General features: G+C 61.2%; 54 protein-coding genes and 2 pseudogenes (2 of these 56 cut by a window edge). 25 read left to right on the top strand and 31 right to left on the bottom strand.

Going from position 1 to position 55,843, the window contains the following annotated elements:
- The 3 genes in view from BBJ66_RS15380 to BBJ66_RS15370 are tightly spaced (at most 10 nt apart) and all read left to right on the top strand, a layout consistent with a single transcriptional unit that may run on beyond the window.
- A protein-coding gene (locus tag BBJ66_RS15380) for a bifunctional alpha/beta hydrolase/class I SAM-dependent methyltransferase (RefSeq protein WP_071088036.1) crosses the window boundary here: on the top strand, window positions 1–1,363 show its 3' portion. It extends 422 nt beyond the left edge of the window; the window shows 1,363 of its 1,785 coding nt (coding positions 423–1,785); the start codon falls outside the window, past its left edge; the stop codon is at window positions 1,361–1,363.
- A 10-nt stretch (window positions 1,364–1,373) separates the two neighbouring features.
- The gene (locus tag BBJ66_RS15375; protein ID WP_071088034.1) at window positions 1,374–2,702 is read left to right on the top strand and encodes a phosphatase PAP2/dual specificity phosphatase family protein; all 1,329 of its coding nucleotides are present in this window, start codon (window positions 1,374–1,376) and stop codon (window positions 2,700–2,702) included.
- Window positions 2,699–3,139 carry a hypothetical protein gene (locus tag BBJ66_RS15370; protein ID WP_071088032.1) on the top strand — a complete coding sequence of 147 codons (441 nt, stop codon included), beginning with the start codon at window positions 2,699–2,701 and terminating at the stop codon, window positions 3,137–3,139. The genes BBJ66_RS15375 and BBJ66_RS15370 overlap by 4 nt, the downstream gene beginning before the upstream one ends.
- A gap of 69 nt (window positions 3,140–3,208) precedes the next feature.
- On the opposite strand, the gene BBJ66_RS15365 is transcribed toward BBJ66_RS15370, so the two are convergent.
- The 3 genes from BBJ66_RS15365 to puuD form a co-directional block, all read right to left on the bottom strand.
- A complete protein-coding gene (locus tag BBJ66_RS15365) occupies window positions 3,209–4,351 on the bottom strand; it encodes an alpha-hydroxy acid oxidase (RefSeq protein ID WP_049736096.1) in 1,143 nt (380 codons plus the stop codon).
- Between the two features lie 115 nt (window positions 4,352–4,466).
- Window positions 4,467–5,777: a guanine deaminase gene (gene guaD / locus BBJ66_RS15360; protein WP_071088030.1), complete on the bottom strand. Its 1,311-nt coding sequence runs from the start codon at window positions 5,775–5,777 to the stop codon at window positions 4,467–4,469.
- Complete coding sequence (gene puuD / locus BBJ66_RS15355; protein ID WP_049736098.1) at window positions 5,774–7,012, bottom strand: urate hydroxylase PuuD; 1,239 nt, start codon at window positions 7,010–7,012, stop codon at window positions 5,774–5,776. The genes guaD and puuD overlap by 4 nt, the downstream gene beginning before the upstream one ends.
- 115 nt (window positions 7,013–7,127) lie before the next feature.
- Here puuD and BBJ66_RS15350 point away from each other — a divergent pair, with 115 nt between their 5' ends.
- Together BBJ66_RS15350 and BBJ66_RS15345 are read left to right on the top strand one after the other, a co-directional pair.
- Complete coding sequence (locus BBJ66_RS15350) at window positions 7,128–7,814, top strand: Type 1 glutamine amidotransferase-like domain-containing protein (protein WP_049736099.1); 687 nt, start codon at window positions 7,128–7,130, stop codon at window positions 7,812–7,814.
- A gap of 163 nt (window positions 7,815–7,977) precedes the next feature.
- A complete protein-coding gene (locus BBJ66_RS15345; protein WP_003565666.1) occupies window positions 7,978–8,310 on the top strand; it encodes a hypothetical protein in 333 nt (110 codons plus the stop codon).
- Between the two features lie 24 nt (window positions 8,311–8,334).
- On the opposite strand, the gene BBJ66_RS15340 is transcribed toward BBJ66_RS15345, so the two are convergent.
- Window positions 8,335–9,231, bottom strand: coding sequence for a LysR substrate-binding domain-containing protein (locus BBJ66_RS15340; RefSeq protein WP_071088028.1), 897 nt, complete (start codon window positions 9,229–9,231; stop codon window positions 8,335–8,337).
- A 101-nt stretch (window positions 9,232–9,332) separates the two neighbouring features.
- Here BBJ66_RS15340 and BBJ66_RS15335 point away from each other — a divergent pair, with 101 nt between their 5' ends.
- Window positions 9,333–9,536 carry a hypothetical protein gene (locus tag BBJ66_RS15335; RefSeq protein WP_071088026.1) on the top strand — a complete coding sequence of 68 codons (204 nt, stop codon included), beginning with the start codon at window positions 9,333–9,335 and terminating at the stop codon, window positions 9,534–9,536.
- Here BBJ66_RS15335 and xdhC read toward each other — a convergent pair.
- The 6 genes and pseudogenes from xdhC to BBJ66_RS15305 form a co-directional block, all read right to left on the bottom strand.
- Window positions 9,512–10,327 carry a xanthine dehydrogenase accessory protein XdhC gene (gene xdhC / locus BBJ66_RS15330; protein WP_071088024.1) on the bottom strand — a complete coding sequence of 272 codons (816 nt, stop codon included), beginning with the start codon at window positions 10,325–10,327 and terminating at the stop codon, window positions 9,512–9,514. The two genes, BBJ66_RS15335 and xdhC, sit on opposite strands and share 25 nt — an antisense overlap.
- A gap of 250 nt (window positions 10,328–10,577) precedes the next feature.
- Window positions 10,578–11,007, bottom strand: a pseudogene (locus tag BBJ66_RS33140) (endonuclease domain-containing protein); the annotation flags it as partial.
- Window positions 11,008–11,023: 16 nt separating this feature from the next.
- A complete protein-coding gene (xdhB, locus tag BBJ66_RS15320; protein WP_071088021.1) occupies window positions 11,024–13,363 on the bottom strand; it encodes a xanthine dehydrogenase molybdopterin binding subunit in 2,340 nt (779 codons plus the stop codon).
- Window positions 13,364–13,399: 36 nt separating this feature from the next.
- A pseudogene (locus tag BBJ66_RS35860) lies at window positions 13,400–13,501 on the bottom strand (endonuclease domain-containing protein); the annotation flags it as partial.
- Window positions 13,502–13,544: 43 nt separating this feature from the next.
- Complete coding sequence (xdhA, locus tag BBJ66_RS15310; RefSeq protein ID WP_071088017.1) at window positions 13,545–15,011, bottom strand: xanthine dehydrogenase small subunit; 1,467 nt, start codon at window positions 15,009–15,011, stop codon at window positions 13,545–13,547.
- A gap of 28 nt (window positions 15,012–15,039) precedes the next feature.
- Complete coding sequence (locus tag BBJ66_RS15305; RefSeq protein WP_071088015.1) at window positions 15,040–15,816, bottom strand: 3-hydroxybutyrate dehydrogenase; 777 nt, start codon at window positions 15,814–15,816, stop codon at window positions 15,040–15,042.
- Between the two features lie 256 nt (window positions 15,817–16,072).
- On the opposite strand from BBJ66_RS15305, the gene glpK reads away from it, so the two are divergent.
- A complete protein-coding gene (gene glpK / locus BBJ66_RS15300) occupies window positions 16,073–17,566 on the top strand; it encodes a glycerol kinase GlpK (RefSeq protein WP_071088013.1) in 1,494 nt (497 codons plus the stop codon).
- Window positions 17,567–17,624: 58 nt separating this feature from the next.
- On the opposite strand, the gene BBJ66_RS33135 is transcribed toward glpK, so the two are convergent.
- Window positions 17,625–17,894 carry a type II toxin-antitoxin system RelE/ParE family toxin gene (locus BBJ66_RS33135; protein ID WP_338012711.1) on the bottom strand — a complete coding sequence of 90 codons (270 nt, stop codon included), beginning with the start codon at window positions 17,892–17,894 and terminating at the stop codon, window positions 17,625–17,627.
- The gene (locus tag BBJ66_RS15295) at window positions 17,887–18,141 is read right to left on the bottom strand and encodes a ribbon-helix-helix domain-containing protein (protein WP_071088011.1); all 255 of its coding nucleotides are present in this window, start codon (window positions 18,139–18,141) and stop codon (window positions 17,887–17,889) included. The genes BBJ66_RS33135 and BBJ66_RS15295 overlap by 8 nt, the downstream gene beginning before the upstream one ends.
- Before the next feature lie 174 nt (window positions 18,142–18,315).
- Between BBJ66_RS15295 and BBJ66_RS15290 the strand changes: the two genes are divergently transcribed.
- The 8 genes from BBJ66_RS15290 to sbmA all read left to right on the top strand — a co-directional run bounded on the left by BBJ66_RS15290 (window position 18,316) and on the right by sbmA (window position 25,950).
- Window positions 18,316–18,690 (top strand): YciI family protein, encoded by a 375-nt coding sequence (locus BBJ66_RS15290; protein WP_012558564.1) that lies wholly within the window; start codon window positions 18,316–18,318, stop codon window positions 18,688–18,690.
- Window positions 18,687–19,946: an RNA polymerase sigma factor gene (locus tag BBJ66_RS15285; RefSeq protein WP_071088009.1), complete on the top strand. Its 1,260-nt coding sequence runs from the start codon at window positions 18,687–18,689 to the stop codon at window positions 19,944–19,946. Before BBJ66_RS15290 ends, BBJ66_RS15285 begins: the two co-directional genes overlap by 4 nt.
- A 100-nt stretch (window positions 19,947–20,046) precedes the next feature.
- Window positions 20,047–20,514, top strand: a complete 468-nt coding sequence (locus BBJ66_RS15280) for an SRPBCC family protein (protein ID WP_071088008.1) — start codon at window positions 20,047–20,049, stop codon at window positions 20,512–20,514.
- Window positions 20,515–20,692: 178 nt separating this feature from the next.
- Complete coding sequence (locus tag BBJ66_RS15275; protein ID WP_071088147.1) at window positions 20,693–20,983, top strand: GIY-YIG nuclease family protein; 291 nt, start codon at window positions 20,693–20,695, stop codon at window positions 20,981–20,983.
- A gap of 323 nt (window positions 20,984–21,306) precedes the next feature.
- On the top strand, window positions 21,307–22,368 hold the full coding sequence (locus tag BBJ66_RS15270) for an LLM class flavin-dependent oxidoreductase (protein ID WP_071088144.1): 1,062 nt from the start codon (window positions 21,307–21,309) through the stop codon (window positions 22,366–22,368).
- Between the two features lie 43 nt (window positions 22,369–22,411).
- Window positions 22,412–23,170, top strand: a complete 759-nt coding sequence (gene map, locus BBJ66_RS15265; RefSeq protein WP_071088006.1) for a type I methionyl aminopeptidase — start codon at window positions 22,412–22,414, stop codon at window positions 23,168–23,170.
- A 204-nt stretch (window positions 23,171–23,374) separates the two neighbouring features.
- Entirely contained in the window at window positions 23,375–24,559 is a 1,185-nt protein-coding gene (locus BBJ66_RS15260; RefSeq protein WP_190238005.1) for a YbfB/YjiJ family MFS transporter, read from the top strand.
- Window positions 24,560–24,684: 125 nt separating this feature from the next.
- Window positions 24,685–25,950, top strand: a complete 1,266-nt coding sequence (gene sbmA / locus BBJ66_RS15255) for a peptide antibiotic transporter SbmA (protein WP_071088004.1) — start codon at window positions 24,685–24,687, stop codon at window positions 25,948–25,950.
- Between the two features lie 233 nt (window positions 25,951–26,183).
- Here the strand turns inward: sbmA and BBJ66_RS15250 are convergent, their stop codons facing one another.
- Complete coding sequence (locus tag BBJ66_RS15250; protein WP_071088002.1) at window positions 26,184–27,173, bottom strand: polysaccharide deacetylase; 990 nt, start codon at window positions 27,171–27,173, stop codon at window positions 26,184–26,186.
- A gap of 122 nt (window positions 27,174–27,295) precedes the next feature.
- Here BBJ66_RS15250 and BBJ66_RS15245 point away from each other — a divergent pair, with 122 nt between their 5' ends.
- The 3 genes from BBJ66_RS15245 to der all read left to right on the top strand — a co-directional run bounded on the left by BBJ66_RS15245 (window position 27,296) and on the right by der (window position 30,107).
- The gene (locus BBJ66_RS15245; RefSeq protein WP_071088000.1) at window positions 27,296–27,880 is read left to right on the top strand and encodes an NnrU family protein; all 585 of its coding nucleotides are present in this window, start codon (window positions 27,296–27,298) and stop codon (window positions 27,878–27,880) included.
- A 105-nt stretch (window positions 27,881–27,985) separates the two neighbouring features.
- Window positions 27,986–28,669: a tetratricopeptide repeat protein gene (locus BBJ66_RS15240; RefSeq protein WP_071087999.1), complete on the top strand. Its 684-nt coding sequence runs from the start codon at window positions 27,986–27,988 to the stop codon at window positions 28,667–28,669.
- 16 nt (window positions 28,670–28,685) lie between these two features.
- Window positions 28,686–30,107 carry a ribosome biogenesis GTPase Der gene (gene der, locus BBJ66_RS15235; protein ID WP_071087997.1) on the top strand — a complete coding sequence of 474 codons (1,422 nt, stop codon included), beginning with the start codon at window positions 28,686–28,688 and terminating at the stop codon, window positions 30,105–30,107.
- 52 nt (window positions 30,108–30,159) lie between these two features.
- On the opposite strand, the gene BBJ66_RS15230 is transcribed toward der, so the two are convergent.
- Window positions 30,160–30,597, bottom strand: coding sequence for a MarR family winged helix-turn-helix transcriptional regulator (locus BBJ66_RS15230; protein WP_049736120.1), 438 nt, complete (start codon window positions 30,595–30,597; stop codon window positions 30,160–30,162).
- Between the two features lie 159 nt (window positions 30,598–30,756).
- Between BBJ66_RS15230 and BBJ66_RS15225 the strand changes: the two genes are divergently transcribed.
- Window positions 30,757–31,770, top strand: coding sequence for an alpha/beta hydrolase (locus tag BBJ66_RS15225; RefSeq protein WP_071087994.1), 1,014 nt, complete (start codon window positions 30,757–30,759; stop codon window positions 31,768–31,770).
- 93 nt (window positions 31,771–31,863) lie between these two features.
- Here BBJ66_RS15225 and BBJ66_RS15220 read toward each other — a convergent pair whose 3' ends face one another.
- A complete protein-coding gene (locus BBJ66_RS15220; protein WP_071087993.1) occupies window positions 31,864–33,045 on the bottom strand; it encodes a glycosyltransferase family 4 protein in 1,182 nt (393 codons plus the stop codon).
- A gap of 239 nt (window positions 33,046–33,284) precedes the next feature.
- A complete protein-coding gene (locus BBJ66_RS15215) occupies window positions 33,285–34,325 on the bottom strand; it encodes a glutamine synthetase beta-grasp domain-containing protein (protein WP_071087990.1) in 1,041 nt (346 codons plus the stop codon).
- A 429-nt stretch (window positions 34,326–34,754) separates the two neighbouring features.
- Between BBJ66_RS15215 and gstI the strand changes: the two genes are divergently transcribed.
- Window positions 34,755–34,946 (top strand): glutamine synthetase translation inhibitor GstI, encoded by a 192-nt coding sequence (gene gstI / locus BBJ66_RS15210; RefSeq protein ID WP_049736124.1) that lies wholly within the window; start codon window positions 34,755–34,757, stop codon window positions 34,944–34,946.
- Window positions 34,947–35,027: 81 nt separating this feature from the next.
- Here gstI and BBJ66_RS15205 read toward each other — a convergent pair whose 3' ends face one another.
- From BBJ66_RS15205 to BBJ66_RS15175, 7 genes are all read right to left on the bottom strand, one after another.
- Window positions 35,028–35,948: a sugar kinase gene (locus BBJ66_RS15205; protein WP_071088139.1), complete on the bottom strand. Its 921-nt coding sequence runs from the start codon at window positions 35,946–35,948 to the stop codon at window positions 35,028–35,030.
- Between the two features lie 140 nt (window positions 35,949–36,088).
- Window positions 36,089–36,430 (bottom strand): hypothetical protein, encoded by a 342-nt coding sequence (locus BBJ66_RS15200; protein ID WP_071087988.1) that lies wholly within the window; start codon window positions 36,428–36,430, stop codon window positions 36,089–36,091.
- Window positions 36,431–36,756: 326 nt separating this feature from the next.
- Window positions 36,757–37,743, bottom strand: a complete 987-nt coding sequence (locus tag BBJ66_RS15195) for an ABC transporter ATP-binding protein (RefSeq protein ID WP_049736127.1) — start codon at window positions 37,741–37,743, stop codon at window positions 36,757–36,759.
- Entirely contained in the window at window positions 37,736–38,743 is a 1,008-nt protein-coding gene (locus tag BBJ66_RS15190) for an ABC transporter ATP-binding protein (RefSeq protein ID WP_071087986.1), read from the bottom strand. Before BBJ66_RS15190 ends, BBJ66_RS15195 begins: the two co-directional genes overlap by 8 nt.
- A 1-nt stretch (window position 38,744) precedes the next feature.
- Window positions 38,745–39,662, bottom strand: a complete 918-nt coding sequence (locus BBJ66_RS15185; protein ID WP_003592967.1) for an ABC transporter permease — start codon at window positions 39,660–39,662, stop codon at window positions 38,745–38,747.
- Window positions 39,659–40,582 carry an ABC transporter permease subunit gene (locus tag BBJ66_RS15180; RefSeq protein ID WP_071087984.1) on the bottom strand — a complete coding sequence of 308 codons (924 nt, stop codon included), beginning with the start codon at window positions 40,580–40,582 and terminating at the stop codon, window positions 39,659–39,661. Before BBJ66_RS15180 ends, BBJ66_RS15185 begins: the two co-directional genes overlap by 4 nt.
- A gap of 48 nt (window positions 40,583–40,630) precedes the next feature.
- Window positions 40,631–42,211: a peptide ABC transporter substrate-binding protein gene (locus tag BBJ66_RS15175; RefSeq protein ID WP_007630992.1), complete on the bottom strand. Its 1,581-nt coding sequence runs from the start codon at window positions 42,209–42,211 to the stop codon at window positions 40,631–40,633.
- Between the two features lie 285 nt (window positions 42,212–42,496).
- Between BBJ66_RS15175 and bglA the strand changes: the two genes are divergently transcribed.
- Genes bglA through BBJ66_RS15160 form a run of 3 tightly spaced genes read left to right on the top strand, consistent with a single transcriptional unit; the run spans window position 42,497 to window position 44,874 of the window.
- Window positions 42,497–44,143 carry a beta-galactosidase BglA gene (gene bglA, locus BBJ66_RS15170; RefSeq protein ID WP_071087983.1) on the top strand — a complete coding sequence of 549 codons (1,647 nt, stop codon included), beginning with the start codon at window positions 42,497–42,499 and terminating at the stop codon, window positions 44,141–44,143.
- Window positions 44,144–44,203: 60 nt separating this feature from the next.
- The gene (locus tag BBJ66_RS15165) at window positions 44,204–44,617 is read left to right on the top strand and encodes a putative toxin-antitoxin system toxin component, PIN family (RefSeq protein ID WP_244471381.1); all 414 of its coding nucleotides are present in this window, start codon (window positions 44,204–44,206) and stop codon (window positions 44,615–44,617) included.
- A complete protein-coding gene (locus BBJ66_RS15160) occupies window positions 44,614–44,874 on the top strand; it encodes a toxin-antitoxin system HicB family antitoxin (RefSeq protein ID WP_049736133.1) in 261 nt (86 codons plus the stop codon). The genes BBJ66_RS15165 and BBJ66_RS15160 overlap by 4 nt, the downstream gene beginning before the upstream one ends.
- Window positions 44,875–44,910: 36 nt before the next feature.
- Here the strand turns inward: BBJ66_RS15160 and ade are convergent, their stop codons facing one another.
- Both ade and BBJ66_RS15145 read right to left on the bottom strand, forming a co-directional pair.
- On the bottom strand, window positions 44,911–46,608 hold the full coding sequence (gene ade, locus BBJ66_RS15155; protein WP_071087981.1) for an adenine deaminase: 1,698 nt from the start codon (window positions 46,606–46,608) through the stop codon (window positions 44,911–44,913).
- A 498-nt stretch (window positions 46,609–47,106) separates the two neighbouring features.
- Complete coding sequence (locus BBJ66_RS15145; RefSeq protein WP_071087977.1) at window positions 47,107–48,210, bottom strand: branched-chain amino acid ABC transporter substrate-binding protein; 1,104 nt, start codon at window positions 48,208–48,210, stop codon at window positions 47,107–47,109.
- Window positions 48,211–48,674: 464 nt separating this feature from the next.
- Here BBJ66_RS15145 and BBJ66_RS15140 point away from each other — a divergent pair, with 464 nt between their 5' ends.
- Complete coding sequence (locus tag BBJ66_RS15140; protein ID WP_071087975.1) at window positions 48,675–49,589, top strand: HD-GYP domain-containing protein; 915 nt, start codon at window positions 48,675–48,677, stop codon at window positions 49,587–49,589.
- 82 nt (window positions 49,590–49,671) lie between these two features.
- Here the strand turns inward: BBJ66_RS15140 and BBJ66_RS15135 are convergent, their stop codons facing one another.
- The 6 genes from BBJ66_RS15135 to BBJ66_RS15110 all read right to left on the bottom strand — a co-directional run bounded on the left by BBJ66_RS15135 (window position 49,672) and on the right by BBJ66_RS15110 (window position 55,457).
- Complete coding sequence (locus tag BBJ66_RS15135; RefSeq protein ID WP_049736137.1) at window positions 49,672–50,997, bottom strand: aspartate aminotransferase family protein; 1,326 nt, start codon at window positions 50,995–50,997, stop codon at window positions 49,672–49,674.
- A gap of 319 nt (window positions 50,998–51,316) precedes the next feature.
- Entirely contained in the window at window positions 51,317–51,634 is a 318-nt protein-coding gene (locus BBJ66_RS15130; RefSeq protein ID WP_049736138.1) for an ArsR/SmtB family transcription factor, read from the bottom strand.
- A 116-nt stretch (window positions 51,635–51,750) separates the two neighbouring features.
- Window positions 51,751–52,500 (bottom strand): HugZ family pyridoxamine 5'-phosphate oxidase, encoded by a 750-nt coding sequence (locus tag BBJ66_RS15125; RefSeq protein ID WP_071087973.1) that lies wholly within the window; start codon window positions 52,498–52,500, stop codon window positions 51,751–51,753.
- A gap of 31 nt (window positions 52,501–52,531) precedes the next feature.
- Window positions 52,532–53,584 (bottom strand): choline ABC transporter ATP-binding protein, encoded by a 1,053-nt coding sequence (gene choV, locus BBJ66_RS15120; protein ID WP_049736140.1) that lies wholly within the window; start codon window positions 53,582–53,584, stop codon window positions 52,532–52,534.
- Complete coding sequence (gene choW / locus BBJ66_RS15115; protein ID WP_049736141.1) at window positions 53,581–54,426, bottom strand: choline ABC transporter permease subunit; 846 nt, start codon at window positions 54,424–54,426, stop codon at window positions 53,581–53,583. Before choW ends, choV begins: the two co-directional genes overlap by 4 nt.
- A 74-nt stretch (window positions 54,427–54,500) precedes the next feature.
- On the bottom strand, window positions 54,501–55,457 hold the full coding sequence (locus BBJ66_RS15110) for a choline ABC transporter substrate-binding protein (protein ID WP_049736142.1): 957 nt from the start codon (window positions 55,455–55,457) through the stop codon (window positions 54,501–54,503).
- 236 nt (window positions 55,458–55,693) lie between these two features.
- Between BBJ66_RS15110 and BBJ66_RS15105 the strand changes: the two genes are divergently transcribed.
- A protein-coding gene (locus BBJ66_RS15105) for a thymidine kinase (RefSeq protein WP_049736143.1) crosses the window boundary here: on the top strand, window positions 55,694–55,843 show its 5' portion. The gene runs 453 nt beyond the window's last position; only the first 150 of its 603 coding nucleotides appear in the window; the start codon lies at window positions 55,694–55,696; the stop codon falls past the right edge of the window.

The following is a 55,843-nucleotide window of genomic DNA, read 5'->3' as shown; positions in this document are numbered from 1 at the left end:
GATCCGTGCGCTCGTGCTTGCCTCGCCGGCCTTCAGCGTCAAGCTCTACGTGCCTTTTGCCAGGGAAGGCATTGCGCTCTGGGAAAAGCTCAAGGGGACATTCTTCGTCAATTCCTATGTCAAGGCGAGGTTTCTGACGCATGATCCCGAGCGCATCGCCTCCTTTGAGGCCGACCCATTGATCACCCGGCCGATCGCCTCCAACATTCTGTTGCAGCTTTATGAAGCGGCCGCCCGCGTCGTCGGCGACGCCCGCGCCATCACCGTGCCGACCCAGCTGCTGATCTCCGGCAGCGACTGGGTGGTGCGGCACGCGCCGCAGCATCGGTTTTACGAAAATCTCGGCAGTCGCATCAAGGAACGGCATGTGCTTGCCGGCTTCTACCATGACACACTCGGTGAGAAGGACCGCGCGATTGCGCTCGCCGAGGTCCGCCGTTTCATCGATGCGCATTTCACCGAGCCCCGGGCGCCTGCCGATCTTCGCACTGCCCATGTCCAGGGTTATACCAAGGACGAGGCCGACCGGCTCGCGAGCCCTCTGGACGCCATGTCCCCGCGCGGCATCTATTGGGCGCTCAGCCGTCTCAACATCAGGCTCGGCGCGCTGGTGTCGGAAGGCATAAAGACGGGAGTCAAGACCGGTTTCGATTCCGGCTCGACGCTCGATTACGTCTACGAGAACAAGCCGCGCGGGCTCGGTCCCGGCGGCCGGTTGATCGACAAGGTGTTCCTCGAGGCGATCGGCTGGCGCGGCATCAGGCAGCGCAAGCTGCACTTGCAGGAGCTGATCGACCGCGCGCTGCAGCGCCTGAAAGCAGCCGACCGCAGCACCCATATGCTCGACATAGCGGCCGGGCACGGCCGTTATGTCCTTGATGCGATCGAGGCGGCTGCCGTGCGTCCCGATAGTGCGCGCTTGCAGGATTATTCCCCGATCAACGTCGACGCCGGCCGTGCCAGCATTGCCGCGCGCAGACTGGGTGATTTCGTCAATTTCCGCCAGCAGGATGCCTTTGACGGTGAGGGGCTGGCAGCCATCACGCCGGCTCCGGATCTGGCGATCGTCTCCGGCCTTTACGAGCTGTTTTCCGACAATGCGATGATCGCCGCTTCACTCGATGGGATCGCCCGCGCGATGCAGCCCGGTGGTCTGCTCGTCTACACCAACCAGCCATGGCATCCGCAATTGGAGATGATTGCCCGTGCGCTCACCTCCCACCGTGGTGGTCAGGCGTGGGTGATGCGGCGGCGCACGCAAGATGAAATGGACCAGTTGGTCGCCGCAGCCGGTTTCCGCAAGATCGAACAGCGCATCGACCAGTGGGGTATTTTCACCGTCTCGCTGGCGGAGAGAGTTTGAGGGCAAAGCCTTGGGGCAGGTACGTTCTACTCTTTCCCAGACAGCGCCGGTCCTGAAGCGGGCGGCGCTCTGGCTCGCCTTCCTGGCGCCGTTCTTCTATCTGAGCTATGGCAGCGCCAATTGGCTGGCATCGCAACGCGCCCATGTGCCGAACGTCGCCTTCGCATGGGAAAGCGCTATTCCGTTCTTCGCATGGACGATCATTCCCTATTGGTCGATCAATCTGTTCTACGGGCTCTGCCTGTTCATCAACGCGACGCCGCGCGATGTCGATAGGCTGGCGAGACGCTATCTGACGATCCAGTTAATAGCGGTCGCCTGCTTTATCGCGTTTCCGCTCGAAGCGACCTTCGTGCGGCCGGCAACGAGCGGCCTGCCCGGTTTCATGTTCGCCATGCTCGGCGGCTTCGATAAACCGTTCAACCAGGCGCCGTCGCTGCATATCGCGCTGCTGGTGGTAATCTGGGACCATCTGCGCGGCCGGCTGCCGCGCAGAGCGCGGCTGCTCTGGCACGCCTGGTGCTTCCTGATCGGTGCCTCCGTGCTGACCACGTGGCAGCATCACGTCATCGACATACCGACCGGCATGCTGCTCGGCCTGTTCTCTGCCTGGCTTTTTCCGCGCGATGCCGGTTCGCCTCTCGCGAAGTTTGCGATGAGCGGCGATCCAAAGTCGCGCCGGCTCGGCATCTATTATCTGTGCGGGGCCGTAGCATTTCTCGGCCTTGCAGTGCTCTGCACTCCTCTATCGGCGGCAGCGCTCCTGTTGCTCTGGCCGGCTGTTGCGCTGGCGATTATCGCGCTCGGATATTTCGGCGCCGGTCCGCAGATCTTCCAGAAACGCGTCGATGGCCGGGTCACGCTCGCCAGCCGCTGGCTGCTGGCACCCTACCGGCTCGGCGCCCACATCAACATTCGGCTCTGGACCCGGAGAATGCCGGCATCGGTGGCGATTGCCGACGGCGTCCATCTCGGCCGTTTTCCACATCGCCATGAAGCCGACCGTTTTGCCACGGTGATCGACATGACCGGCGAACTTCCGCGCCCGAGCGGGGCGCACGCACGCTGGTGCAGCTTTCCGACCCTTGACCTTATAGCCCTTGACGAGATCCAGACGCTTGCCGCGGCTGATGTCATCGAGGCTGCGCGCCAGCAGGGGCCGGTTCTCGTCTGCTGTGCGTTGGGCTTCCAGCGCAGCGCCTGGGTCATCGCGCGTTGGCTGCTCATCAGCCGGCGTTGCGAAGATCCAGTCGAAGCCGTGCGGTTGATCGAACGGGCGGGGCGGCGTGTTCATCTGCCCGCGGAAAGCATCCATGCCGTGACGGAGGGCCTGCAATGACGCAGTGGAATAGCACGGCCTCGGCAGCGGCACGAAATCTCGGCGGCAACTCGATCTGCTGCGGGCTGACGGCGTTGTTGCCACTGATCACCGGCCCGATCACCGCGGGATATCGCGGCTTCGCCCCATTGCTCGGCTGGCTCTTGATGGTCGTTTTCTGTCTGATCGTCCTTGCGCTGGCGGTCCATCTCCTCTTCGATGCGCTGCTGTTTCGCCTCGCGTCGAGCCACGAGACGGAGGCCGCCGGTCTTGCCGCCGTCGATGACCTGCTGTCTCGAATGCAGCTTCGTAAGCCTGATGGGACAACGCGTGGCCTCGATATGCGGATTGCCGGATCGCGCCGCATCGTCTGGCGGCAGCGTTTGGCGCTCGCCGCCTGTCTCGTGATTTTTGCGATCCTTCTGTTCACTGCGGGCGACGGCCAGCCGCTGTGCTGATACGCATGCGGCTGCGTATATCACCGGTCCTGCCGACGCCATTGGGCGTCCAGCCCTTGCCGATTTCTCTCAGCCGCGCCCTGATATGATCGATGCGTTCACGTCGTTGATGTCGCGCTTGCCGCAAAGCGCCATGGTGATGTCCATCTCCTTGCGAATGATGGAGAGCGCGAGCGACACACCTTCCTTGCCCATGGCGCCGAGGCCATAGAGGAAGGGGCGGCCGATATAAGTGCCCTTGGCGCCGAGCGCCACGGCCTTCAGCACATCCTGGCCGGAGCGAATGCCGCCGTCGAGATGGACTTCGATGCGGTCGCCGACAGCCTCGACGATCGCAGGCAGCATGCTGATCGAGGAGGGGGCACCGTCCAGCTGGCGACCGCCGTGATTGGAGACGACGATCGCATCGGCGCCGGTATCGGCCGCTGCCCTCGCATCCTCCGGATCGAGGATGCCCTTAATGATCAGCGGTCCGCCCCATTGTTCCTTAATCCAGGCGACATCGGCCCAGGAGAGCCGGGGGTCGAACTGCGCGTGCGTCCATGCGGCGAGCGAGGTGATGCTGGAGACATTTTTCGCATGACCGATGATGTTGCCGAAGGTGCGGCGCTTGGTCTGCAGCATATCCAGGCACCAGAAGGGCCGGGTCGCCATCTGCCAGAGATGTTTCGGGGTGAATTTAGGTGGCGCAGACAGGCCGTTGCGCAGGTCCTTGTGGCGCTGGCCGAGGATCTGCAGGTCTGATGTCAGCACCAATGCCGAGCATTTGGCGGCCTTGGCGCGGTTGATCAGGCCGAGCACGAAATCCTTGTCCCGCATCACATAGAGCTGGAACCAGAAGGGCCGCGTCGTCACCGAAGCGACATCCTCGATCGAGCAGATGCTCATGGTCGACAGCGTGAAGGGAACGCCGAATTCTTCCGCCGCGCGCGCCGCCAGCATCTCGCCATCGGCGTGCTGCATGCCGGTGAGCCCGGTCGGCGCCAAGGCCACCGGCATCGATACTTTCTGGCCGATCATCGTCGTTTCCAACGTGCGGTCGGTCATGTCGACCATCACCCGCTGGCGCAGCTTGATCTGGCTGAAATCGCTCTCGTTCGCCTGATATGTCGATTCCGTCCAGGCGCCCGAATCCGCATAATCGAAAAACATCTTCGGCACACGGCGCTGTGCGAGCTTTTTCAGATCGGCGATGGTGAGCGGCGTGGTCATGAATTGAACCTTCACATCTGAATGCGGCTGTCGGTGGTAACGTGGTTTCGCAGCAGTATTATGGGAAATGGGCGCGTGAGGCAGCTTCGCACGGCCGATTGGGGCAATGGGCGTGTCAGCGAAGCGCCGCCTTCAGGGCAACACCCGCCACATAGGTCTCGATGACCGCCCTGTCGTCGCCCATCGTCTGCAGCAGGAAGAGTTCTTCGGGCAGCGTCTTCACCGCTTCCATCTTCAGCGCCATGGCCGGGGTCGCCGCCGCGTCGAGGACGACGAGATCGGCTTCGGTGCCGGGGTCCAGCGTGCCGATCCGGTCGGCGAGCGACAGCGCCTCGGCATTGCCACGCGTCATCAGGTAATAACTTTCCAGCGGGTTCAGCCGTTCTCCGAGCAATTGCTGGATCTTGTAGGCTTCGTCCATCGTCTTCAGCATCGAATAGCTGGAACCGCCGCCGATATCTGTGGCGACGCCGATGCGGACCGGCTTTTCGCGTCGCGCCAGCGCCTTCAGCGGGAACAGGCCGGAGCCGAGGAAGAGGTTCGAGGTCGGGCAGTGGACGGCGACCGAGCCCGTCTCGCTCATCACATCGGCTTCGCGCTCGGACAGGTGGATGGCGTGGCCGAACAGGCTTTTCGGCCCGAGCAGGCCGTAACGGGCGTAGATGTCGGTATAGTCGATCGCGTCGGGATAGAGCTCGCAGGTGAATCTGATCTCGTCGTGGTTTTCCGAAAGATGCGTCTGGATGTGCAGATCGGGAAATTCGCGGGCAAGCGCTGCTGTCGCTTCCATCTGCGCCGGCGTCGAGGTGATAGCAAAGCGCGGGGTGATGGCGACGTGGTTGCGGCCCTTGCCGTGCCAGTCCGCTATTACCTGGCGGGTCTCGTCATAGCCCATCTCGGGCGTGTCGAGCAGGCCCTGCGGGGCGTTGCGGTCCATCATCACCTTGCCGCCGACCATGCGCATGTTGCGCTTCATCGCCTCGGCGAAGAAGGCATCTGCCGAGGTCTTGTGCACGGAACAATAGGCGACCGCCGTCGTGGTGCCGTGGCGGATCAGCTCGTCGTAGAAATGCGTGGCGATCCTTTCAGCATGAGCGCTTTCGACGAAACGGCATTCCTCGGGAAAGGTATAGGTGTTCAGCCATTCGAGCAGGTTGGCGGCATAGGAGGCGATCACCTGCATCTGCGGAAAATGCAGATGCATGTCGATGAAGCCGGGTAGGATCAGATGCGGGCGGTGGTCGATTTCGACCACATCTGCAGCTGCTTTTGCCTTGATGTCGGCATAGGGGCCGACGGCCGCGATCAGCCCGTCTTCGATCAGCAGGCCGCCATCTTCCTCGTAGAGATAGCTCTGGCTGTCGGCCAGACTGAGCGGCGCCCGATGAAAGGATAGCAGGCGGCCGCGCAGGAGTGTCGTCGTCATTGTTTTTTGCCTTCGACTGCACTTTCGAACCAGGCGACGAGCAGCTTGCGTTCGTCCGGCGTAATATCGGTGATGTTGCCGGGCGGCATGGCATGGCTGCGGCCCGCCTGTATATAGATTTCGCGGGCATGGGCGGCAATTTCCGCGTCGTTTTCGAGCATGACCTCCTTCGGCGGCCGCACGATGCCCTCATAAACGGGCTCGGCGGCGTGGCACATGGAACAGCGCGTCGCGACCAGTTGCTTGACGGCGGGGAAATGCGGATCGCCGGCAAATTGCTGGAAAGCGGGCGCCACCGCCGCCGCATCCGTTTCACCGGTCAGCAGTTTCGGCACTGTGGAAAGCCACATGATCAGGATGAAAAGGACGAGGGTGACGATCCAGGTCCAGGTCGGCCGGCCCTTCCTGGCATGTGTGGTGTTGAACCAGTGGCGGATGGTGACGCCCATCAGGAAGACCAAAGCGGCGATCACCCAGTTGAACTGTGTTCCGAAGGAGAGCGGATAGTGGTTCGACAGCATGAAAAAGATGACGGGCAGGGTCAGGTAGTTGTTGTGCAGCGAACGCTGTTTGGCGATCTGCCCGTATTTCGGATCGGGAACCCGTCCGGCGATGAGATCGGCGACGACGATCTTCTGGTTCGGGATGATGATCATGAAGACGTTGGCCGACATGATCGTCGCGGTGAAGGCGCCGAGATGCAGGAAGGCGGCGCGGCCGCTGAAAAGCTGCGTGTAACCCCAGGCCATGAAGACCAGCACGACGTAAAGGACCGCCATGAGGCCCCAGGTATTTTTGCCGAGCGGGGATTTGCAGAGCAGGTCGTAGATGATCCAGCCGCCAGCGAGTGATGCCAGCGAGATCAGGATCGCCACCGGCTTCGAAATATCGAGCACGTGGCGATCGATGAGGAACAGGTCAGCGCCGCCGTAATAGACGATGCACAGCATCAGGAAGCCGGAAATCCAGGTGAAATAACTCTCATATTTGAACCAGGTCAGGTGCTCCGGCATTTGCGCGGGCGCCACCAGATATTTCTGGATATGATAGAAACCGCCGCCATGGACCTGCCATTCCTCGCCATAGGCGCCGGGCGGCAGATGCGGGCGTTTCACCAGTCCGAGATCGAGCGCGATGAAATAGAAGGACGATCCGATCCAGGCGATTGCGGTGACGACATGGAACCAGCGCGCCGCGAAAGCGAGCCATTCCCATGCTATGGCATATTCATACATCGAGTTCCCCTATCTTCCTCCGACTCGTGACATTGCGGAAATTTTGGCGGGGAGGGAAGAGGAGATTGAAAGATGGCGTCCGCATAGCGGCCGTTGCGTCAAAAGGAGCAATGGAATGATCACCGCGCTCTACAGCGATCAGCTCATCGCCGAAAATGCGCCGATGGACCGGCGGCTTGCGGCGCTCATTCTTTCGCGCGGGAGCAGTATCGGCTATATCGCCTCCGCCCCGGAGCCCCAGCGGGAGTTTTTCAACGAGAAACGACAGTATTATCTCAGATACGGGCTTTCCCTCGATCTCTTCGTCGATCTCGATGCGCTTTCCAGCGACGAGGAGATCGGCCGGCTGTTTGCCTGTAACGCGATCCATCTCACAGGCGGCCACACCGGCGACTTTCTGAGGCGGCTGCGCCAAAGCGGCATGCTGGAGAGGCTGCGCGCATGGGCGCTTGACGACGGCATTCTCGTCGGAACCAGCGCCGGAGCAATTTTGATGACGCGGAGGATCGCCGTTGACGCCCTCTTTTCCGGCGGTTCGCCGGATGCGGTGCGGGATGGCGCGGCGCTCGATTTGGTGCCTTTTGAATTCTTCCCACACCTGAACGACGATCCCGGTTATCTCCCCGCGCTGCTGCGCTACAGCGAGACGACGGCAACGCCCATTCTCGCGTGCCGGGACGGCGAAGGTATCATCCTCGGCGATGGACTTGTCGAGATGTTTGGCGCCCCGTTGATGATTTCCGGCGGTTTTGCCGAAGCCGCCGAGCGCGGCCGCATCGCAGATCTGCTGTCTCGTGCCTAAAAGCTGCCGAGATGACTGTGCATTATCTCTGACTTATACATGATGTGCTAATTCGGCACGCCTTGAACTATGGTGAGTGGATTACAGTTACTTTGCAGGCCGCCGGCATAAAATAAGAACCATTAGATCATCGGCGGCGCATTCATCGACGGAGAAGATGCCCATGCGCAGCATTCTGACGTGTGTGATGATTGCGTACGCGTCGCTGGCGACGGCTCACGACGCACCCTCGGGGTGGAGTTATGATCCATATTGTTGCAACGGCGACAGTCACAATGGCGACTGCCAGATGATCCCTTCGAAAAGCGTGGCGGTGACGCCGGGCGGATATCGTGTGACGCTCTTGCCGGGCGACCATCGGCTGGTCACGCATGCGCATGTCTTCCTGCTGCCAATGACGAAGGCGATGCAATCCGGCGACAATGACTATCATCTCTGTCTGTTCCCGAACGAGGATACGCCGCGCTGTTTCTATGCGCCGGAGATGGGATACTGAGGCTACCCACCCGCATCAGGTGCTTCAGTTTTCGGCCGTCTTCATCTCTTCGAGGATCCAGTTGCGGAAAGCCTTGATCTTCGGCACGTTGCGACGGTTTTCGGGATAGGCGAGCCAGTAAGCCTTGCCATCGCTGCGGGTCAGTTCGAAGGGCTGGTACAGCCGGCCTAGCGCGATCTCGGCCGCATAGAAGGCCGGGTTGAGGATGGCGATACCATGTCCTGACATCGCCGCATCGGCTTCCACCGCCTGGGAGCCGAGCTGATTGCGCGGGCGGCGATCGAGATCCGTGTCGGTGACGCCGGCCGCCTCGAACCATTGTTTCCACCAGATATCGCCGGCGTCGAAGAGATCGAACTTCAGGAGATCACGCGGCTCCCTGATGCCGCCGGCCGATTCCGCCAGCTTCGGGCTCAGCATCGGCGTGAACTCCAGCCCCATCAATCGGTGCAGGGTCAGCCCCGGCCAATTGCCGTCACCCCAGCGGATGCCGACATCAATCTGCTCGCGGGAGAAGTCGATAATGTCGGAGGTCGCCTGAAAGCGCACCGCGATCGCCGGATGCTTCAAATGGAAAGAGCCGAGGCGCGGCGCCAGCCATTTCGAGGCGAATGTATGGGTCGAGCTGATGGCGAGCGTGCCTTCGACACTGTCGCGCGCCGTCGCCATTGCATCGTGCAGCATGGCAAAGGCTTCGGTCACCTTCGGCGCCAGCCGCTCGCCGGTCTCCGTCAGCGCGATCTGCCGGGGACGGCGCAGGAAGAGCGGCTCGCCGACATTCTCCTCCAGCAGCTTGATCTGGTAGCTGACGGCCGTCTGCGTCATGCCGAGTTCGTCGCCCGCCTTGGTGAAACTGCCGAGCCGGGCAGCGGTTTCGAAGACGCGCAGCGCATTCAGCGGGAATTGCTTCGACAGTTTCATGGATAAGTTCTCTTGATGCAGGCAGACGGTCGTTCGATTGGAATTGCAGCATTTTCGGCGGCAAACTGCAACTCATACCATCAATCTGACGAGGTGATGTCATGGATTGCTCCACGATCGAAGAGAACCGGCCGCCGCAAAACATCGGCGTTTTCCGGCGTCTTGTCGGCAGGCTGGCGGGCAGCGCCAACCGTTTCTGCTGTCTGACCCGGCTCGATCTTTCCGCTACACCGGACCGCGTCAAGCGCGATCTGGGTTTCCTCGACGGGCGCGAGCCCTTTTACGAGGACGAGCGCATGCGGTAGGCGCCAAGAGCCGTCAAAATCTCGGCGGCGGTCATGGCGGCGATCACTTCGGGTCGTTTGTCCCTGACCGCGGCACCGCCGATCGGCAGCGTTAGCCGCTCGATCCATGCGCGCTCCCCGCCGCCTTCGCGAGAAAGCCAGCTCGCGAAGGTGGCGCGCTTGGTCGCCGAGCCGATCATGCCGGTATAGGCAAGGTCGCTCCTATCAAGCGCTTCGCGGGCGATGAGAAAGTCCAGCGCGTGGTCATGCGTCAGGATGACGACCGCGCCGCCGGCGGGAATATCCTTCACCAGCGCTTCGGGCATTGGCACGAGCCGGGTTTTCGTTTCTGCCGGCAGGTTGGCGAGCTCATCCTGCCGTGTTTCGACGATTGTGACCGACAGCGGCAATGGCGCCAGAGCCGCGGCCAGTGCCCGGCCGACATGGCCGGCACCGAAGAGATAGACTTCCGGCAGACGCTCGATCTCGCCGGCAAGTTTTGCCTCCAACCCATCTTTCAACGGCTGCGTCAGGCGGCGAAACCGCAACTGCGTGCGCCCGCCGCAGCACTGGCCGATCTCCGGGCCGAGCGGGATGTCCATGGCGGCGGTTCCGCCGGTTCCAGCCAGCATCTCCCGCGCATTCGCGATTGCCATGAACTCGAACTGCCCGCCGCCGATTGTGCCCCACAGTGCGGTCGACGAGACGAGCATGAAGGTCCCGGCCTCACGCGGGGTGGAGCCTTGCGTGCCGGTGATGTCGACGAGGATGCTGTTGGGATGGGCGGTGAGGAAGGTCGGGAGGTCGGTCATGGGAGTTGGACCTCGCGGTCGTTGGAGTATGCCGCGAAGACCCCCTCATCCGACCCTTCGGGCCACCTTCTCCCCGCTGGGGAGAAGAGGGAGAATGCGGCGCTCTCGTTGATCCCGTCAGCGTTTTTACATGTGGTTCCCGCAGGTTCAGCGATTTGTTTGAACGATGCCCGAACGTCTCGCTTCCTCTTCTCCCCAGCGGGGAGAAGGTGGCCCGAAGGGTCGGATGAGGGGGCTTGGTTCAAGCGCATTACGTTCTCAAATTCTCCGTACGAGCGATCGCAGGATAGAAGCGAAGGATATCATCGCGCTGGAATATTCGCCTTTCAAGTGCGGCAAGGATCGTCTCAAGGACTGCTCTTCGCTCTTGGGTTATTTCATGATTCCAAAATCGGAGGATTGAATAATCCAGCCCGGTTTAGCAACAAGGTCCGAGCCATGTCAGACATATTGTCGGCGTGATGAAATCCATCGATCTCGACAACCAACCGTTCTTCCCGGCATATAAAATCGACGATATAGACCCCGAGGGGAACCTGTCGTGCAAATTTGTATCCGTTCAACTGCCGATTTCGCAGATCACTCCAAAGTCGATATTCTTCCTCGGTTTCGGTTTGTCGCAGTTTGCGGGCCTGTGTGGTCTTGCCGGGCCGACTCTTTCTAATGATCTTCGAGATCAGACATCCGAGGGATCGCCTACACCCGCTTCATCCGCTCCACCGCCATCAGCACCCGCTCCGGCGTTGCAGGAGCATTGAGCCTTGGGCAGACCTTGTAGTCCGCGACGCTGGCGACTGCCATCGACAGCGCTTCCAGCACCGAGATCGCCAGCATGAAGGGCGGCTCGCCGACGGCCTTGGAGCGGCCGATGGTGGCCTCCGCGTTCTCCGACCATTCGGCAAGGCGGACGTTGAAGATCTTCGGGCGGTCGGAGGCGAGCGGGATCTTGTAGGTCGAGGGCGCATGGGTGCGCAGGCGTCCCTTGTCGTCCCACCAGAGTTCTTCCGTCGTCAGCCATCCCATGCCCTGCACGAAGGCGCCTTCGACCTGACCGAGGTCGATCGCCGGGTTCAGCGAGCGGCCGACATCGTGCAGGATGTCGGTGCGATCGATCAGATATTCGCCGGTCAATGTGTCGATCGAAACCTCGGTGCAGGCGGCGCCATAGGCGAAATAATAGAAGGGCGTGCCGCGGCCGGCCTTGCGGTCCCAGTGGATCTTCGGCGTCTTGTAGAAGCCGGCGGCGGAAAGCTGGACGCGGGCGAAATAGGCCTGCTTGATGAAATCGGGGAAGGGGATCTCGCTTTCGCCGACGCGCACGCGGTTGGGCAGGAAGACGACGTCGGGCGGCGCCACATCCCACTTCTCGGCGGCAAAGGCCACGAGACGTTCCTTGATCTGGCGGGCGGCATCGAAGGCCGCCATACCGTTCAGGTCCGAGCCGGAGGAGGCGGCGGTGGCCGAGGTGTTCGGGACCTTGGCCGTGGTCGTCGCGGTGATCTTCACCCTAGAGATATCGACCTGGAAGCTGTCGGCCAGCACCTGCGCGACCTTGGTATAGAGGCCCTGGCCCATTTCGGTGCCGCCATGGTTCAGATGGATCGAGCCGTCCTGATAGATATGGACGAGGGCGCCGGCCTGGTTGAAGGCGGTCATGGTGAAGGAAATGCCGAATTTCACCGGCGTCAGGGCGATGCCCTTCTTGATATAGCGGCTGTCGCGGTTGAAGCCGATGATGGCGTTGCGCCGCGCCCGGTAGTCTGACGTTTCCTCCAGCTCGTCGACGACGCGGGCGATGATATTGTCCTCGACCTCCTGATGATAGGGCGTCAGCGTCCGCCCGGAGCCCGGCTGGCCGTAGAAATTCAGCTTGCGAATGTCGAGCGGATCCTTGCCGAGGGCGTAAGCGATTTCTTCGATGAGACGCTCGGCGGCGAGCATGCCCTGCGGCCCGCCGAAGCCGCGGAAGGCGGTGTTGGAGACAGTGTGGGTTTTCAGCGGTTTCGACTGGAGATGCACATGGGGATAGAAATAGCTGGAATCGGCATGGAAGAGGGCGCGGTCGGTCACCGGTCCCGACAGATCCGACGAGAAGCCGCAGCGCGCCGCGTAAGTGGCGTCGACCGCGTGGATGCGGCCTTCGGCATCGAAGCCCACCTCGTAATCGACAAGGAAATCATGGCGCTTGCCGGTGGCGCTCATGTCCTCGTCACGGTCGGGGCGGAACTTGACGGCGCGGCCGAGTTTCTTGGCGGCGATCGCCGCAAGAGCTGCGAACTGGTTGCCCTGCGTTTCCTTGCCGCCGAAGCCGCCGCCCATGCGGCGCACGTTGACGGTCACGGCGTTCGACGGGATATCGAGCACATGGCCGACAATGTGCTGGATTTCGCTCGGATGCTGTGTCGAGGACCAGACGGTGACCTCGTCGTCCTCACCGGGAATGGCCACGGCGATATGGCCTTCGAGGTAGAAATGCTCCTGTCCGCCGATGCGCATCTGCCCCTTCAGCCGCATTGGAGCATTCGGCATTTCCGTTTCCGGCTCGCCGCGCTGGAGCGTCATCGGGGTGATCACCAGCGGGCCGCCATTGGCGAGCGCGCCGTCGATATCGTGCCAGTGCGGCAGGTCGCGATAGTCGATCTTCGCCAGCCGGGCGGCGCGGCGGGCTGCGTCGCGTGTTTCGGCGATGACGGCAAAGATCGGCTGCCCGTGGAACTGAACCAAGGTTTCGGCGAGCAGCGGCTCGTCATGGCTGCCGTTGGAGCTGGTGTCGTTGACGCCGGGCACGTCCTTGCCGGTGAAGACCCAGACGACGCCGGGATAGGCGGCGACCTCGGAAAGATCGATGCTGATGATTTCGGCATGGGCGCGGTCGGAGAGGCCGAGCGCGCCGTGCAGCAGGCCGGCGGGTTCGGGAATATCGTCGATATAATCGGCGCTTCCGGTGACGTGTTTATGCGCTGAATCATGACGCAGCGAACCATGCATGGGGCCCGAGATGACGACTTTGGGATTTTCGAAGGTGGACTTGTCCATTAGATGAGCCCTTCGAAAGGAAATGTTGTGACAGGTAGCCCCCTCATCCGCCCTTCGGGCACCTTCTCCCCGAGGGGAGAAGGGGTAAACGAGACGGCGCGGCACTCCCTTCTCCCCAGCAGGGAGAAGGTGCCGGCAGGCGAATGAGGGCGGCGGCTGGCGCCAACGGTTGACTTCTCCATCACGCCACCTCCTCGAACCGCTTCAGCTCCGCCGGCGCGCCCACCGTTTCCAGATAAAACCGCGTCAGCAGGTTCTTCGCCGTCAACTGGCGGTATTCCGCCGTGGCGCGCCAGTCGGTCAGTGGCTGGTAGTCGGCATCGAAGGCGGGGCGGGCGGCGTCGATCGTCGCTTCCGTCCATGGTTTGCCAATCAGCGCGGCTTCGACAGTCGGAGCGTGCTTCGGCGTTGCCGCCATGCCGCCGAAGGCGATGCGGATGTCGGTGACCATCTCGGCTTCGTCGAGCGTCAGCAGGAAGGCACCGAGCACGGCGGTAATGTCTTCGTCGCGGCGCTTGGTGATCTTGTAGGCGGCAAAACGGCTGGTTGTCTTGGGATAGGGCACGAAGACGCTCTCGATGAACTCGCCGGGCTTCCGATCCTGCCTGCCGTAAGCGATGAAGAAATCCTGGAGCGGCATTCGGCGCTGGCCTTCGAGGGAGCGCAGCGTCAGCGTCGCGCCGAGCGCGATCAGCGGTGGCGGGCTGTCGCCGATCGGCGAGCCGTTGGCGATGTTGCCGCCGATCGTGCCCATGTTGCGCACCTGCTCGCCGCCGATGCGGTCGATCAGCCGCCCGAGCGCCGGGATCTTTTTCGAGATCGCCGCGAAGGCGCCGGTATAGCTGACGCCAGCGCCGATGGTGACGCCGTCCTCGCTTTCGGTGACCGATTGCAATTCGCTCAAGTGATTGATGAAGACGACAGGGCTTAGCCGCTTCATCTGCTTCGTTACCCAGAGACCGACATCGGTGGAGCCGGCGACGACGGTTGCGTCGGGCTCCTGCGAGAGGACTTCCGCCAGCGCTTGCGGCGAAGCCGGAATGATCAGCCGGTCTTCGTCCTTGGCAATCCTGATCGTGCTGCTTGTCTGCATGGCCCAGAGCCGCGCGACGATTTCCGAGCGTGTCCGCTCCAGCGGGTCGAAGAGCGCGCTCGGCCGCGTCAGGCTCACCTGCTCGGCGGCCTTGACGATCGGCTCGTAGCCGGTGCAGCGACAGAGATTGCCCTGCAAGGCTTTTTCGATCTGCTGGCGGCTCGGCTTCTCGGTCGTCAACCAGAGGCCGTAGAGCGACATGACGAAGCCCGGCGTGCAGAAGCCGCATTGCGAGCCATGACAATCGACCAGCGCCTGCTGCACCGGATGCAGCGCGCCGTCCCGGCCGGCGAGATGCTCGACCGTCACCACATGGGTGGCGTGCAGCGAGCCCAAGAAACGGATGCAGGCATTGACGGATTCATAGGCGAGCTTGCCATCGGCGAGCCGGCCGACGAGCACGGTGCAGGCGCCGCAATCGCCTTCCGCGCATCCTTCCTTGGTGCCTGTCAGGCGTCGCTTCAGCCGCAGGAAATCGAGAAGCGTTTCGGTCGGCCCGACATCGGTGAGCGCGATGTCCTCGCCATTCAGGATGAAGCGGATGCTGTCGTTCATGATATTCCCGGTTGTTTTTTCCAAATGGTTAAGCCGCCGTCCAGCCACCGTCAATCGAGATATGCGTTCCGGTCACCTGCCGGGCGGCGTCGCTGGCAAGGTAAAGCGACAGCGCACCGATTTCTTCGGCCTTGACGAATTCACGGGTCGGCTGCGCCTTGAGGATGACCTCGCTCTTCACCTGTTCCTCGGTCATGCCGCGGGCCCTGGCGGTATCGGGTATCTGCTTCTCGACGAGCGGCGTCAGCACGTAGCCGGGGCAGATGGCGTTCACCGTCACGCCGAATTCGGCAAGCTCCAGGGCGGCTGCCTTCGTGAGGCCTAATATACCATGTTTTGCGGCAACATAGGCGGATTTGAAGGGGGAGGCGACGAGCCCGTGCGCCGAGGCGATGTTGATGATGCGGCCATGCTTCTTCGCCTTCATCAGCGGGATGGCGGCGCGCATGGTGTGAAAGGAGCTCGACAGATTGACGGCGATGATCTGATCCCATTTCTCGATCGGGAAATCCTCGATCTTCTCGACATGCTGGATGCCGGCATTGTTGACCAGGACATCGACGGTGCCGAAGGTCTTTGCCGCCGTTTCGATCAGGTCGGCGATCTCCGCGGGCTTGGTCATATCGGCCGGATGATAGATCGCCCGTGCCTTGGATACTGATTCAAGCCGTTCGACGATCGCCTTGATTTCATCGGCATTTCCGAAACCGTTGATGACGACGTTGTCGCCGGTTTCGGCAAAGGCGGTGGCGATCGCAAGGCCGATACCGCTGGTGGAACCGGTGACGACGACTGATCTGCTCATATTTCTCTCCTGGCAGGCCGATGCTGCGTTGCAACGTTAGTGGCGAGGTTATGCCCAAAGCCGGCAGGCTGGCAATTCCGCTTTATTCGCTTTTCTCACCCGCATCCGTGTCCTATTGATTTGTCACGATAATCGACATGCCGAGCATTTCCGTTTTTCTTCGAATCACGGAAATGTTCTATCTCTTTTTCCACGCAATTCCGGACGCAAAACCGCTTCGCACTTTTGCTGGAATTGCTTTAGAGGAGGGAATTGCATGAGTGGATATGTTCTGGCGATCGATCAGGGAACGACATCGACGCGGGCGATCGTCTTCGACGGCGATATGCATGTCGCCGGCAAGGGCCAGAAGGAGTTCACTCAGATCTATCCGCGATCCGGTTGGGTCGAGCACGATCCCGAGGAAATCTGGGATTCGGTCGTCTCCACCGTCAACATGGCGTTGCGCGATGCCGGGATCGCGGCCAAGGATGTGGCAGCGCTCGGCATTACCAACCAGCGGGAGACGGTGGTCGTCTGGGAGCGCGAGACCGGCCGACCGATCCAGAATGCCATCGTCTGGCAGGATCGGCGCACGGCAAGCTATTGCGACAATCTGAAACGGCAGGATCTGGAGCGGCTGTTCACCAAGAAGACCGGCCTGATCCTCGACCCGTATTTTTCCGGCACCAAGCTTTCCTGGATGCTCGCCAACGTCAAGGGGGCCCGGGCGCGCGCCGCCAGGGGGGATCTCTGCTTCGGCACGATCGATACCTTCCTGATCTGGCGGCTGACCGGCGGCAAAAGCTTCGTCACCGATGCCACCAACGCCTCGCGCACGCTGATGTACAACATCGCCGAAAACGCCTGGGACGAGGATCTGCTCGATATTCTGCGCGTGCCTGCCGCCATGCTGCCGCAGGTTAAGGATTGCGCTGCCGATTTCGGCACGGTCGATCCTGAAATCTTCGGCGCAGCGATCCCGATCCTCGGGGTTGCCGGAGACCAGCAGGCGGCCACCATCGGCCAGGCCTGTTTTCAGCCGGGCATGCTGAAATCGACCTACGGCACCGGCTGTTTCGCGCTGCTCAACACCGGCGCCGATATGGTGCGTTCAAAAAACCGGCTGCTGACCACCATCGCCTATCGCCTGAACGGCGAGACGACCTATGCGCTTGAGGGGTCGATTTTCATCGCCGGTGCGGCAGTACAATGGCTGCGGGACGGGCTGGGGATCATCGGCAGCGCCGCCGAGACCAATGCACTTGCCGAAAAGGCCGATCCGACGCAGGAAGTCTATCTCGTCCCCGCCTTCACCGGGCTTGGCGCACCGCATTGGGACGCCAAGGCGCGGGGCGCGATCTTCGGGCTGACGCGCAACAGCGGCCCGGCGGAACTTTCCAGGGCAGCCCTTGAAGCGGTCTGCTACCAGACCCGCGACCTGCTCGACGCCATGCAGAAGGACTGGAAGAACGGCGGCGACGACACGGTGCTGCGCGTCGATGGCGGCATGGTCGCTTCCGACTGGACGATGCAGCGGCTCGCCGACCTGCTCGACGCCCCGGTCGACCGCCCGGTGATCCTGGAGACGACGGCGTTGGGGGCTGCCTGGCTCGCCGGCAGCCGGGCGGGGGTCTGGCCGGACAGGGAGGGTTTCTCGGCAACGTGGAAACGAGACCGGCGCTTCGAGCCCGATATGGACGAGAAGGTGCGGGCGGCCAAGCTCAAGGGCTGGAAGAGCGCGGTCCGGCGGACGCTGAGCGAGGGGTGAGGGGATGATGTCTCGCTAAACCTCGACCGCGTTGGTTCAGCTCAGCCAGTTCTCGACATCACGAGGTCCATTTACCACGGCGACGATAGAGATGCCGTAAGGCATCGGTTCGTAGATAACGACGTAGCGGCCCTTCAATCAGAATCCGCGCTGTCGGGCTGAGCGCGGGGCGTGGAGAGCCCATATGAGGATGCTCGGCAGCAAGTTCCGCCTTTTCCAGAATCCGCGTGAGAAGGGCGTCGGCGGCCGGTTCATTGTCCGGCGCGATGGAGCGCCAGATGTCGCGCAAATCTTCTTCGGCACGGGGACTGAGAAGGTATTTAGCCACGCGAACGGGCTTCCGCCTTCAACTCCGCCAAAAGGGTTTTTGCATCGATTTCACGGCCTGTGCCGCTCGCCATGTTATAGGCCTTCTTGAGGCGGCCGATTTCCAGCAGCCGGACTTCTTCCCGCTGCTCCCACAGGCGCAGCGCGTCGCGGACGACTTCGCTGTTGGAGGCATAGGCGCCGGATTCCACGGCATCGTGCAGGCGCGCGATTTGCTGCGGGGAAAGAGATATGGTCAGGGTTCTCATCGCTGGTTGTAGTGCGACTAACAAGAACTAACAATCTTTATTAATGTGATTGTATCTTGTTGCCTTTCGGCTGGCCGGTCAGCCAGGCCCCGATGCGGCAGCTCACCAACAATTTTTAATGCGGCCTGTCGGCTAAGCGGTTACTCCTTCGTCATTCGGAAAGAGGAGTGAGTGATGCTTTATGCAATCCTTTGTTACGCCCATGAAGAAACCGTCTTCGCCTGGACCAAGGAGGAGGAGGCTGCCGTCATGGAGAAGCTCTACGCCGTGCAGGAGCCGCTTGCCCAATCCGGCAAGCTCGGTCCCGTCGGCCGGCTGATGCCGACGACGGCTGCGACCACTGTGCGCAAGGGCAAGGACGAGCCTTTGGTCATCGACGGGCCTTTTGCGGAAACGAAAGAGGCTCTTCTCGGCTTCTACGTGGTCGACTTCGAAACGCTCGACGAGGCGGTCGCCTTCTCGAAACAGCTTTCCTCCGTCAATCCGGGTTCCACCTCTTACGAAATTCGGCCGTTCTACGTCTTCAGGCCGGGAGATGCTTCATCATGACCGATATTGCCTGGATCGACCTCGCACTTGCCTCGGCCCGCCCGAAGGCGCTCGGTGCGCTGCTGCGCTATTTCCGCAATCTCGATACCGCGGAAGAGGCGTTTCAGGAGGCATGCCTGAGGGCGATCCGCACATGGCCGGAGAAGGGGCCGCCGCGCGATCCGACAGCCTGGCTCATCTTCGTCGGGCGAAACAGCGGGATCGACGCGGTGCGCAAGCGGTCAAAGCTTCAGGCACTGCCGGATGAGGACCTCATCTCCGATACCGAGGATGCCGAAAGCGATATTGCCGAGCGGCTGGACGATTCCCACTATCGCGACGATATTTTGCGGCTTCTCTTCATCTGCTGTCATCCCGATCTGCCGGCGACCCAGCAGATTGCGCTGGCGCTGCGCATTGTTTCCGGCCTTTCGGTGCCGCAGATCGCCCGCGCCTTCCTGGTGTCGGAAAGCGCCATGGAGCAGCGCATCACCCGCGCCAAGGCGCGCGTCGCCAAGGCAGGCGTGCCGTTCGAAACGCCGAGCCCCGAGGAAAGGGCCGAGCGTCTTACGATCGTCAGCACGATGATCTATCTCGTCTTCAACGAAGGCTACAGCCAGGCCGACCCGAAGCATGAGGCGGCCGCCTTCAGCGACGAGGCGATCCGGCTGGCACGGTTGATGCTGCATCTCTTTCCGTCCGAACCGGAGTTGATGGGGCTGCTTGCGCTGATGCTTCTGCAGATCTCGCGCCGGCCGGCGCGCTTCAGCGCCGAAGACGAGATCGTGCTGCTCGAGGATCAGGATCGCTCGCTCTGGAACCAGCCCTTCATCAACGAGGCCCTGGCGCTGCTCGACAAGGCGCTGCGCCATCGTCGGCCCGGCCCCTATCAGCTTCAGGCGGCGATCGCCGCCATCCATTCCCGCGCGAAACGCGCTGAAGACACCGACTGGGTCGAAATCGATCTGCTCTACCGCGCGCTGGAGCGTGTGCAGCCTTCGCCTGTCGTAACGCTTAATCGCGCGGTCGTGGTTTCCAAGCTGCATGGGCCGCAGGAGGCGCTCGATCTGATCGATCCGCTCGGCGAGAAGCTCGGCGGCTATTTCTACTATCACGGGCTGCGGGGCGGGCTGCTGAAGCAGCTTGGCTTGACCTGTCAGGCGCGCGAAGCCTTCGACCGCGCTATTGCGCTTGCCCATTCGGCGGCTGAGGCAGCCCATATCCGCCGGCAGATCGACAAGATGCAGGAAGAGACCACGCAGCCGATCGCAAAATAGAACGCAAGAAAAGTCGGCGCGCTGTCGGAACGGAGAAGTTCGACACGTCCTTGCAACACCTGATGAGAAACAGGTTTCACCTCAATGGAGAGATGTCGAAATGACCGCCAGCACGCAACATGAACTTACCCTCGTTCGCGAATTCGACGCGCCGCGCGAGACGATCTACAAGGCGTGGACCGATCCCGATCTCATGAAGCAGTGGTTCGTGCCGAGGCCCTGGGGTGTTGCGGAAGCAACGCTCGACGTGCGCCCCGGCGGTTCCAGCGTCATCGTCATGCAGGATCCCGAGGGCAACCAGTACCCGAACCGCGGCGTCTATCTCGAGATCGTCGAGAACGAGAAGATCGTCTTCACCGATGCCTATACCAGCGCCTGGGTGCCTGCCGAAAAACCCTTCTTCACCGGCGTCATCCTGCTCGAAGATCTCGGCAATGGCCGCACGAAATATACGGCCAAGGCGCTACATTGGCGCGCGGAAGACAAGGAAGCGCACGAGAAGATGGGCTTCCACGAGGGGTGGGGCAAGGCCGCAGACCAGCTGGCGGAACTGCTGGCGACGATGTGAACGGCGAGTGAGGCGGCGCGGGGAGGCCGCGCCGTCCTCATGCTTCAAGTGCGGCCTGAGGCCGCTTGGAAGATGAATCCGCCGATGCCTGAAAGTCGTTGAATTCAGATTCGAATTGGTGGTCGGGCGGGCCGGTGTCGCTGTCGACGCGGGATCGATCCTGTGTCAATCTGAGGGCATGAAGGGATACGTCTACATCCTTGCGTCCGCACGCAACGGCACGCTCTATACCGGCGTGACGCGTGATCTGGCCGGGCGGTTATACGAGCACCAGAAGGAACTGACGCCGGGCTTTACGTCGAAATATGGCGTCAAGACGTTGGTGTGGTTTGAGGAGCATGATTTGCTGACGGCAGCGATCACGCGAGAGAAGACAATCAAGAAGTGGCCGCGGCAGTGGAAGCTCAATTTGATCGAGCGAGAGAATCCTGAGTGGGAGGATATTTCGTTTCATCTGCTGGGTCTGTGAAGATTCTCTCGTCGCGCGGACGCGCGACTGCTGGATTCCTGTGACAAGCACAGGAATGAGGGAGGTCCTGGATTCGGCAGCGCTCAAAAGCGATCGTATTCGCGCTGGAGGATATGGAGTGCAGGTTGATCACCTCGCTCCCTCATTCCTGTGCTCGTCACAGGAATCCAGCAGCGCCGTGTCTACGGCGCAAAGACTCTTTGCCGTGCTGTCAGAAGCCTCGCCGCACTATCGAAATTCTCGAACATTCCGTTCCAGAGTTTGTATTTGTGTTCCCTGCCGCCGGTCCTTATCTCCAGGTTGAACTCAACAGGGTGCCGACGATGGAACTGGGTCTTTATACGTTTGCGGATGTCAATCCAAATCCCTCCCGCAACAAGGGGGCGGAAGGGGCAGAACGGCTGAAGAATCTGATCGAGGAGATCGAGCTGGCCGATCAAGTGGGGCTCGACGTCTTCGGGCTCGGTGAACATCATCGGCCGGACTACGCGGCGTCGGCTCCCGCGGTCGTGCTGGCGGCCGCGGCTGTCAAGACGAGGAATATCCGGCTGACCAGCGCCGTCACCGTGCTTTCTTCCGATGATCCGGTGCGGGTCTTCCAACAGTTTTCGACGCTCGACCTGATTTCGAACGGCCGCGCCGAGATCATGGCGGGGCGCGGCTCCTTTATCGAGTCCTTCCCGCTGTTCGGCTACAATCTCGAGGATTACGACCAGCTTTTCGAAGAGAAGCTCGATCTGCTGCTAGCTTTGCGCAATAGCGAGACGGTCGATTGGGAAGGCGAACTGCGCGCGCCGATCCGTGGGCGCGGCGTCTATCCCAGGCCGCTGCAGGATCAGCTGCCGTTGTGGGTTGCCGTTGGTGGCACGCCGCAGTCGGTCGCGCGCGCCGGCGCGCTCGGCCTGCCGGTGGCGCTGGCGATCATCGGCGGCGAGCCGCGCCGGTTCGCGCCGCTCTTCGATCTGTACCGGGAGGCCGCGCGCCGGGCAGGACAGGATCAGGCGAAGCTGAAGACCAGCATCAATGTCCACGGCTTCATCGCCGATACGACGGCCGACGCTGCCGAGCAGTTTTATGGGCCGCAGGCCGAAGTGATGAACCGCATCGGCCGCGAACGTGGCTGGGGGCCGACGAGCCGGGCACAGTTCGACATGTCGCGCGGACCGAACGGGGCGCTTTTCGTCGGCGATCCCGAACTGGTCGCCGAAAAGATCATCGCCCATCATGCGCTTTTCCGGAACGACCGCTTCCTGCTGCAGATGGCGATCGGCCTGATGCCGCATGCTGAGATCATGCGCGGCATCGAGCTCTACGGGACGAAAGTCGCGCCGATCGTCAGAAAGGCATTGACTGAAACGGACGGAGGGGCGAAAGCCACCGCTTAACCAAGGCGGCCGTGGCCGCCCTGCGCAAGGCCGGAACAGACGAATGGTGATCGCAAACGACGACGAACTGGCGAAACTCAAGGAGATCGGCCGGATCTGCGCCAACGCTATCCAGGTGATGGCGGCGGCGATGGAGCCGGGCATGACGACGCTGGAGCTCGACGGCATCGGCCGCAAGGTGCTCGAGGAGGCGGGCGCGCGCTCGGCGCCGGAGTTCTGCTACCAGTTTCCGGGTGCGACCTGCATCAGCGTCAACGAGGAAATCGCGCACGGCATTCCCGGGCCGCGTGTCATCCGCGCCGGCGATCTCATCAATATCGACGTCTCGGCCGAGAAGGACGGTTTCTTCGCCGATACCGGCGCTTCCTTCGCGATGCCGCCGGTCAAGCCGAAAATCGAGCGGCTTTGCCGCGACGGCAAGCGGGCGCTCTGGGTCGGGCTGAACCAGGTGAAATCCGGCGAGCCGCTTGCCAGGATCGGCACCGCCGTCGGCGCCTTCGCGCAGAAGAACCGTTATACGCTGGTCGCCAATCTGGCGAGCCACGGCGTCGGCCGCTCGCTGCACGAGGAGCCGGCCGAACTCTCGACCTGGCCGGACCCTTCGGAAAAACGCGTCATGACGGATGGTCTCGTCTTCACCGTCGAGCCCTTCCTGTCGCTCGGCGCGACCTGGGCCGAAGGCGGCGACGATGCATGGACGCTTTATGCCGATCCGAAGGCGCCGACCGTGCAATATGAACATACGGTTGTGGCAACGCGTAACGGGCCGGTGATCCTGACATTGCCGGATGGGCGGGCTTAGGGGCGGCTTGCGGAGGTACGAGTTCAAAACCCAAGGATGACACGCATCCCCGTCGCACAGCCGCATTATACAGCAACGGCAACGTACAAGGATGAGGCTCTCTTGGAGGCTGCGCCCATCCTCCTGCGCCTGCTTTCGCGGAATTGATCGATCGATCAGAATTACTTGATTGTGATGCAGATGCTGCGGCGCGATAAGCGCTGTATGCTCGAGCGCATCCGCCACTCCCCGCCGAACCTCGTTTCCACAGCCGCTGCGGGCGCCGTCGCCATGGCGGCGGCCATGGGCTTCGGGCGTTTCTCCTACACGCCGATCCTGCCCGGCATGATGAGCGGCGTGCCGCTTTCGGCGGCGGATTCAGGTTTTATCGCCTCGGCGAATTTCGTCGGTTATCTCGTCGGCGCCGTGCTTGCGGCCTATGGCTGGGCGGCGGGGCGGGAGCGGCTGGTGGCGCTCTCGGCACTGCTGGCGACCGCGATCCTGCTCGCCGCGATGGCCGCCACCGATTCCGTCGCCGTCTTTGCCGTCATCCGGTTCCTCGCCGGCCTCGCCAGCGCCTTCGCGATGGTCTTCACCTCGTCGATCGTGCTCAGCCACGGGGCTGCCGCCGGCAACGACCATGTGCAGGCGGCGCATTTCGGCGGGCCGGGAGCGGGCATCGCGCTGTCCTCGGTCATGGTGTTTCTCATCGGGCTCGGTTTTCACGACGGGCCGGACGGCTGGCGGGCCGACTGGATCGGCGGAGCGCTCTATTGCGCGGCAAGCCTCGTCGTCGTCTTCCTGCTCTTGCCGTCAGCACCGGCGCAATCGGCGCGCGCGGGCAAGGAGCCGGCCCTCGTCTGGAGCCGGCCGATGGTGCTGATCACACTGTCCTACGGCCTGTTCGGCTTCGGCTACGTCATCACCGCGACCTTCCTCGTCACCATCGCGCGTCTTTCTGCAACAGGCCCACTGGTCGAATTCCTTTGCTGGTTCATCGCCGGGCTGACGGCGGCGGTGGCGCTGTTTGCCTGGAAGCCGCTGGTCAGGCGGCTCGGGCTCGGCGGCGTCTATGTCGCAGCCCTTCTGGTCGAAGCCGCCGGCGTGCTCGCCACCGTGATTCTGCCGCACTCTGCCGCACCGCTGATCGGCGGGGCGCTGTTCGGGGCGACGTTCCTGGCGATCACCGCTTACGGGCTGCAGATCGGCCGCAAGCTTTCGCCTGACAGCCCGCGGCGGATCCTGGCGATGATGACGGCCGCCTTCGGCCTCGGCCAGATCGTCGGGCCCGTCGTTGCCGGCTGGATCGCCGAGCGCAGCGGCAATTTCACCGCCCCAACGGTGATCGCCGCCGTCGCCCTTGTTGCCTGCGCCGCGCTGGTGATGCCGGTGATCAAGAAAATCGCGTAAGCGGTTACATCTGCGTAACAATCGGCTAAACCCATTGCTGCTTCCTTCGAACTGCCTTAGTTTCCGGCAAAATCAGTGTTCCACGACACTCCCGAGACTCACAGTTCAGGAAAGCAAAGCCCCCCGTGTTTCATTCCTTCTTTCCCCGACCGAAGCTGTTTTTCACCTCTGCCGCCGTATGGACGCTCGCATGCATTTTCTTTTGGTATTTTGTGGGTATTGAGCTTTCGACCAATCTCGGCTTTCCTCCGTTGCCGGAGAGTGCACAGCCGGTCGGAGCCGCGTTTTTTATCGCGCCTACCAATTTGTCATTCTATGTGTTTTTTATACTTTGTTCCGCTTTATTTTGCTCTGCGTGGCACGTTTTCGCCAAAGACAATCCCTGGAAAATCTGGTCGGTTTGGGGAACGGCAATTCTCGTATTCATTACTTATTTTGGCGTTCAGATGGATGTTGCGATCAACGTCTGGCGCGGCCCATTCTTTAATCTTCTACAGGACGCGCTTGCAGGGAAGCCCGGTATTACCGACAGTAATTTTTATGTTCTTCTTGGAAAATTCTTAGAAATAGGCGCCGTCGGCGTCGTTGTCTCCACATTTAATCTGTTTTTTTTAAGCCACTACGTCTTTCGTTGGCGCACTGCCATGAACAATTTCTATATGTCCAAATGGGAAAAGTTGCGCCACATCGAGGGAGCTTCCCAGCGCGTACAAGAAGATACAATGCGCTTTGCAAGAATTCTCGAAGATCTGGGGATTAGTCTCATCGGGTCTGTCATGACTCTTATTGTATTCTTGCCGATTTTGTCGGAGCTGTCGAAGTATGTTACAAACATTCCCATTATTGGAGCGCTGCCTAATTCCCTAGTTTGGCTGGCACTTATTTGGTCCGTGCTTGGAACTGTTTTGCTGGCTCTTGTTGGTGTTAAGCTACCTGGTTTGAATTTCCGTAACCAGCGAGTGGAGGCAGCTTACCGTAAAGAACTGGTTTACGGCGAGGACCATGACGACAGAGCGCAGCCTCCGACTGTGAGGGAACTGTTTACGAACGTTCGACGTAACTATTATCGAATGTATTTTCACTATCTGTATTTTAATTTTGCTCGTTTTGGATACGGGCAAGTGGATGCAATTTTCCTCTACTATGTTCTGGTGCCGACTTTCGTCGCGCATCAAATTACGCTTGGTATTTGGCAGCAGATTTCAACGGCCTTCGGCCAGGTCAGCAACTCGTTCCAGTATCTCGTCAGTTCGTGGACGACGATCATCGAGCTGCTCTCCATCCATAAACGCCTCAAGGCCTTCGAAGCGGCCATCGATGATGAGCCGTTGCCTGCGATCGACCAGCATTATCTGGAGCGTGAGGCGGGCGTCGTGCATGTGGATGGTTGATGCGCGAGGCTGGCTGGATGAGCGGGGTGTGCCGTGTGGCCCCCTCATCCGGCTGCCGCCACCCTCTCCCCGCTGGGGAGAAGAGACTGGTGGCAGCGTCTCGCGTTTATCCATCGCTTGAGAATATGTTCGCCGAATTTGCGATTCCCTCTTCTCCCCAGCGGGGAGAAGGTGCCCGTTAGGGCGGATGAGGGGGCTGCGCGGCACCACCTCTCGTTTTCAAAAGGTTTTCGTCATAGCCCCGACGTCTGCTGCAATCTGCCCCGTGCCTCGATCATCGGGATCGCTTCGGAATAGCTGACGCAGGCGACGTCCTCTCGATGGCAGACGTCGCCGACCAGCCGGTCGAGGGCGCGCCAGTAGGCGCCGCCGTTCATTTCGACGAAGTGGAAGCCGAGCTGGAGGGGGATTCGGCTGCCGGCATATTGCTTGTCGAAAGCTTCTTTGAAGGCTGAATAGGCGCGGTTCTCGAAGGCAGCGCTGTCTGCTGTGTCTTCTTCACCTTTGGAATGGCGGACGAATAGATTGTAGTCCATGCCGATGATCGGCTTTTCGCCCGGGCCCTCGGGGATCAGTGGCAGGCCGAAGCGGACGATGCCGTCTTCCTCGACAGGCATGGCCGGGCCCTTGGTGACGAGGCTCGCATCATAGGAAAAGCCGGCCTTCTTTTCGGCGGCGATCATGTCGGCGCCCGCCGTCGCCGATAGGTAGGGCGCGCGGAAACCCTTGATGCCGTGATCGACCAGATCCTGCCAGCCGGCCGGCTCCTCAAGGCCGACGCTTGTCCAGGCATTTTTCAGGGTCGCGTGGAAGGTCGCGTATTCGGCCGACCAGTCGGCCTCGCTCCACTCGCGGCCGTCGAAATGGCCGCAGGCATGGCTCGATATGTCGTGACCTTCGAGATGGGCGTGCCAGATATTGCCAAGGCGCTCGCGGATCTCGTCGTCGCTCTGGGCGAAGCCGACATTGGATTTTCCGCGCTTCTGGTGCGGCGCCTGGTAGGCCTTCTTCGCCGCCTCGTTCATCAGGAAGGTGCAGGAGAGAAAATAGGTGAAATGGGCGCCGTTCTTTGCGGCCATTTCGCGGCTCTTCAGCCAGAGCGCATTGTCGTGAGCGCCGTCGAACGAGATGATGACGAGCTGCTTCGGCCGGTCGGCCGCCTCCGCGATGGCAGGGAGGAGGAAGGAGGCAGCCAGACAGGCGGAGAGCAGAGGACGAGACATGGGCACCGCGACAATTTGTTCGCGGTTTCCCTCCGATAGAATTGCGGCGAAGCTGCGGTCTCAACTGGTATTTTTTCCCGCCAGCCGGTAAGTCATGACAAACGGCACGGAAGGGACCCGCCATGACTTTGCTTATCGTCGGCATCATACTTTTCCTCGGGGTGCATCTCGTGCGGGTGGTCGCCCCCGGCTTCCGCCGTTCGATGATCGCAAGCCTCGGCGAGAAGGCCTGGCGGGCGGCCTATTCGATCGCGAGTCTGGCGACGCTGATCCTGTTGATCTACGGATTCGGTCAGGCCCGCCAGGTGACCGGCATGCTTTACAGTCCGCCGGTCTGGACGGCGCATATCGCGATCACGCTGATGCTGATCGCGATGATCTGTCTCGTCGCCTCGCTGCTGCCGGCGGGGCATATTGCGACGAAGACCAAACATCCGATGGTGCTGTCGGTGAAGATCTGGGCGCTGGCGCATCTGCTCGCCAATGGCGAGACCTCGTCGGTGCTGCTGTTTGCAGCCTTTCTCGCCTGGGGCGTCATCCTGCGCATCTCGCTGAAACGGCGGCAGCGGGCTGGCGAGATCGTGCTTCGGCCGTTCGTCTCGGCCAAATACGATCTTTATGCCGTTATCATCGGCATTGTCGTCTGGGCGCTGATCATCTGGAAGCTGCACGAATGGCTGATCGGAGTTTCGCCGCTGGCGATGTAACGAATCTTTCATATCCCCCTTACAACGGCGGTAAAATGGGATAGAAGGCCCGAGAATGTGCATGTCATGAACATGCTATAGGTATTTCCGCGGCCGGAGACGAGAATGACATTCAACGACGACAGCTTCATCCGTGAAGTCAACGAGGAATTGCGGTCCGACCAGATGAAGGGCGTCTGGCGCCGCTTCGGCCGTTATATCATCGTCGTCGCCATCCTGATCGTCCTCGGTACCGCCGGCAAGGTTCTCTATGAATATTGGGACGACAATCGCTCCTCCGGCACCGGCGACCAGTTCCTGGCGGCGATGAAGCTTGCCGACGAGAACAAGAACGACGAGGCGCTCGCCGCGCTCGACAAGCTGGAGAAGGAAGGCCACGGCGCCTATCCGGTGCTGGCGCGCATGCGGGCCGCGACCGTCCAGGTGCAGAAGGGCGATGCCAGCGCGGCAATTGCCGCCTTCAACGAGATCGGCAAGGACAATGGCGTTCCGGCCGCGGTGCGCGATGCCGCCAAAATGCGCGCCGGCTGGCTGCTGATCGAAAACGGCTCTTACGAACAGGTTTCGGCCGCGATCGAGGAAATGGCCGTGCCGGGCAACGCCTTCCGCCATTCGGCACGCGAAGCGCTCGGCCTTGCTTCCTATAAGGCCGGCAACATGGCGCAGGCTCGGCAGTGGTTCCAGTCGATCGTCGATGATACCGACAGCCCGCGTAATGTTGCCAATCGCGCCCATATGATGCTTGATCTCATTACCGCATCCGGCAAGGCGCCCGCCGCGCAGGGCTGAGTTTTAAGGAAAAAGAATGAGTTTCACGGTCGCGATCGTCGGTCGTCCGAATGTCGGCAAGTCGACGCTTTTCAACCGCCTGGTGGGCAAGAAGCTGGCGCTCGTCGACGACACGCCGGGCGTGACCCGCGACCGCCGGCCGGGCGATGCGCGGCTGATGGGCCTGACCTTTACCATTATCGACACGGCCGGCCTGGAAGAGGCCGACGAGGAAAGCCTGCAGGGCCGGATGCGCGCGCAGACGGAAGCGGCGATCGACGAGGCCGATCTTTCGCTCTTCGTCGTCGATGCCAAGAACGGGCTGACGCCCGTCGACACCGCGCTTGCCGAAATGCTGCGCCGGCGCGGCAAGCCGGTCGTGCTCGTGGCCAATAAATCCGAGGCGCGCGGCTCCGACAGCGGCTTCTACGATGCCTATACGCTGGGGCTTGGCGAGCCGACGCCGATTTCGGCCGAACACGGCGAAGGCATGCTCGATCTGCGCGATGCGATCGTGGAGGCGATCGGCAAGGACCGGGCCTATCCGGCGAAGGAGGATGTCGCTGTCACCAACGTCGACATTCCTCAGTCTGAAGAGGGCAGCGACGAGGACGAAGAGCCAGCCTATGACGAGACCAAGCCGCTCAGGGTGGCGATCGTCGGGCGTCCGAATGCCGGTAAGTCGACGCTGATCAACCGGTTCCTCGGTGAGGACCGGCTTTTGACCGGGCCGGAGGCCGGCATCACCCGCGATTCCATCTCGGTCGAATGGGATTGGCGCGGGCGCACCATCAAGATGTTCGATACCGCAGGCATGCGGCGCAAGGCGCGGGTGACCGAGAAGCTGGAGAAGCTCTCCGTCGCCGACGCGCTGCGTGCTATCCGTTTTGCCGAGACCGTGGTGATCGTCTTCGACGCGACGATTCCCTTCGAGAAGCAGGACCTGCAGATCGTCGATCTCGTGCTGCGCGAAGGCCGTGCCGCCGTGCTTGCCTTCAACAAGTGGGATATGATCGAAGACCGGCAGGCAGTGCTTGCCGACCTGCGCGAAAAGACCGACCGGCTGCTGCCGCAGGCGCGCGGGATCCGCGCCGTGCCGATTTCCGGCCAGACCGGCTGGGGGCTCGACAAGCTGATGCAGTCGATCATCGACACGGACAGGGTCTGGAACAAGCGCATCTCGACGGCGAGGCTCAACCGCTGGCTGGAGACGCAGCAGATCCAGCATCCGCCACCTGCCGTGTCCGGCCGGCGCATCAAGTTGAAATACATGACCCAGGTCAAGGCCCGCCCGCCGGCCTTCATGATCTCCTGCACTCGCTCCGACGCGCTGCCGGAATCCTATACGCGCTATCTGATCAACGGGTTGCGCGCCGATTTCGACATGCCGAGTGTACCGATCCGTATTCATTTCCGTTCAGCTGAGAATCCGTTCGAAGGCAAGAAGAGGCGGACCTAGGAGTTCTTGGGGCGCTGGTGCCTGGAGCACGACCTATCTAGATCGACTTGAACTAAGCCACGCTTCCATTCAGCGCCTCGCGCAGCGCCACGATCTCGGCCTGTAGGCGGTTTAGATCGGCGACATCGCGACCGCTGGCCTCGGCGATGCAGCTGGGGATGCCGGTGGCCTTTTCCTTCAGTCGCTTGCCCGCATCGCTTAAGCGGATAACGACGACGCGTTCGTCCTCGCTGCTGCGCTCGCGCTTGATATAGCCGGCGCTTTCCAGGCGCTTGAGCAGGGGCGTCAGTGTGCTCGATTCCAGGAAGAGCTTTTCGCCGAGGCTGCCGACGCTCTGGCCGTCCTGTTCCCACAGCGCGACCATGGCAAGATATTGCGGATAGGTGAGGCCGAGTGTGTCGAGCAGCGGCTTGTAAACCCTGTTCAGCGCATGGCTTGCCGTATAGACGGCAAAACAGATGAAATTATCGAGCTTCAGCTGATCCTGCATGGTCATCTCCAGAACTGAGCGAAAGTATATCGTGCGATAAATAATCGCAAGCGATTTTGCTGCATGGCAGGTATGCTGAAATTTAAATTGTCCAAGAAATAATCGTGCGCGATATAAATGACGTGTTCACGACGAACACCAAACCGAGAGGATAAGACAATGTCGACCATCAAGACCGCCGTTTCCGCCGCAGCACTCCTGGCAGCCTCTGCCGCCGGGGCGCTTGCCGACCCGGTACTCGAGCCGACAACGCAGACATTCATCGACGGCCTTGCCGGCGGAAAGCCGATCTACACGCTGTCGCCGGCCGATGCCCGCAATGTTCTGGCCGGCGCGCAGAAGGGTGACGTCAAGAAGCTTGCCGCGCGGGAAGAAGATAAGGTCGTCAAGGCGGGCCCGACCGGCAGCATCAAGCTGCGCATCATCCGCCCGGAACATGCCAAGGGCACGCTGCCGGTTATTCTCTATTTCCATGGCGGCGGCTGGGTGTTGGGCGATGCGGATACGCATGACCGGCTGGTGCGCGAAATCGCCAATGGCGCCAATGCAGCCGTCGTCTTCGTCGATTACGAACGCTCGCCGGAAGCCCGTTATCCCGTCGCGATCGAACAGGCCTATGCGGCGACCAAATATGTCACCGAACACGCAAAGGAGTTCAACGTCGACGCCGGCAGGCTAGCGGTCGCGGGCGATAGCGTCGGGGGCAATATGGCGGCTGTGGTGACGCTGCTTGCCAAGGAGCGTGGCGGTCCCGCCATCGACCAGCAGGTGCTGTTCTATCCAGTCACCGACGCCGATTTCGACAATGGCTCCTATAACCAGTTCGCCAATGGCCCGTGGCTGACCAAGGAAGCGATGAAGTGGTTCTGGAATGCCTACCTGCCCGACGAAGCCAAGCGCAAGGAACCGACGGCTTCGCCGCTGCAGGCATCACTGGAGCAGCTGAACGGCCTGCCGCCGGCGCTCATCATCACCGATGAAAATGACGTTCTGCGCGATGAAGGCGAAGCCTATGGCCGCAAGCTCAGCCAGGCCGGCGTTCGCGTCACGTCGATGCGTTACAACGGCACGATCCATGACTTCGTGCTCTTGAACGCCATCGCTGAAACGCCGGCCGCGCGCAGCGCGATTGCGGTCGCGAACGACACGCTTCGCAACGCTTTGCACAAGTAAGGCGATTGAAGCTTTTTGTTTTCACGCAATTCCCGGCAAAACCGGTTTGCGCTTTGCCTGGCAAAACCGCTTCACACTTTTGCTGGAATTGCTTTAGTCCGAGGAAGGGAGAGGCCCGGCGGTTTCGCCGGGCTTTCTGCTTCTTGGCAGCGACTTGGCAAATTGCCAGGCCTTCTTCCATTTCGGCGTGATGACGCCATTGGCGGCGCGGATATTGTTGATGAACTGCAGCGTTGCCGCTTCCCAGGAATATTGCATGGCAAGCTCGCGCGCCTTGACGCGCGAGGCGGAGAGGGCGGCAAGGCAGGCGGCTTGCAGGTTCTGGTCGAGCGCGCCGACCTCGCTGCCCTCGCCAATGATATCGAGCGGGCCGGTGACCGGATAGGCTGCGACCGGCACGCCCGATGCCAGCGCTTCAAGGATGGTGTTGCCGAAAGTGTCGGTGAGCGAGGGAAAGACGAAGACGTCGGCCTGGGCATAGGCTTTCGCCAGATCATCGCCGAACTTCACGCCGGTAAAATGCACATCGGGATAGCGCTGCTCCAGTTCGGCGCGTGCCGGGCCGTCGCCAACGACAACCTTCGAACCGGGCAGGTCGAGATCGAGAAAGGCCGGCAGGTTTTTTTCCAGCGCCACGCGACCGACCGTCATGAAAATCGGGCGAGGGAGGCCGAATGGCTGCTCCTCAAGCGGCATGGGATGGAATTGCGTGGCGTCGATGCCCCGGGTCCAGGGCATCAGGTTCTTGATGCCGCGGGCCGAAAGCTCGCGAGCAAGGCTCGGTGTCGCGACCATGCAGCCGGCGCCGCCATTGTGGAACCAGCGGACGAAGGCATAAAGCCAGCTTTGCGGAATCGGCAGGCGGGCGGAAACATATTCGGGAAAGCGCGTGTGATAGCTGGTGGAGAAGGGCATGCCCTTACGCAGGCACCAGCGGCGGGCGGTCAGCCCCAGCGGCCCTTCGGTGGCGATATGCACGTAGGAAGGTTTGTGTTTCTCGATCTCGCGGGCGATGCGGCGGTAGTTGGCGATCGACAGGCGGATCTCGGGATAGGTCGGGCAGGGGATGCTGTTGAAGCGCTCCGGCGTTACCATCGAAACAGCCACGCCCATCTTCGCCAGCTCGCGATTGGTGTTCTCGATCGAGCGCACGACGCCGTTGACCTGCGGATGCCAGGCGTCGGTGACGATCACCAAGCGTTCCGGCAGGCTGCCGGCGGCTGTAGCATTGGCCCAGCTCTCGCTGTGATGAGTGTTTGCCGGACGTTGCAGCATGTCGCGATTTCCATCCGCGTTGCATCGATATGCCAACGCTTAGCCCCAGCGCGGGGTTCCGGAACGGCGATTCCCGCTCGCCTATTCTGAGGCATGACCATGATGGAAATATTACAGCCGCATGCCAGCGTTTGCGGGCCTTTGGGCGACCCGATCCCCGCGAATATGTCAGCGGCCGATCGCGAGTTTCATGCGGGAAGAAGGACGGCGCCGGTCGGGGACCGGCGCCGCTTGGGAGGTTAGGCGGCAGCGGAAGCGGAACCGGCGAGCGGCACTTCCGAAATCGTCTTCAGAACCTGGGAAGCGATCTGGTAGGGGCAGCCCTGCGAGTTGGGGCGGCGATCTTCCAGATAGCCCTTGTAGTCGTTCTTGACGAAGGAATGCGGGACGCGGATCGAGGCGCCACGGTCGGCAACGCCGTAGGAGAACTTGTTCCACGGAGCCGTTTCGTGCTTGCCGGTCAGGCGCTTGTCGTTGTCAGGACCGTAAACGTTGATGTGGTCCATCAGGTTCTTTTCGAACTGCGCCATCAGCGCTTCGAAATAGGCCTTGCCGCCGACTTCGCGCATGTACTTGGTCGAGAAGTTGCAATGCATGCCCGAACCGTTCCAGTCGGTGTCGCCGAGCGGCTTGCAGTGATACTCGATGTCGATGCCGTATTTTTCGGTCAGGCGCTGCAGCAGGTAGCGTGCCATCCAGATCTGGTCGGCGGCCTTCTTGGAGCCCTTGCCGAAAATCTGGAATTCCCACTGGCCCTTGGCCACTTCGGCATTGATGCCTTCGTGGTTGATGCCGGCAGCGAGGCAGAGGTCGAGATGCTCTTCGACGATTTCGCGGGCGACGTCGCCGACGTTCGAATAGCCGACGCCGGTGTAGTAGGGGCCCTGCGGAGCCGGGTAACCCTGCTCGGGGAAGCCGAGCGGGCGGCCGTTCTGGTAGAAGAAATATTCCTGCTCGAAGCCGAACCAGGCATCTTCGTCGTCGAGGATGGTGGCGCGAGCATTGGATGCGTGCGGCGTGACGCCATCGGGCATCATGACTTCGCACATGACGAGCGCGCCGTTGGTGCGAGCCGGGTCGGGATAGATGGCGACGGGCTTCAGCACGCAATCGGAGCTGCGGCCTTCGGCCTGCATGGTCGACGAACCGTCGAAGCCCCAGAGCGGAAGCTGTTCCAGCGTCGGGAATACGTCGAATTCCTTGATCTGCGTCTTGCCACGCAGGTTCGGTACCGGAGTGTACCCATCGAGCCAAATATACTCGAGCTTAAATTTTGTCATCGTGACTCTCTCAATGCTACGAAGGTGAGCAAATCCGGAGACGATCTCGGCGCGCAAGCGCATCCAACCGCCAGGGGATGCACCTATTAAAGCATGTAGCGTGCCAGTTCGGCTGCCGTGGCGAAAAAAATCGCAAATCAGCCTCCGGACATGCATTTTCTTTTGCCGAAATCATCCCGTTTTGACGGCTGAAGGCCGTATCATCAGCAAGAAACCGAATTTTCCGCTTGGGAACCGGATGAAAATTTCGGCGTTAGCCTGGCGTGATCAAGTGTTGAACAAATAGGCGGACGCTCTCGGCGCAGACAGCATATCGATCAATCATAATATGGAGATGCATATAATTTGTGCAATTTGCATAAACTATGTGCATCGTGCTATGGTCGCGGCCTTGAATGTCGATGCGCCGAACTGAATGGAGGCGATCTCATGCCCACCGGTTTCCATCGTGAATCCGCAACGGTCTACCAGTTTCCCGTCAAGCCGACGCGAGCCGTCAACCGGTTCGAACGCGCCCGGCTGATGGAGCGCGAGGCAGCCGATATCTGCGACGCGGCGCTCGACAGTTGCTGGTATCATGACGAGGCGGTTCGCGAGACCGAGCGACCGACGAAGTCCTGAGTTTTTCCCATTAACGGGTCGGAATGGCGACAAGGCGGCGAGCGCTTTGGCATGGCATTCGTACCGGTGTCATGTGCGGACTCAGCCGCCGTTCAACCCCAGTTTTTCCTTTGCCACCAATGCGCCGTGTTCACTGACGACGCGGGCCGCGACGCTTGCGGCGAAGCGGGCGGCGGCGGCTGCATCCGTTGTTTCCAGATAGTGCGCGAGGAAGGCGCCGTTGAAGCTGTCGCCGGCGCTGGTGGTGTCGACCACTTGCTCGACCTTCTCGGCCGGAACGAAGCTCTCCTCGCCGGCGAAATTCAGCCTGACTCCGTCCGCGCCGTTCTTGACGACGATATGGACAGCGCCCAGCGCGCGATAGCGGTTGATCGTTGCCTCGATGGAATCGTCGCCGAAATGGGCGGCCTCGTCGTCGAAGCTCGGCATGACGATCACCGAGGAGCGGGCGCCCTCGCTGATCGTTGCGTGCATGATGTCGTAACTCGACCAGAGGCGGGGGCGAATGTTCGGGTCGAACACCACGAGCTTGCCGGCAGCCTTGGCGCGGCGGATTTCGGCGAGCAGCGTCGTGGCATCCTCCTGCGGGAGGATGGCAAGGGTGATGCCGGAGAAATAGACGAGGTCAGCACTCTCAACCGCTTCGCGCAGGCGGTCGGGATCGGCGGCCAGGCTGCGGGCAGCCGAACTGTCGCGCCAATAGCTGAAGGAGCGCTCGCCGTTCTTCAGATTGATCATATAAAGGCCTGATGTTTTGCCCTTGATGCGGCGGATGAGGCTCGTGCCGATGCCTGCCTTGTCGATGAAGGCCACCATCTCATCCGACATGGCGTCGTCGCCAAGCGCGGTAAAATAATCGACCGACCAGTCGGGGCCGAGGCAGGCGCGGGCATACCAGGCGGTGTTGAACGTATCGCCGGCGAAACCTTTACGCAGCAAGCCGTCACCTGCCTGCGAGAGCTCCACCATGCATTCACCGATCGATAGAAACCGTCTGCTCACCTTGTCCTCCCGGCATTGCTCTTCATCGCTGATACGCGGAGCCAGGCGGAGTGACAAGCTTTGATATCATGGCCGCCGATATCGCAGGAGGCAAAAGCCCGCCTTCGCGGCGAGGCGAAGGCGGGTGCGGGCGAAGGCCCTTATTCGTGGATGGTGTAGCTGCCCATCTGGCAAAGATCCTGCGTATCTTCGGTCGTGTCGAGATCCGAGTTTTCGTCGAACTCGAAGCGCATGTCGTATTTGCAGACGGTGCGGCCATCGGCGATGGTGATGTTCATGGTCTCGCCTGGATTGAGCACATTGTCGCCGAAGACGTCTTCTTCCCAGCTGTTGACGCCCGTCGGCGAGCTGTAGAAGCGCGTCAGGACGGAATTGGTTCCGTTGGTGAGCTGGAATTTCAGATCTTCGGCAAGCGACGGCACGGCGGAAGCGGCGACGACCGCGGCGGCAAGCGCGAGCAATCCAGAGACTCTCGATTTCATATATGCGTTCCCCTCGCCCATGATCGGGCGAAGACAGGGATAGCATAGTGGCATCTAAATCTTTGTTATCGGAGACTATAGATTCCGAGATAAGTCTGTTTTCGGAACAGTTCACCCCAAAGATGGATGGCAGATCTTCTGCAAAGAGCGGAGGTGCTGCACTCGACTTTCAGACGGCCTAGAAAGCTCGCCAACCCCTCCTTCGTCATACTCGGGCTTGCCTCCGGTCGATAAGGTCGCAGATCCTCGGTACAAGGCTGAGGATGACGTGCTAGGGTGAGATTTGTCGTCAAACTGAAGGCTGCTTCATACGGCTGTCGCTTCATTCATGGCCTGTCCATATGGTAGCAGGCGGCCTTCTGGCCGGGGCGGACTTCCTCGGTCGGCGGCATTTCGGTGCGACAGATATCGGTCGCCTTCCAGCAGCGCGGCGAGAAGACGCAGCCTTTCGGCGGGTTGAGCGGCGAGGGCGGATCGCCCTGCAGACGGATGCGGGTACGCAGCCGCGCAAGCTTCGGATCCGGGATGGGTGCTGCGGAAAAGAGCGCCTGCGTGTAGGGATGGGCCGGATGATCGAAGACGGTGGCGCAGTCGCCTGCCTCCACCACCCTGCCGAGATAGAGCACCAGCACATCGTCCGAAATCAGCCGCACGACGGACAGGTCGTGGCTGATGAAGATCAGCGTCAGGCCGAATTCCTTGCGCAGTTTGCGCAGAAGCGTGATCACCTGGCCCTGGATCGAAACGTCGAGGGCCGAAACCGGCTCATCGCAGATGATCAGCTTCGGTTTGGTGATGACGGCGCGGGCGATGCCGATGCGTTGCGCCTGGCCGCCGGAGAATTCGTGGGGATAGCGGTTGATCATCTCCGGCACCAGGCCGACGGCGGTCATGATCTCGCGGACGCGTTCGGTGCGTGCGGCCTTCGAAAGCTTCGGCTCGAAAACGGTGAGCGGTTCGGCGATGATATCTCCAACGGTCATGCGCGGATCAAGCGAGGCGATCGGATCCTGGAAGATGATCTGCATGTCGCGGCGGGCGGCGCGCATTTCCTCTTCCGAGATGTCGAGAAGATTGCGGCCCTGCCAGAGGATGCGGCCCTTCTGCGATTTCAACAGCCGCAGAATGGAGCGGCCGAGCGTGGACTTGCCGCAGCCGGATTCACCGACGACGCCGAGGGTGCGGCCTTCGGCGAGATCGAAGCTGACATTGTTGACGGCGGTGAGGAAAATCGGCGGCTTGAACAAGCCCTTCGCCGGCAATTCGAATTGGGTCGTCAGGTTCTCGACCCTTAGAAGCGATCGGTCAGCCATGGTTCAGCAACTCCTCACGACGCGGGAACGGGTGGTAGCAGGCGGCGCAGTGGCGCGGCGCCAGGGTTTCGAGCGGCGGCGGACGATCGATGCAATCGTCCTGGACCTGTGAACAGCGCGGCGAGAAATTGCAGCCCTTCGGCAGGTGCTGCAGGTTCGGCGGGCGCCCGGGGATAACGACGAGCTCATCGACGTCCTGATCCGGGCGCGGGATCGAGGCATGCAGCGCCGCCGTATAGGGATGGGCGGGATTGTCGAAGAGCTCGTCGACCGGCGCTTCTTCGACGATGCGGCCGGCATACATGACGGCGACGCGGTCGGCGAGGCCGGCGACGACGCCGAGATCGTGGGTGATCATGATCAGCGCGGTGTTCATCTCCGCCGTCAGGTCGTTGAAGAGATCGAGGATCTGCGCCTGGATGGTGACGTCGAGCGCCGTCGTCGGCTCGTCGGCGATGAGCAGCTTCGGTTTGGTGAGCAGCGCCATGGCAATGACGATGCGCTGGCGCATGCCGCCTGACAGTTCGTGCGGATAGAGGTGGAAGCGGCGCGTCGGGTCGGGGATGCCGACGCGTTTCAGCATGTCGAGGGCAGCCTCCGATGCGGCGCGCGCCGTCAGGCCGCGATGAACTTCAAGCTGTTCGGTCAGTTGCCGCGAAATCTTCAGCGACGGGTTGAGCGCGGTCATCGGGTCCTGGAAGACCATGGCCATGTCCTTGCCGCGGATCTGGTCGAGCTCGCGCGGCTTCAGCGACAGTACGTCCCTGCCTTCGAGCAGCGCCTGTCCCGCCGTCCTGCCGTTCTTGGCGAGCAGCCCCATGATGCCGAGGAAGGTCTGGCTCTTGCCCGAGCCCGACTCGCCGACGATGGCAATGCGTTCGCCACGCCGAACGGTAAGATTCATGTTCGAGACCGCCTTGACCTCTCCATCAGGCGTTTTGAAGGTGATCGAATAGTCCTTGAGTTCGAGAAGGATGTCTTTTTGCGTTTCATGGGCCATTCTAGCGATCCTTCGGGTCGAACGCGTCGCGCAGGCCGTCGCCGATGAAGAGCAGGCTGAGCAGCAGGGCCACGAGGAAGCTTGCCGGGAAGATCAGCAGCCAGGGCATGCTTTCCATGGCATCGGTTCCCTCGGCGATCAGCGTGCCGAGCGAGGTCAGCGGTTCCTGGACGCCGAAGCCGAGATAGGACAGGAAGCTTTCGGTGGCGATGATTTCAGGCACGGTCAGCGCCGCGAAGATGACCACCGGGCCGACGAGGTTCGGAATGATGTGCTTGACGATGATCTTGAACGGCCTCTGCCCGGAGGCACGGGCCGCCTCGATGAATTCGCGATGCTTGATCGACAGCGTCTGGCCGCGCACGATGCGGGCCATGGTCAGCCACTCCAGCGCGCCGATGGCGGCAAAGAGCAGGTAGACGTTGCGGCCGAAGATCACCATCAGCAGGATGACGAAGAGAATATAGGGAAGCGCATACATGATATCGACGAAGCGCATCATGATCGCATCCAGCCTGCCGCCGATATAGCCTGATATCGCGCCGTAGAGCACGCCGATGACGACCGAGACGACGGTCGCCGTCAGCGCCACGGCAAGCGAGATGCGGGTGCCGTAGAGCACCCGGGCGAGAAGATCGCGGCCGTTCGGGTCGGTGCCGAAATAATGGCCGGTCTCGATCGACGGCGGGATGCGGAAGGCGGCCCAGTCCGGATCTTCGTAGTTGAAGGGAATGAACCATGGGCCGAGGAAGGCGGCGAGGATCAACAGGGCCAAGACCACGATCGACAAGACGGCGGCCTTGTTGCGCCCGAGGCGACGGAGCGCATCCCTGGTGAGCGAACGGCCTTCGGGAGCCAGGCCCTCGGCCTCCAGAAGCTCCTGGGCGAGCAGTTCGCGTTTTGCGGGGTTGAGGATCATCGGTTTCTCACTTTCGGGTCCAGCCAGGCATAGGCGATGTCGACCAGAAGGTTCAGGAACACAATCAGCACCATGTAGAAGATGACCGTGCCGAGAACCATGCCGTAATCGCGGTTCAGCGCTGCGTTGACGAAGTAGCGGCCGATGCCGGGCAATCCGAAGATGCTTTCGACAACGAGCGAACCGGTGAGAAGGTAGCTTGCCGCCGGCCCGAGATAGGAGACGACAGGCATGAGCGCGGGCTTCAGCGCATGGCGCATCACCGTCAGCCGCGGGCCGATGCCCTTGGCCTTGGCGGTGCGGATGAAGTTCTGATTCATCACCTCGATCATCGAGCCGCGGGTGATGCGCGAGATGCGGCCTGCATGCGGAAGCGCCAGAACGACGATCGGCAGGATCAGGTATTTGATCGAGCCGTCACCCCAGCCGCCGACCGGAAACCAGGCGAGGTGGATGCCGAAGATCAATTGCAGGATGGGCGCGATCAGGAAGTTCGGCAGCACGACGCCGACCAGGATGAGGGCGCCGAGAATATAGTCCGGCGTCTTGTTCTGATAGAGCGCCCCCAGACAGCCAACGGCAATGCCGACGATGATGGCGATCAGGAAAGCAGCCGTACCGATCGTGAAGGTATAGGGCAGACCGATCATGATCTGCTGGGCGACGGAAAAATCCTCGCTGGCGAAGGAGGGGCCGAGATCGCCCCGGAGCAGGTCACCGACATAGATCAGATACTGCTGGATCAGCGGCTTATCCAGATTGTAGTGGACCGCGAGGTTTTTCAGGATCACCGGCGGCAATGGCCTTTCGCCATCAAACGGGCCGCCGGGGGCAAGGCGCAAAACGAAAAAACAGGCTGTGACGGCGATCCACAGAACGGGGATCGTCGATAGCAATCGACGGAGGGCGTATTTGATCATGGTCGTGGGCCGGTCCTTCCCGCGAGAGGCGGGAAGGACCGTTTTCCCTTACTCTTTCATCGACAGCCAGCGGGTGCGGTGGATGTCCTGGATGTTGTCGACGAAGCCTTCAATCTTCGGCGAAACAACGTTTTTCGAAACGTAGTAGTAGATCGGCAGGGCGGCAGAATCATCGAGCGCCAGCTGCTCGGCCTTCTTGAAGATTTCGGCGCGCTTCTTCAGATCCGTCTCGGCGTTGCCGTCCTTGATCAACTTGTCGTACTCAGGATTGGACCAGCGGCCGTAATTCATCTGGACGCCTGTGACCAGGAGGTTCAGGAAATTGTCCGGATCGTTGTAATCGGCGAGCCAGCCGGCGCGACCGATCTGCACTTCGCCGCGCTGCAACTGGTCATAATGGACCTTTGTCTCGGCATTGACGAGTTCGACATTGACGCCAAGCGGCTTCCACATCGAAGCGATCGCCACGGCGATGCGCTTATGGTTGTCGTTGGTGTTGTATTTGAGTTCGGCGGTCAGCGGATGATCCGGACCGAAACCAGCTTCTTTCAGCAGCTTCTTGGCTTCTTCGACCTTATCCTTATAGGGAAGATCCTTCCAGGAGACGTATGCCGGCTCGCCGTAGTTTGCCGTGCCCGGCGGGACCCAGGAATAGGCCGGCAGTTCGCCGGTGCCGAGAATCTGCGGGCCGATGACCTCGCGGTTGATCGCCATGGAGAGAGCCTGGCGCACGCGCTTGTCGGCGAAGGGCGGTTTGGTCGAATTGATGACGTAGTAATAGAGGCCGGAGAAGGGGGCGACATGCGCCTGGCCCGGCAGGTTCTTCTTCATCCACTCGTACTGGTCGGTGGGGAAATCGGTGAGGATGTCGAATTCGCCGGCGCGGTAGCGTTTCAGCGCGGCTTCCTGATCCTCAAGCACGAAAAACTTCGCGCCGTCGATCTTCAGGTCCTTGGCGCCGTACCACTGGTCGTTCTTGACCGTGGTGACGTGCGAGCCGGGCACCCATTCGACGGGCTTGTAAGGTCCGTTGGTGACGATATTGCCGATCTTGACCCAATCCTGGCCCTTCGCCTCAACGACGTGCTTGGGCAGCGGATAGGCGGTGTAGTGCATCAGGGCATTTAGGAAATAAGGGGTTGGGTTTTCAAGGGTGATTTCAAGCGTCTTGTCGTCGATGGCCTTGACGCCGAGCTGGTTGAGATCGGTGATCTCGCCCTTGTTGATCTTTTCGGCATTCTTGATGGTGAATTGCAGATAGGCATAATCGGCGGCGTTCTTCGGGTCGACGAGGCGCTGGAAGGCGAAGACGAAGTCTCCTGCCGTTACCGGCTGGCCATCGGACCATTTGATGCCGTCGCGAAGTTTGAAGGTATAGACTTTGCCGTCAGGTGAAATCGTCCAGCTTTCTGCCTGGCCGGGAACCGGATTGTCCTTGGCGTCCTCAGTGACAAGACCTTCGAAAATGTCGCCGGCGATACGATTCTCCCAGTCGCCGGAAAGCTTCTGCGGATCGAGCGATTGCGGGTCGCCACCATTGTGAATGTTGAGCGTGGCCGCATGCGCCGAAAACGCCAGCAATGTGCCAAGCATTGCGGAGGCGAGAAATTTTTTCGTGAACTGGTTCATCGTGGGTCCACCTTTCTAGGCTTTGCGCCTTTATTAGACATCTGTTCCCGACATTTGACCTCTTACGTGCAGGTCAGTGCGCACCTTATCGCAAAGGAATCGCGTTGCAACCCCAAATCCGGAAGCTGGAAACGGGTTGTGGACAAGCCTATATACGTCTCCCCCTTGTCGGATCGCGACGACGTGTCGCTGCCTTCCGATGGCCTCCATTCCGGCCCCACCCCGGTTGTCTTTTGCCCCGTCCGCTTTAGTGTGGCGGCGCAGACGAGGCAGGAGATATAGCCGATGGCATTGCAGGCAGGCGGGAATGCGGACTGGTGGCGCGGCGCGGTGATCTACCAGGTCTATCCACGCTCGTTTCAGGACACCAACAGCGACGGGCTCGGCGACCTCAAGGGGATCACCCGCCGGCTGCCGCATATCGCCGGTCTCGGGGTCGACGCAATCTGGCTTTCGCCCTTCTTCAAATCGCCGATGGCCGACATGGGCTATGATGTTTCCGATTATTGCGACGTCGATCCGATCTTCGGGACACTTGCCGATTTCGACGAGATGATGGCCGAGGCGCACCGGCTCGGCATCAAGGTCGTGATCGACCAGGTGATCTCGCACACTTCGGACCGGCATCCCTGGTTCGTCGAGAGCCGGACGAGCCGGACCAATCCCAAAGCGGACTGGTATGTCTGGGCCGACCCGAAGCCGGATGGCACGGCGCCGAACAACTGGCTGTCGATCTTCGGCGGGCCGGGCTGGGAGTGGGACGGCGTGCGCCGGCAATATTACCAGCACAATTTTCTGACCTCGCAGCCGGACCTCAATTTCCACAGCAGGCAAGTGCAGGATGCGGTGCTGGAGACGGTGAAGTTCTGGCTCGATCGCGGCGTCGACGGCTTTCGGCTGGACACGGTCAACTATTATTTCTGCGACAAGCAGCTCAGAAGCAATCCGCCGCACGAGCCCGATGAAGATGATGCAGGTCTCGATGCGCCCGACAGCAATCCCTACGGCATGCAGAATCACCTCTACGACAAGACGCAGCCGGAAAACGTCGATTTTCTCAAACGCTTCCGGGTGCTGCTCGACCAGTACGAGGATCGCACGACCGTTGGCGAGGTCGGCGACGGGGCACGTTCGCTGAAGACGGTGGCCGCTTATACGAGCGGCGGCGATAAGCTGCATATGTGCTACACGTTCGACCTGCTGGGACCGGATTTCACCGCCGAGCATATTCGCGGCTGCGTCGAGGCTTTCCAGAAGTCGGTGACCGACGGCTGGGTCTGCTGGGCTTTTTCCAACCACGACGTGATGCGCCATGTCAGCCGTTTTGCGCTGACGGCGGAAGAGCGGCCTGCGATCGCCAAGCTGGCGATCTCCGTGCTTGCAGCGCTGCGCGGCTCGATCTGCCTCTATCAGGGCGAGGAGCTCGGTCTGCCGGAGGCGGAGCTTGCCTTCGAGGATCTGCGTGATCCCTACGGCATCCGCTTCTGGCCGGCCTTCAAGGGCCGCGACGGATGCCGCACGCCGATGCCCTGGGAAGCGGGCAAGGCGCATGCGGGCTTCACATCGGCCGAGAAGAGCTGGCTGCCGGTGCCTTACGAGCAGGCTGCACTTTCCGTGGATACGCAGGAGGGAAGCGACAGCTCGGTGCTGCATCACTATCGCAGCACGCTCGCCTTCCGAAAAAACCACCCGGCGCTGATCGACGGCGAGATGACCTTCATCGGCACCAACCAGGACCTGCTGGCCTTTACCCGCGAAAAGGACGGGGAAAAGCTGCTTTTTGTATTCAACCTGACGCGCGAGCCTGCGGAATTCCGCCTGCCGGAAGGCTTGGTGCTCGGCGAGCGGCTTGAGATGCCGGGCTTTGAAGCGGTGGCAGGCCCGGGGCTGGTGAAGCTTGCGGCCCTGGACGGGTTCTGTGCGCGGATTTGAGGTCCAATTCAAATTGAAACATCCCATGGGATGTATTATGTTACTCCTATGAAGCGGGTCGTGCTTGATACCAACATATTGACCGCCGCTCTTCGCAGCAGAAGCGGCGCATCCTTCGCGATATTGCAACTGACAGCGAAGAGGGCGATCCGGCCGCTAGTCACGACGGCGCTTTTTCTGGAGTACGAAGCGGTGCTGAAGCGTCCGGAGCACGTCGCGGTTCATCGGTTTATGCCACCGGAGATCGATGACCTGATGGCGGAAATGGCTGCGTTGGCCGAGGCGGTGGATGTGCATTTCCGCTGGCGGCCCCAACTGTCGGATCCGCAGGACGAGCTGGTACTCGAGGCGGCGGTCAATGGACGTGCGGATGCGCTTGTGACGCACAATATCAGGGATTTCGAAGCGGTGAAGGACCGGTTCGGGCTCCGGGTCATTCGTCCCTCGGAGTTGCTGGAGGAAATCAGGAAATGAGCACGAACACCTATCCGCTCAAACTTCCAAGCTCAATCAAGGCGGCTGCTGCCCGCCTTGCGAGGGAAGACGGCGTGTCTCTCAATCAGTGGATCGCATCGGCGGTCGCACAAAAGGTCGGTGCCGTCGAAACTGCCGAGGAATTTCTCAAGAGACGGGCAGGCGGCGCGAGTGGTGATGGTCTTTTGAAGCTGCTCGATAAGGTGCCGGAAGCAGAACCCGCCGAGAATGATGAATTACCGGAAGGCTGGCGATAGGCACAGTCTGTGCTCCTCCGGTGCTCGGCAGGCAGATCACCCGATCAGTGCGAACTTGTCCACATCGACCATGCCGCGGTCGGATATCTTCAGGTGCGGGATGACCGGCAGCGGCAGGAAGGCCAGTTGGAGGAAGGGTTCCTCCAGCGTGGCGCCGAGCGCGAAGGCGGCCTTGCGCAGATGGTGCAGCGTATCGCGGACCGTCTCGTAGGGCTCGAGGCTCATCAGGCCGGCGATCGGCAGGGCGATTTCGCCGGTGACCTTGCCGTCCTCGACGACGACGAAGCCGCCCTTGATTTCGCCGAGGCGGTTTGCGGCGCGCGCCATATCGTCCTCGTCGACGCCGACGACACAGATATTGTGGCTGTCATGGCCAACGGTGGAGGCGATCGCGCCCTTCTTCAGGCCGAAGCCCTGGACGAAGCCGTTGGCATGATTGCCGTTCTTGCCGTGGCGCTCGATGACGGCGACCTTGATGATGTCGTTGGCAAGATCGACTGATGTTTCGTTGCCTCTGACGGGCAGGCGGTAGCGGCGATGCTCGGTGATGATCTTGCCCGGCATGACGCCGATGACCGATGTTTCGCCCTCTCTGGCCGGCACGCCGAAATGGGCTGCATTGACCGGCCGGGCTTTGACGCTGTCGAGGCCAATCGGCGCGACCGGTTTGCGCGTGGAAAAGAGCGCATCGGTGACGCGGCGGCCGGCGGAGAAGACCATGTCGGCGCGGCAGCCTTCCAGACTGTCGAGAACCACCAGATCGGCGCGCCAGCCGGGCGCCACCAGGCCGCGATCCCTGAGGCCGAAGGCGCGGGCGGCCGAAATCGAGGCGGCGCGGTAGACCGCCAGGGGCTCGACGCCGCTTGCGATCGCCGTGCGGATCATGTGATCGAGATGGCCCTGTTCTGCGATGTCGAGCGGATTGCGGTCGTCGGTGCAGAGCGCGAGGTAAGGCGAAAGCCGTTCGGTGATGATGGGGATCAGCGCGGCGAGATCCTTCGATACCGAGCCCTCGCGCACCAGGATATGCATGCCCTTGCGGATCTTTTCGAGCGCCTCGGTGGCGGTCGTGCATTCATGCTCGGTGCGGATGCCGGCTGCGAGGTAGCCGTTGAGGTTGTTGCCGGTCAGCAGCGGCGCGTGACCGTCGATATGGCCGCCCTGGAAAGCGTCGAGCTTGGCCATGCAGACGGGATCCTTGTGGATCACGCCGGGGAAATTCATGAATTCGGCAAGGCCGATGACCTTCGGATGGTGGCGGAAGGGCAGGAGGCGCTCGATCGGCAGATCGGCGCCGGAGGTTTCGAGATGCGTTGCCGGAACGCAGGAGGAGAGCTGGACGCGAATGTCCATGATCGTCTCGAGCGCGGACTGGAGAAAGAATTCGATGCCGGGGGCTCCCAGCACATTGGCGATTTCGTGCGGATCGCAGATCGCCGTGGTGACGCCATAGGGCAGGACGCAGCGGTCGAATTCATGCGGCGTCACCAGCGAGGATTCGATGTGCAGATGTGTGTCGATAAAGCCGGGAACGACTGTTTTTCCCGATATGTCGATCTCGATTTCACCCTGGTAATTGCCCGAAGTGCCGACGATGCGTTCGCCGCCGATGGCGATGTCCGACTGGACGAGTTCGCCGGTGACGAGATCGAAGAAACGGCCGCCCTTCAGCACGATATCGGCGGGCACGCGGCCGACGCCCTGGTCGATGAGACGTTCGAGCTTGGTGGTCATAATCTACCTCTTCGACTGATTTCTGCCATTGATACCGACTGAATGCTGGAAGATACCCGGCTGCTTTGATCCTTCCGGCAGCAGTGCTAGTGAAGCGAGAATACAGATGTCAATTTCCAACTCAAGGTCATGATATGAAAGCAATTATTTCGGCGGCCTGTGCGGCTGTCGTGTTGTTGAGCGGCTGTGTAAACAACTCAGCGGTACTCAAGACTGATAAGCACGGGAAGGTGAGCCAGGTCATCCTTGAAAGGTCGACCGGAAGTGTCGCTTCGGACGAAGATCTGAAGCGCGTCTTGATCTCCAGTTTCTACGCGCGTGTCTCGAACCCGATACCCAGTTGGACTTATCGTCAGCCAATGGTCCTTATCAAGCATCCTACAGTGGAGAGCTATCTGCGCGAGGATAAGAGGCAGCACGATTGAGCGGCACTTCATCCCCCAAAAATACAACCGGGCGCCGCGAGGCGCCCGATCCTGCTTTCGTCAATGCTGCTGATTATTCAGCGGCGACGATCTTGCCGCCTTCCCACTTGTAGAGCGAGAAGCTCTGCGAGGTCAGGTCGCCGGTCTCGCCATAGGTGACCTTGCCGATAGCGGTCGGGATCTCCTTGCCGTCTTTCAGCGCGGCCGCGACGGCTTCCGCGTCCTCGGCGCTGCCGGCCTTCTCGATGCCGGCTTTCAGCACTTCGACGGCGGCATAGGCGTTGAGCGTGAAGGCCTCGGCCGGGATGTTCTTGGCGGCGAGCGCATCGGCGGCAGCCTTGGAGTCCGGGTTCTTGGTGGCGTCGGACGCGTTGGTGAACAGCGTGCCTGCTGCCGCATCCGTACCGATCGCCCAGAATTCGGTATTGGAAAGGCCGTCGCCGCCGATGATGGTCGCGTTGGCGGCGAGGTCATGCAATTGGCGGGCAAGCAGGCCGCCTTCCGGGTGATAGCCGCCGAAATAGACAACGTCGACCTTTTCGGATTTGACGCGGGTGGTCAACGCGCTGAAGTCCTTGTCGCCTGGGGTGATCGCGTCGTTGACGACTTCGGTCATGCCGCCGGCGTTCAGCGTCGCCTTGAAGGCGTCGGCGAGGCCTTTGCCGTAGGCGCCCTTGTCGTTGACGATGGCGACGCGCTTGTCCTTGAAATTCTTCAGCACGTATTTGGCGGCGACTTCGGCCTGCTGATCGTCGCGGCCGCAGGTGCGCAGCACGTTGGTGAGACCGCGCTTGGTGAGGTCGGGCGCCGTTGCCGTCGGGGTGACCATCAGCACGCCGTTTTCAGCCAGCACGTCCGAAACCGGAATGGCAACACCCGAGGTCACCGGGCCGACGACGAAACGGATGCCGTCGGCGACGACCTTGTTGGCGGCGGAAACGCCCTGCTTCGGTTCGCCGGCATCGTCTGCCAGCTCGAGGACCACCTTCTCGCCGAGAATGCCGCCCTTCTTGTTGATCTCGTCGACGGCGGTCTGAGCGCCGTTCTTCACCTGATCGCCATAGGCGGCGACGGGGCCGGTCAGCGGCGCAATCAGGCCGATGGTGATATCGGCATGGGCGAGCGGCACAAAGGCAAGCGACGCAACGAGTGTCGCCGTCAATGTCTTGAGGGTCATTGTCTGTCTCCTTGGGTGGGGTCCTTGGACCCGCGATGAGGTGCCGCGCCGGTTTTTCCGATCATTCAACGGCCCGTTGGGCCGTGCCAAGGACGATCGACAAGGGCGCGATCAGTGAGCCTGCCGGCCATATTTGACTCGGGAAGGCTCATGACGAGATTTCTAGGAATTTTGACGGGATTGCGCAAGTTCATAACAAAATGGAAGGAAAATCGGATCGATCCGGCCGAAAAGTCGCTTGAAGGCGATCGTTTTCTTCGGTTTTCGGTGATTTCTCATAAGGGGAGTTGCAAAGGGCAGACCGTTGCCCAGGCGAAACCGCCTCCGTATGGTTGTCTTTATCTTTCCCATTAACCGTTAGTTTGGCTGGTGGCAGTAGTATCCCGCGATACCCAAAATACCGCAGCATTGAAAAAGAGACCCATACAAATAATTAGATAGACATAGCGGGAAACAAAGACTTGATGCTCAAGCGTATCGACGCCAACCAGGTGCGTATCGGAATGTTTGTGGAGGCCGTCGAGGGCCTGTGGCAGGACCCGCTTTTGTCCAAGCGCAGATTCTCCCTGCGGCGCGAGGTCGATGCGGCAAACATTCGCAAATGCGGCACCGCCAGCGTGGTCATCAACACCAGCAAGGGTCTCGATATCGGCGGCCTGCCGGGCCGTGATATCGAGATCGATATCCAGGCCGCGCGTGAGACCGTCCAGAAATCCGTGCAGGTGCTGGAAGAGGCTTTCGCGAGGCTGCGGAATGGCGATGCGATCAGCGTCGCTCATGTGGCGCCGGTGATCTCTTCCGTCTCCAAGTCGATGGAGGAAAATCCCTCGGTTTTCCTGAACGTCACGCGTTTGAAATCAAAAGACGAAGTGACCTTCCTTCATTCCATTTCGGTGAGCGCGCTGATGATCCTGTTCAGCCGCCATCTCGCACTCGACGAGCCTACGGTGCAGATGCTCGGCACCGCCGGGTTGCTGCACGATGTCGGCAAGCTTGAAATTCCGCTTGAGGTGCTCAACAAGGCCGGGCCTCTGGAAAAGGACGAGATCAGCTTGATCCGCGGCCATCCGGAGAAGGGACACGCATTCCTGTCGCGGCAGGAGGGCATGTCGGAGATCGTTCTCGATGTCTGCCTCAATCACCACGAGCGCATCGACGGCAAGGGCTATCCGCGCAGGCTGTCCGGCAGAGAGTTGAGCCTCCACGCGCGCATTGCCACGATCTGCGATGTCTATGACGCGATCACCTCGGTGCGGTCATATAAGGCGGCATGGAGCGCGACCGACGCACTGAAATGGATGTTCGGGAACGAAGGGCACTTCGACCGCCGTCTGCTGAAAAAATTCGCTCTCTGCCTTTCCGTCGCCTCGGTGACCTGAGGTCGATCCCTCGTGGCGACAAAAAGGCCTGCGTGGGCTTGCACCCGTCGAAGGCCATGATTTTGAAAGCTTGAGAACTTTCTCAGATATTGTTCTGCAGGATGGTCCGCAGCTTGCCGAAGAGTTCGTCGATATGGTGCTTCTCGATGATCAGCGGCGGCGAGAGCGCGATGATATCGCCGGTGGTGCGGATCAGCAGGCCGCTTTCGTAGGCTTTCAGGAAGGCGGTAAATGCGCGCTTGGTCGGTTCGCCGGCGATCGGATCGAGCTCGATCGCGCCGATCAGGCCGGTGTTCCTGATGTCGATGACATTGGGGCAGTCCTTCAGCGAATGCAGCGCGTCGGCCCAGTAGTCGGAAAGCTCGGCGGCACGCGTCAGCAGCCCTTCTTCCTTGTAGGTGTCGAGCGTGGCGAGCGCGGCGGCCGAGGCGATCGGATTGCCGGAATAGGTGTAGCCGTGGAAGAACTCGATCATGTGCTCCGGGCCGTTCATGAAGGCATCATGGATCTCGGAGGTGACGAAGACGGCGCCCATCGGAATGACGCCATTGGTCAGTCCCTTGGCGGCGGTGATCATGTCGGGCTTGACGTCGTAATATTGTGCGGCGAAGGGAGCGCCGAGGCGGCCGAAACCGGTGATGACCTCGTCGAAGATCAGCAGGATGCCGTGCTTGGTGCAGATCTCGCGCAGCTTCTGCAGGTAACCTTTCGGCGGGATGAGCACACCGGTAGAGCCTGCTACCGGTTCGACGATGACGGCGGCGACCGTCGAGGCGTCATGCAGGGTGACGATCCGCTCCAGTTCGCTGGCGATGTCGCCGCCATGTTCGGGCTCGCCGCGGGTGAAGTTGTTCTTGCCGGGCTGGTGGGTGTGCGGCATGTGATCTACGCCGGTCAGCAGCGTGCCGAACATCTTGCGGTTGGTGACGATGCCGCCGACGGAGATGCCGCCGAAATTGACGCCATGATAGCCGCGCTCGCGGCCGATCAGGCGGAAGCGTGAACCATTGCCCTTCACGCGGTGATAGGCGAGCGCCACCTTGAGTGCCGTCTCGACGGATTCGGATCCGGAATTGGTGTAAAGAACGTGGTTCAGGCCTTCCGGCGCAATGTCGACCAGGCGGTTTGCCAGTTCGAAGGCCTTGGGATGGCCGAGCTGGAAGGCCGGGGCGTAATCGAGTTCGCCGGCCTGCTCGCGGATCGCCTCGGTGATCTTCGGGCGGCAGTGGCCGGCATTGACGCACCAGAGGCCGGCCGTGCCGTCGAGCACCTGGCGGCCGTCATGGGTCGTATAATACATGTCCTTGGCGCCGACGAACATGCGCGGCTCCTTCTTGAACTGGCGATTTGCCGTAAACGGCATCCAGAAGGCGCGAAGATCATTCGGTGCGTTGAGGCGATTGGACATGCTGTTCTCCTGGCCGCTGACGGCCCTTTTCCCGGGGCTTCACGCCCCAAATTTTGACTGCCCGGTCAAATTATCAGGGCTTCTTCAAGCGTCAACGGTAAAACGCCCGGGAGCCGTCCGTGACAGGAAGGCTTGAGTTTTGACCGGATCGATCTGGGGATATTCCGGGACAGGCGGGTGCAGCAAAAAGGGCACGACCGGCAAATCGCAAGATCTGCCGGTCGTGCCATAAGGTTCAGGTGCTGAAATATCGTTGCCGCGCTTCCGGAAACATCCCCTTGCGGCACGGCATCGGCCGACATTCATGTCAGCGCTATCATCAAGCGGCGGATCTGTTCCTGTTCTGCACGAGGTAAATGTCTTCGAGCGTTGCCAGGATCTTCATCACCGGCTCGGAGGTGCTGGAATAGTAGATGGTCTGTGCATCACGGCGGGTTTTGACCAGCTTCTGTGCACGCAGTTTCGACAGGTGCTGAGAGAGTGCCGACTGGCTGAGGCCGACCTGCGTTGCAAGCACGCCGACGGCCACTTCGCCCTTCACGAGGCTACACAGGATCAGCAATCTTTTGGGATTTGCCATGGCCGACAATAAAGCTGCCGCCACATTGGTGTGATCGGCCAAATCAGTGGTTTCCATATTGTTATCTTCCTAATGCGAAACGTACATCATGCGTGTTGGCACAGGCCGTCAGTCGGATTTCGACCGACGCCCCAAAACTAGCAAGTGGGGTCGAAGATTGTATATACCTAAATTTAAGGTATCGAGTATGCTATTTTAGATATGTTTGAACAAACGTGATCGGCATCCCCAGCGAGGGTTTCGAATTCATATCGCAGCAGAAAATCGCCGGAAATCAGGTCAAAACCTGAGAGATCGATACCACAAATGCGCCAGGAAGCCGATTTCGGCGCTTTTAGCCTGGCAGCGAGGGTCTTTGCGATGTCGGGGTGGCGTGCTACTAAATCTCGCACTGTTTCTGCCGCGCCGGCGGCAATCTCCTCATTCGCGGCCGACTGGATGATGAGATCGTTCCCATCGAGCTGGTAGGCGCGGCCAAAGCCGCCATTGAGGCTGGCCCGCTCCGGTTTGAGGCGAAAAAAGAGAAAATCGGGAAAGTCGATATAGAGCTTCGCCTTGCTGTGGCGGGCGAGAAAACGAGTGCGCAGACGCTCGTGGAAGGCGTTGCCGCGCTCGACGGGTTCCGCCAGGCATTGGGTCGTCAGGCGAGGGTGGGCGAGCGGATCGCCCTTGCCGGGCTCGCCGGTCAGGAGTGAGGCGCGCGCGTCACGGCCGAGCGCTTTGGTATGGGCCGAGAGTTTCGAAACGAGAATGACGGGGGTGCCGTCAATATCGGTCGCGACGAGCACACGGCTGGCGAAGGGAAAGCCGGTCTCGGGGTCGAGAACGGCAATCGCCGCGTGCCGCGCGGAGCGCAGCAGCACGCGGGCGAGTTTGCGGGCGTCGTCGTCGGTTTCGCGTATGGGCGAGGGCTGATCCTTCATATCCGCTTTGTGGCAAAGCGGATTGAAAACATCAAGCGTCCTGCTTGCGGCGATGGCGGGTGAGACCGGCGACGATGTCCTGGGCCGAGATGGTGCCGACGATCGTGCCGTTCTCGACGATGCCGATACTGCCCGGCTGGCGGGCAAGGGCATCGAGGATATCGACGAGCGGTGTCTCGGCGCGGGCCGTGGCGCTGACACTCATTCCGGCGGCTGTCTGACCGAGGCCGGACTGCATCACGTCGGCCGCCGTCAGCATGGTGATCGGGTTGAGATGCTGCACAAAATCGGCGACATACTGGTCGGCGGGGTTCTTGACGATGTCATGCGGCGTTCCGCACTGGATGATGCGGCCGCCCTCCATGATGGCGATGCGGTTGCCGATGCGGAAGGCCTCGTCGAGATCGTGGCTGACGAAGAGGATGGTCTTCTTCAGCCGCCGCTGGAACTCCAGGAGCTCGTCCTGCAGGCGGGTGCGGATCAACGGGTCGAGCGCCGAGAACGGCTCGTCCATCAGCAGGATCGGGGCGCCGGTGGCAAAGGCGCGGGCAAGCCCGACGCGCTGCTGCATGCCGCCTGAGAGTTCGTTGACCTTGCGGTCGGCCCATTTCGTCAGGTTGACGAGTTCGAGCTGCTCGCCGATGCGGACCTTGCGCTCGGCCTCCGGCATGCCGGCGAGCTCGAGGCCAAAGCCGACATTCTCGGCGACGGTGCGCCAGGGCAGGAGGGCGAACTGCTGGAACACCATGGAGACGGTGTGGGTGCGCAGTTCCCGCAGGGCCTTGGCATTGCATTTGTAGGGGTTGACGGAGCCGGTGGCGGTGGAGACCGCAACATCGCCGCGCACCACGGGAGCGAGCCCGTTGACGGCGCGCAGCAGCGTCGACTTGCCTGAGCCCGAAAGGCCCATCAGCACCAGGATCTCGCCTTCCTCGATCGTCAGCGACGCATTGGCGACGCCGAGCACCAGGCCGGTGGCTGCACCGATCTCGTCGCGCGTTTTGCCCTGGTCGGCCATGGCAAGGGCCGTTTGCGGCCGATCGCCGAAGATGATGCTGACATTCTTGAAATCTATCGCCGTCATGCGCCGTCTCCTTCGTCCCCTGCGCGGAATATGCGGTCGAGAATGATCGCCAGGATGACGATACAGAAACCGGCGTCGAAGCCTTTCGCTATGTTGACGGTGTTCAGCGCGCGCACGACCGGCACGCCGAGCCCGGGAGCGCCGACGAGGGCGGCAATAACAACCATCGACAGCGACAGCATGATGGTCTGGGTGAGGCCCGCCATGATCTGCGGCGCGGCGAAGGGAAGTTCGACCTTGCGCAGCACCTGCATCGGCCGCGCGCCGAAGGCGACGGCGGCTTCCACCAGTGACGGCGGCGTCGAGATGATGCCGAGGCGCGTCAGGCGGATGGGGGCGGGGATCGCGAAGATGACGGTGGCGATCAGGCCCGGCACCATGCCGAGGCCGAACAGGATGAGTGCCGGGATCAGATAGACGAATGTCGGGATGGTCTGCATGAGATCGAGCACCGGACGCATTGCGGCATAGACCCAGGGGCGGCGGGCGGCGGCAATGCCGAGCGGAATGCCGATCACCATACAGACGAAGGTGGCGGCCAGCACCAGCGCCAGCGTCTCCGTCGTCTCCTTCCAGTAGTCCTGGTTCACGATGAGCAGCAGCCCAAGACAGGTGAAGAGGGCGATCGCAATCGACCGGCGCAGCCAGAAGGCGATGGCGGTGATGGCAGCGATGACGATCAGCGGGTGAGGCTTCTGCAGCACGAAGAGCAGGCCGTCTATGGCGCTGGACAGGAGGAAGGCGAGCTGGTCGAAGAACCATGCGCCGTTCGAGGTCAGCCAGTCGACGAAGGCTTTGGCCCCTGGGCCGATGGGAATTTTAAATTCGGTGATCCAATTCAAGGGAGCGCCTATCCAAAAAAAATCAACAATCGGACAAAAATGAAACGGGGCGGCGAGCCGCCCCGTTCATATCATCAAAGGCCGAGGCCGGTCTTGGCGGCCGCCAGCGCGTCGCCCTTGCCGTCGCGGGTCTTGACGCCGGCGAGCCAGGGCTCGAGGGCGGCAGGGTTCGCCTTCAGCCATTCGGTAGCCGCAGCTTCCGGCTCTTTGCCGTCGTCGAGGATCTTGCCCATGATCTGGTTCTCCATGTCGAGGGAGAACGTCAGGTTCTTCAGCATCGCGCCGACGTTCGGGCACTCGCCGACATAGCCGGCGCGGACATTGGTATAGACCTTGGCGCCGCCGAAATCGGGGCCGAAGACATCGTCACCGCCGGTGAGGTAGGTCAGCTTGAAGTTGGTGTTCATCGGATGCGGTTCCCAGCCGAGGAAGACAACGGGCTTGCCCGCCTTGTCGGCACGGGCGACCTGGGCGAGCATGCCCTGTTCGGAGGATTCGACGACCTCCAGATCCTTCATGCCGAAGGTGTTCTTTTCGATCAGGTCCATGACCAGGCGGTTGCCGTCATTGCCGGGCTCGATGCCGTAGATCTTGCCGTCGAGATCATCCTTATGAGCGGCAATATCCTTGAAGTCCTTGATGCCGAGTTCCGCACCCTTAGCGTTGGTGGCGAGCGTGTACTTGGCGCCGACGAGGTTGGGGCCGAAGGATTCGACCGACTTGTCGTCGAGATAGGGGCGGACATCCTTTTCCTGCGTCGGCATCCAGTTGCCGAGGAAGATGTCGATGTCCTTGTTCTTCAGCGAGGTATAGGTGACCGGCACCGAGAGAACCTTGACGTCGGTCTGATAGCCGATGCTCTTCAGGACGACGGAGGCGGTGGCGGTGGTGGCGGTAATGTCAGTCCAGCCGACATCCGAGAAGCGGACGGTGGAGCAGCTGTCGGGATCGGCGGCGAAGGCGGCGGTCGCAACGGAGAGGGCGGCGACGGCAGTTGCGGTAACGAGTTTGAACGTGCTTGTTGTTTTCATTTTAGACTCCCAGTCTTTAAGTTCCCAAGCCAACCACCAATAGCCGAGTTTGACAAGCGACCTGAGTGCGTTTGCGTCGTATCGACCCATGCGATTGCGACGTCGGCGGATTTTTCGCGGCACCTGGTTTTCAGGCGACCCGGCGATTTTCGGGCTGGGATTCTTGTGATTATCGCGCGCAGGGGGCTTTCCTTTGCCATTCTTAGCTTTCAATAAACCGATCAAGGAGAGATCGGATGGCAAAACTCTATTTCAACTACTCGACGATGAACGCCGGCAAGTCGACGATGCTGCTGCAGGCCTCCTACAATTACCAGGAGCGCGGCATGCGCACGGTGCAACTGATCGCCGCCTTCGACGAGCGCACCGGCCGGGGGGTCATCGGC

This window comes from Rhizobium sp. RSm-3, assembly GCF_001854685.1.
GTDB classification, from domain to species: domain Bacteria; phylum Pseudomonadota; class Alphaproteobacteria; order Rhizobiales; family Rhizobiaceae; genus Rhizobium; species Rhizobium ecuadorense.
Note: the sequence above shows the minus strand (reverse complement) of the source record. Positions and strands in the feature narration are given on the sequence as shown.

Coding starts and splice junctions, on each gene's coding strand:
- BBJ66_RS15370 (WP_071088032.1), top strand. CDS start 2,699: ATGACGCAGTGGAATAGCACGGCCTCGGCAGCGGCACGAAATCTCGGC.
- BBJ66_RS15365 (WP_049736096.1), bottom strand. CDS start 4,351: ATGACCACGCCGCTCACCATCGCCGATCTGAAAAAGCTCGCACAGCGC.
- guaD (WP_071088030.1), bottom strand. CDS start 5,777: ATGACGACGACACTCCTGCGCGGCCGCCTGCTATCCTTTCATCGGGCG.
- puuD (WP_049736098.1), bottom strand. CDS start 7,012: ATGTATGAATATGCCATAGCATGGGAATGGCTCGCTTTCGCGGCGCGC.
- BBJ66_RS15350 (WP_049736099.1), top strand. CDS start 7,128: ATGATCACCGCGCTCTACAGCGATCAGCTCATCGCCGAAAATGCGCCG.
- BBJ66_RS15345 (WP_003565666.1), top strand. CDS start 7,978: ATGCGCAGCATTCTGACGTGTGTGATGATTGCGTACGCGTCGCTGGCG.
- BBJ66_RS15340 (WP_071088028.1), bottom strand. CDS start 9,231: ATGAAACTGTCGAAGCAATTCCCGCTGAATGCGCTGCGCGTCTTCGAA.
- BBJ66_RS15335 (WP_071088026.1), top strand. CDS start 9,333: ATGGATTGCTCCACGATCGAAGAGAACCGGCCGCCGCAAAACATCGGC.
- xdhC (WP_071088024.1), bottom strand. CDS start 10,327: ATGACCGACCTCCCGACCTTCCTCACCGCCCATCCCAACAGCATCCTC.
- xdhB (WP_071088021.1), bottom strand. CDS start 13,363: ATGGACAAGTCCACCTTCGAAAATCCCAAAGTCGTCATCTCGGGCCCC.
- xdhA (WP_071088017.1), bottom strand. CDS start 15,011: ATGAACGACAGCATCCGCTTCATCCTGAATGGCGAGGACATCGCGCTC.
- BBJ66_RS15305 (WP_071088015.1), bottom strand. CDS start 15,816: ATGAGCAGATCAGTCGTCGTCACCGGTTCCACCAGCGGTATCGGCCTT.
- glpK (WP_071088013.1), top strand. CDS start 16,073: ATGAGTGGATATGTTCTGGCGATCGATCAGGGAACGACATCGACGCGG.
- BBJ66_RS15295 (WP_071088011.1), bottom strand. CDS start 18,141: ATGAGAACCCTGACCATATCTCTTTCCCCGCAGCAAATCGCGCGCCTG.
- BBJ66_RS15290 (WP_012558564.1), top strand. CDS start 18,316: ATGCTTTATGCAATCCTTTGTTACGCCCATGAAGAAACCGTCTTCGCC.
- BBJ66_RS15285 (WP_071088009.1), top strand. CDS start 18,687: ATGACCGATATTGCCTGGATCGACCTCGCACTTGCCTCGGCCCGCCCG.
- BBJ66_RS15280 (WP_071088008.1), top strand. CDS start 20,047: ATGACCGCCAGCACGCAACATGAACTTACCCTCGTTCGCGAATTCGAC.
- BBJ66_RS15275 (WP_071088147.1), top strand. CDS start 20,693: ATGAAGGGATACGTCTACATCCTTGCGTCCGCACGCAACGGCACGCTC.
- BBJ66_RS15270 (WP_071088144.1), top strand. CDS start 21,307: ATGGAACTGGGTCTTTATACGTTTGCGGATGTCAATCCAAATCCCTCC.
- map (WP_071088006.1), top strand. CDS start 22,412: ATGGTGATCGCAAACGACGACGAACTGGCGAAACTCAAGGAGATCGGC.
- BBJ66_RS15260 (WP_190238005.1), top strand. CDS start 23,375: ATGCTCGAGCGCATCCGCCACTCCCCGCCGAACCTCGTTTCCACAGCC.
- BBJ66_RS15250 (WP_071088002.1), bottom strand. CDS start 27,173: ATGTCTCGTCCTCTGCTCTCCGCCTGTCTGGCTGCCTCCTTCCTCCTC.
- BBJ66_RS15245 (WP_071088000.1), top strand. CDS start 27,296: ATGACTTTGCTTATCGTCGGCATCATACTTTTCCTCGGGGTGCATCTC.
- BBJ66_RS15240 (WP_071087999.1), top strand. CDS start 27,986: ATGACATTCAACGACGACAGCTTCATCCGTGAAGTCAACGAGGAATTG.
- der (WP_071087997.1), top strand. CDS start 28,686: ATGAGTTTCACGGTCGCGATCGTCGGTCGTCCGAATGTCGGCAAGTCG.
- BBJ66_RS15230 (WP_049736120.1), bottom strand. CDS start 30,597: ATGCAGGATCAGCTGAAGCTCGATAATTTCATCTGTTTTGCCGTCTAT.
- BBJ66_RS15225 (WP_071087994.1), top strand. CDS start 30,757: ATGTCGACCATCAAGACCGCCGTTTCCGCCGCAGCACTCCTGGCAGCC.
- BBJ66_RS15220 (WP_071087993.1), bottom strand. CDS start 33,045: ATGCTGCAACGTCCGGCAAACACTCATCACAGCGAGAGCTGGGCCAAT.
- BBJ66_RS15215 (WP_071087990.1), bottom strand. CDS start 34,325: ATGACAAAATTTAAGCTCGAGTATATTTGGCTCGATGGGTACACTCCG.
- gstI (WP_049736124.1), top strand. CDS start 34,755: ATGCCCACCGGTTTCCATCGTGAATCCGCAACGGTCTACCAGTTTCCC.
- BBJ66_RS15200 (WP_071087988.1), bottom strand. CDS start 36,430: ATGAAATCGAGAGTCTCTGGATTGCTCGCGCTTGCCGCCGCGGTCGTC.
- BBJ66_RS15195 (WP_049736127.1), bottom strand. CDS start 37,743: ATGGCTGACCGATCGCTTCTAAGGGTCGAGAACCTGACGACCCAATTC.
- BBJ66_RS15190 (WP_071087986.1), bottom strand. CDS start 38,743: ATGGCCCATGAAACGCAAAAAGACATCCTTCTCGAACTCAAGGACTAT.
- BBJ66_RS15185 (WP_003592967.1), bottom strand. CDS start 39,662: ATGATCCTCAACCCCGCAAAACGCGAACTGCTCGCCCAGGAGCTTCTG.
- BBJ66_RS15180 (WP_071087984.1), bottom strand. CDS start 40,582: ATGATCAAATACGCCCTCCGTCGATTGCTATCGACGATCCCCGTTCTG.
- BBJ66_RS15175 (WP_007630992.1), bottom strand. CDS start 42,211: ATGAACCAGTTCACGAAAAAATTTCTCGCCTCCGCAATGCTTGGCACA.
- bglA (WP_071087983.1), top strand. CDS start 42,497: ATGGCATTGCAGGCAGGCGGGAATGCGGACTGGTGGCGCGGCGCGGTG.
- BBJ66_RS15160 (WP_049736133.1), top strand. CDS start 44,614: ATGAGCACGAACACCTATCCGCTCAAACTTCCAAGCTCAATCAAGGCG.
- ade (WP_071087981.1), bottom strand. CDS start 46,608: ATGACCACCAAGCTCGAACGTCTCATCGACCAGGGCGTCGGCCGCGTG.
- BBJ66_RS15145 (WP_071087977.1), bottom strand. CDS start 48,210: ATGACCCTCAAGACATTGACGGCGACACTCGTTGCGTCGCTTGCCTTT.
- BBJ66_RS15140 (WP_071087975.1), top strand. CDS start 48,675: ATGCTCAAGCGTATCGACGCCAACCAGGTGCGTATCGGAATGTTTGTG.
- BBJ66_RS15135 (WP_049736137.1), bottom strand. CDS start 50,997: ATGTCCAATCGCCTCAACGCACCGAATGATCTTCGCGCCTTCTGGATG.
- BBJ66_RS15130 (WP_049736138.1), bottom strand. CDS start 51,634: ATGGAAACCACTGATTTGGCCGATCACACCAATGTGGCGGCAGCTTTA.
- BBJ66_RS15125 (WP_071087973.1), bottom strand. CDS start 52,500: ATGAAGGATCAGCCCTCGCCCATACGCGAAACCGACGACGACGCCCGC.
- choV (WP_049736140.1), bottom strand. CDS start 53,584: ATGACGGCGATAGATTTCAAGAATGTCAGCATCATCTTCGGCGATCGG.
- BBJ66_RS15110 (WP_049736142.1), bottom strand. CDS start 55,457: ATGAAAACAACAAGCACGTTCAAACTCGTTACCGCAACTGCCGTCGCC.